This window comes from Phenylobacterium sp. (assembly GCF_004297125.1).
Taxonomy (GTDB): domain Bacteria; phylum Pseudomonadota; class Alphaproteobacteria; order Caulobacterales; family Caulobacteraceae; genus Phenylobacterium.
This window is the reverse complement of record NZ_SCVD01000028.1, coordinates 167,403-222,813: the sequence shown is the minus strand read 5'-3', so window position 1 is coordinate 222,813 and position 55,411 is coordinate 167,403. Positions and strand designations below refer to the sequence as shown.

The following is a 55,411-nucleotide window of genomic DNA, read 5'->3' as shown; positions in this document are numbered from 1 at the left end:
CAGCTCGGCGATCCTGCTGTTGGTCGCGTCGTCCGGCCCCTTGATCTCCACCAGCACCGCGCCCTGGTCCTCAAGGGTCTTCAGGGCCGCGGCGAACACCGCGTCGGTCTGCGGCGAGCGGCCCTTCCAGGGGAACCACACCCCGATCCGCGCGCCCTTCAGCGCGTCGCGCTTGAGGCCGGCCAGGTAGTTGGCCTTCCTGGCGTCGGCGTCCTTGGTGGCCGGATCGGACGGGTCGCTCCCGGCGATGACGTTCAGCATGGCCGCCGCGTCGGCCACCGTGCGGGTCATCGGCCCGGCGGTGTCCTGGGCGGGCGAGATCGGCACGATGTGGGTGCGCGCAACGAGCCCCACCGTGGGCTTCAGGCCCACGACCCCGTTCATGGCGGCCGGGCAGGTGACCGAACCGTCGGTCTCGGTGCCGATGGCGAAGGCGGCCAGGCCCGCGGCCACCGCCGCGCCGGAGCCGGAGGACGAGCCGCAGGCCGTGCGGTCGAGGGAGTAGGGGTTGCGCACCAGCCCGCCCGCGCCGCTCCAGCCGCTGATCGAGCGCGTGGACCGGAAGTTCGCCCACTCCGAGAGGTTGGTCTTGCCCAGCACGATGGCCCCGGCCTCGCGCAGCCGCGTGACGATCGGGGCGTCGCGGCCGGTGACGTTGGCGGTCAGCGCCAGGGAGCCGGCGGTGGTGGCCGTACCGTCGGCGGTCTCGATGTTGTCCTTGAGCAGGACCGTGACGCCGTGCAGCGGCCCGCGGAGCTTGCCGGCCCTGCGCTCGGCGTCGAGGCGCCTGGCGTCGTCGAGGGCGCGGGGGTTCAGCGTCAGCACCGCATTCAGTTTCGGCCCGGCGCGGTCGATCCGCTCGATGCGGTCCAGATAGGCCCGCACCAGCTCGACGGAGGTGGTCCGCCCGTCGGTCAGGGCCGCCTGCTGTTCGCCGGCCGAGGCGTAGGGGCTGATGGACTGGGCCTGGGCCGCGGATGCGACGACAGCGAAGCCCACCGCCAGGGCTGCGGACCGGATCATGCTGAACTTCCCCGAGTGTGACTGTCCCTTGTAGCGCGGACGCCGGTTCGCGCCAGCTCAGGCGACCGCCGCGGGCCAGATGGCGTCCGGCGTGTCCCAGGCGGCGAGCACATCCAGCTGCCGGAGCGCGGCGAACAGGCGATGCAGGTTGGCGAGGTTCGCCGCCGCCAGCCGGGCCAGCTCCGGCCAGGCGGCGGGCGGCGCAACGGCGACCAGGCCCCGTGTCGTCCGCCGGCAGAAACCCGCACGCTCCAGCGCCAGCAGATGCCGTCGGGTCGTTTCGGGCGAGAAGCGCAGGCTCTTCGACAGGCGGGCGATCCGCACCGGGGTGGCCAGGCCGCCGGCCGGGTCGGCGCCCCAGGCCGGCAGGTCGGGGGTCGCCACCGCCTCGGTGTTCGCGAGCGTCAGCTCCAAGAGGATCAGGCTGCTGAGGGCGTCGCCGGTCAAGGCGATCAGGTCGCTGGAGGCCCGCAGCATATAGGCCGACAGCGCGCGGTTCGCCGCCCGCACCAGCGGCTGGGCGGTGGGCGCGCTGGGGTCGGCGGTCCCGTCGGAGGGCAGGGCGCCGATCTCCTTGAGCACCTGGTAGAACCGGCGCGCCCGGTCGTAGCGCGCCCGCTGGATGGCCACGTAGGCCGGCGACATCACCGCGGCGTTGGGCACGATCACGCCGCGGGGATCCTGGATGCAGGCGCCGCGCTTCGCCATCCCGCTCACCCGCCGGCGCACGGTCTCGAAAGGAAGCCGCAGCGACTGGGCCACGGCGTTGATGCTGACCGGTCGGCGCAGATGGTCGGGGGCGGAGATGTCGCCGCCGTAGATCACCTGCAGCTCCGCGTCGCGGTTCACCGGCGCCATGTTGGCGTCGAGGATGGCCGTGAAGATCAGCGGGTCGAGCAGGTCGCCGTCGCCGCGGCTGATCTGGGCGGTGTCGCGGATGTAGCGGAGCGACGCGCGGACGGTCTCCCAGAGGAGGGGGTCTTCCAGGTTCAGGTTCGCCGACGCATCGACCAATTCGGCCATGGCCGAACGTTCGGCGTGTCGCCAGGCCTTGGCAAGCCGCCAAGCTGTCATCAGGGCCTCCGAGACCGTTACAGGGTCCCGGTCGCGGCCTGAGCTGGCGGGGCGTCCCACATGGACAGAACCCCGAACTGGCGCAGCCGGCCCAGCAGCCGCTGCAGGTTGACGAGGTTGTCCAGCACCATCCGGTCCAGCGTGTCGCCGATCCCGGGCGGCGCGATGGCGATCAGTCCGAGCGGCCCCCGCACGCAGAAGCCCCGCGCCTCCAGGGCGATCACGTAGCGCCGCAGCGTCTCGGTCGAGAAATTCAGATGGCCCGCCAGCCGGCCGTTGCGCACGGGCCGCCCCAGCCTCAGGGGATCGCGCGCCCAGGCCGCGAGTTCGTCCGGCCCGAACCCCAGGGTGTTCTCGCGGACCATCGCCAGCAGGATGACGCCGTTCGTCGCGTCGCCGACCGTCGCGCCCAGCTCGTCGGCGACCCGCAGCATATATTCCCAGATCAGCCGGTTGGTCAGCCGCACCGGCGGGTCGTCCGAGGCCGGCGGCGGTCCCGGCGGGCCCGGCGGCAGCAGGCCCAGAGCCTTGATCTCGAAGTAGAAGGCCTTGAGAAGCTCGTGGCGGACGAACACGTTGGCCAGGAATTCCTGGCCGCCCAGGGCCCGGTGCGAGACCAGGATGCCCTTCGGGGTGACCTCCATGGCGCCGATCCGCACCAGGGCCTGGATGCGGCGGCGCGCCGTCTCGAAGGGCATGCGCAGCGAGTGGGCGATGGCGCTCACGCTGACCGGCCGGCGCAGGTCGTCCGGCGGCGCCTCGGCGAGGGTCGCATAGGCGAGCTGCAGGTGCGGGTCGTTGCTGATCGCCGAGACGTTGGCGGACTGGATCGCGGCGAAGAGCAGGCCGTCGATCAGGTCGCGGGTGTTGCGGCTGGCCTCCTCGACCTTGAGGATGAAGTCCACGGTCGGGGGCGCCATTCGCCAGGCCAACGCCAGCCGCCCGTCGGTGTCATTGGCTGTCCCGGAGGTCATGGCCGCTTGGGCCCCAAACCCTTGAGGAGCTCGGCCACCGCCGCGTCGAGCTGGCTGTCCTTGCCCGACAACGTCTCGCCAAGCGGCCGCTCGACGGTGATGTCCACGGGGCGCGGATTCAGCTCCATGTCCTTGCCGTCGGCCCCCTGGATCCGGATGAACGGCACGCGGACCGTCGAGCCGTCGATGAGGCTCTGGCCGCCGGTGTAGATGATCCAGCCGGCGGTCGGCACGCCCACGACCTTGCCGAGACCCAGGTAGCGATAGCCCTCTGTGAAGTCCTCGGCGTCGGAAAGCGAGCTCTCGTTGGTGACCAGGATGGTCGGCGAGCCCAGCGCCCGCTGGCCCAGGTTCTGGCGGCTGGGCACGCCGAACAGGCCGCGCGGGGTCATGGTCAGGAAGTTGCGGCGGCTGAACACGTCCAGCACGTAGCCGTTGATGAAGCCGCCGTTGTTGTTGCGCACGTCGATGACGACGCCGTCCTTGCCCTGGTTCTGGGCGTCGAGGTCGATGTAGAGCTGGTCCAGGCTGTCGGCGCTCATGTCCAGGATGTGGACGTAGCCCAGGCGGCCGCCGCTGGCCTTCTCCACATAGGCCCGACGGTCGTTGACCCAGTGGCGATAGAGCAGGCCCGCGGCGATGCCGGGCGCGACCGGGCGAACCACGGCCTGACGGCTCGCGCCGCCGGTGGCGACGGTGAGGACCGTGCGCTTGCCTGCGCGGTCCAGCAGCAGGGCGTCCAGGTTGATCCCCGCGCCCGCTGGCTTGCCGTCGACGGCGGTCAGGACGTCGCCCGGCCTGATCGACCCCTCGATGTCGGCCGGACCCAGCGAGATCACCTCGCGGACGACCAGGCCGCGGCCGGCCTCATAGGCCTCGCGATCGAAACGTAGTCCCAGGTCGCCAACCCGCGAGGCCGGCTGCGCGCCGAAGCCCTCGGTCGGCCGGTTGACGCCGGAGTGCGAGGCGTTCAGCTCGCCGATCATCAGGTTGATCACCCGGCGCAGCTCGTCCGGCGTCTGGGCGCCTTGCGCGAACGGCTCGAACCGGTCGCGCAACGCCGTCCAGTCCTGGCCGTGGAACTTCTCGTCGTAGAAGGCGCGGTTCAGCGTCGACCAGGCCTCGTCGAACACCACCTGCTTCTCGGCTTCGAAACGCACGACCATCTCGCCCGTGACGTCGATGAAGCGGGGCTTGGGCGTGTCGATCGGCGTGGCGCTGACCCGGCCGCCGTCGAGGTAGTAGATCTGCTTGGAGTCCGGGCCGAAGGCGTAGTCGCGCTTGGGCCGGCGTCCGCCCGTGAGCTGCTGCCCGGCCGGCGGCTCCTTGGCCAGCTCGTCCAAGCTGTAGCTGAACAGGTTCTGCTGGTCCCCCTGGCGGGCCCGGTAGACCAGGGTCTTGCCGTCCGGGCTGATCACCGGCTCCTCGGCCGAGCCGCCCAGCGGGATGAAGGTCGCCCGCTCGCGGATGCCCTCGAAGACGATGCGCACCACTGGGGTCTTGCCCTTCGGCGCGGGGACGTCGTCCTTGGCGTCCTCTTCGGCCTTGGCCTCGCCCTCCGACGCGGACGGCCTGGCGGCAGGGGCCTTGTCCTTGGGGTCGGCCTTGGTCGTGGTCGGCGCGCCGGGCGGCGTGGCCTTGAAGAGGTCGCGGAAGGCGTCCTCCCGGTACTTGGGCGTGTTGGGCAGCAGGTCCACGCGGACCATCTTCACCGGCTCGCTGCGTTGGCCGCTGTCGAAGACGACGTACTTGCCGTCCGCCGACCAGGCGATCTGGTCGGCGGCGTTCCCGTTGGCCAGGAAGCTGATCGGCTTCGCCTCGCCGCCGGCGGCGGGCGCGACCCAGACGTTGCGGAACGACTTGCGGTCGGTGACCCCGAACGCCAGCCACTTGGAGTCCGGAGACCAGGCGAGCTTCGAGCCGTCGTTGCGGTCCAGGGCGCCCTCGAACAGCACCGTGTCGCGGCCCGCGCCGGCGCCCAGGGCGATCACCCGCACCTGCCGCGTGCCGTGAACGTAGGCCAGCATCTTGCCGTCGGGGGAATAGGCGGGCGCCGCGTCGAAGTCGCTGGCCGGGGTGAGCGGCCGGTCCTTCTGGGCGGCGAAGTCGTACTCCATCACCTGGCTGGCCCGGCCGCGCTCGGCGACATAGGCCAGGCGGCGGCTGTCGGGGGACCAGGCGAGGTCGCTCTCGGCCCCGGCGGTCTCGGTGAGGCGCTGGGCCTGGCCGCCGTCCTTGGCGGGGGCGGCGAAGACCTCGCCGTGGGCGATCACCGCCAGCTTCTTGCCGTCGGGCGAGACGCTCATGCTGCGGAAGCTGGTCTCCACCAGCCGCCGCTCGCCCGCCGCCGCCGGCGCGCCGCGCAGGGCGACGGGGACCTTGGCGACGGCGCCGGTCGCCACGTCCAGCTTCCAGATCTCGAATTCGCGCTCGAAGACGATCGACCTGCCGTCGTAGGCGATGGAGGGGAACAGCACCCGGCCGTCGGTGAACTTCGTTACCTGCTGGGCCGCGCCGCCGTCGACCGGCATGCGCCAGATGTTCTCGGTCCCGCCCTCGTCGCTCATGAACCAGAGGGTACGGCCGTCCGCGCCCCACATGGGCCAGAGCCGCTTGGAGGTGGCGCCCAGCAGCCTGCGGTAGGGGGCGTTGGCCGCCACCGGCTTCAGCCACAGCTCGGCCTCGTCGATGTGGGAATGGCCGTTGCGCCACCACTGGGTCGAGGAGATGCCCTTGGCCATCAGGGCGATGGACTGGCCGTCGGGCGAGGGGGCGCTGTTGAACTCGTTGAGATAACGCTCGCGGCTGACTTCCAGCGGCGTGCCGCCGGTCGCGGCCACGCGGTAGACGTCGTTCTGGCGGGCCACGTCGTTCGAGGGGCCGGAGATGTAGATCCACCTGCCGTCCCGCGACCAGCCGTCGAGCTGCTCGTTGGCGTCGGAGAAGGTGAGGCGGCGCAGCTTGCCGGTGGCGAGCGTCAGGACATAGACGTTGGCCGCGCCGGCCCGGGTCGAGGTGAAGGCCAGCTCGCGGCCGTCGGGCGAATAGAGCGGACGGCCCTCGGTGGCCGAGTCGGTGACCAGCAGGCTGGCCGTGCCGCCGGCCGCCGGGACGGTCCAGATGTCGCCGCCCGACACGAAGGCGATCTCGGCGCCGTCGGACGAGAGCGAGGGTTCGGCCAGCGTAGGCTTCGGCGCGGCGTGGGCCTGGACGGCGATGGCGGCGACGCTGGCGAACAGAAGGCGGCCGAGGCCGCGGCGGATAGTCATGGACGCACTCTCGAAGCTTGAGCGCCCTGTGTAAGGGCCGCCCCGCCCGGGCGCTAGAGCAGGCCCACGCCCTGCCAGATGGCCAAGCCCACAACCAGGACGCCGACGATCCAGGTGAGGATGCGCAGAGGCAGAACCTTGGTCATCCAGCCGGCCAGGGGCGCGGCCACGACGCCACCGGCGATCAAGCCGGCGAGGGACCACATGAGGCCGCGCAGGCCCGCGGTCTCCCAATGGCCGCTGAGCAGGCTGCCCAGGAAGGCGGCGGAGGTGGCGATGGCGACGAACATCTCCGCCGCATTGGTGGTGCCGATGGCCTTGCGCGGATCGGCGCCGGCGCCCAGCAGCGAGCTGGTCACCACGGGGCCCCAGCCCCCGCCGCCGATGGCGTCGAAGAAGCCGCCCACCAGCCCCAGGGGGAAGGGCGAGCGCCAGGAGAACACCTTCGGCCGCGCCTGCTTCCAGGCCCGGTAGAGGATCACCAGGCCCATCAGGAACAGCCAGCCCACGACATAGGGCTTCACCGCCTCGCCGGGCACGGAGGTCAGCACATAGGCCCCGACCACGCCGCCCAGCACGCCGCCGCCCGAGAGCAGGGCCAGCAGACGCCAGTCGATGTTGCGGTAGTAGATGTGCGACGCGCCCGAGGCCGCTCCGGTGAACACCTTGGCGGCGTGCACGCTGGCCGAGGCGTTGGCGGGGCTGACCCCCAGGCTCAGCAGCACCGAGGTCGAGATGACGCCATAGGCCATGCCCAGGGCGCCATCGACGAGCTGCGCCGCGAAGCCGACGGCCGCGAATAGCCAGAAATCAGGATCCATCGGGCGGGGCTGTTAGGACCAAGCTGCGCCAGCGGCCACCCCAGAACCTCTGATGCCTCCGCCAGAAGAGGTGGGCGGCATGGTTCTCAACGTTCGAAGAACACGTTCGACGAACGTGAGATCCATCAACCTTGCGAAGCGCCTAGTCCTTGGCGCGTTCCTGGTACGAGCCGTCTTCCGTCAGGATCACCACCCGGGTGCCGGCGGCGATGTAGGGCGGCACCATGATGCGCGCGCCGTTGCTGAGGATGGCCGGCTTGTAGGAGGAGGAGGCGGTCTGGTTCTTCACCGCGGGCTCGGTTTCGACGATCTCGAACGTGACCAGGCGGGGCAACTCCAGCGCGATCGGCACGCCCTCGTGGGTCGACAGCGTCACCGTCATGCCGTCCTGCAGCCAGGGGGCCGCATCGCCCACCACGTCCGGCGGCACCACGACCTGGTCGTAGTTCTCCGGGTTCATGAAGTGGTAGCCCTCGCCGTCCTCGTAGAGGAAGGTGTAGTTGCGGTCGTCGACGAAGGCCTGTTCGACCGTTTCCGTCGTGCGCCAGCGCTCCGAAACCTTCACCCCGTCGGAGATGCGGCGCATGCTGAGCTGGGTCACCGGAGTGCCCTTGCCGGGGTGGATGTTTTCGGCGGTCAGGACGACGTAGAGCTTGCCGTCCATGTCGACGACGGAGCCCTTCCGGAGCGAGCTGGCGATGACTTTCACGTAGGTCCTCGAAGATGCGGCGGGCCTGGCGGGCGGACCCGCGCGATTCCGCTGATGAAATTCTTGTGGCGCCCCTATAGCGATGTGCGCCGAAATCTCCAGCCCCCCGCGTGGTCGCACCGTTGAGCTCGCCCGTCGAAACGCCCTGGTGGGACCCCTTGCGGCGTCCCGACCGCCAGCCGTTCCTGGCCGCGCGGGGCCGGGTCACCCGCGCCGTCCGCGCCTGGTTCGACGCCCAGGGGCTCACCGAGGTGGAGACGGCGGCCCTGCAGGTCTCGCCGGGCAACGAGGCCCACCTGCACGCCTTCGCCACCCAGGCGCTGACCACCGCGGGCGAGGCGCGGCCGATGTACCTGCACACCTCGCCGGAGTTCGCAGCCAAGAAGCTGCTGGCGTCGGGCGAGACGGCGATCTTCACCCTGGCCAAGGTCTGGCGGAACCGCGAGCGGGGGCCGCTGCACCATCCCGAGTTCACGATGCTGGAGTGGTACCGGGCGGGCGCCGCCTATGAGGTGCTGATGGACGACTGCGGCGCGCTGCTGCGCCTGGCCGCCGAGGCCGCGGGGTCAACGGCGCTGACCTGGCGCGGGGTCGCCGCCGATCCGTTCGCCGAGCCGGAGCGGGTGACGGTGGCGGAGGCCTTCGACCGCTACGCGGGCGTCGACCTGTTCGCCGGGGACCTGGCGGCCGAAGCGCGGGCCGCCGGCGTCCGCGTCGCCGCCGACGACGGCTGGGCGGACGTGTTCAGCCGGGTGATCGTGGAGAAGGTGGAGCCCAACCTGGGCCACGGCCGGCCGACGATCCTGTGCGAGTACCCGGTCTCGGAAGCCGCCCTGGCCCGGCCCAAGCCCGCCGATCCCCGCGTCGCCGAGCGCTTCGAGCTCTATGCCTGCGGCGTCGAGCTGGCCAACTGTTTCGGCGAGCTTACCGACGCGGCCGAACAGCGCCGCCGCTTCGAGATCGAGATGGCCGAGAAGCTGCGGCTCTACGGCGAGACCTACCCGCTGGACGAGGACTTCCTGGCGGCGCTCGCGCTGATGCCGCCGGCCAGCGGCGGCGCCCTCGGGTTCGACCGGCTGGTGATGCTGGCGACCGGGGCGCCCCGGATCGAGCAGGTGCTCTGGACGCCGGTCGCCTGAGCCGTCGGCTTTAACCTTGACACTCAGCGCGGTGTGACGACCCCTTTGCCGGGTGGCAAAGCTAAGCCTTTCTCGCTGGTTACCGCATCTGGTCGTCCCGGCGATGGTGCTGGTCGTGGGCGTGGTCGCGACCCTGATGACGACCCTCCAACTCCTCGACGCCAACGACGCCCGCGACGCATCGCGGTTGCGCGCCGAGGCGAACCAGGCGGTGAGCGCGCTGAAGCAGCGGATGGAGGGCCACAGCGCCCTGCTGCGCGGGGTGGCGGGCCTGTTCGCGGCCAGCGAGGATGTGACGACCCAGGAGTTCTCCGCCTACGTCGGGCGGCTGGGGCTGGGCAGCCGCTACCCCGGCGTGCTCGGCATCGGCTACACGGCCCGCGTCGAGGGCGAGCCGGCGCGCGACGCGCTCGAGGCCCGGATGAAACGGCAGGGCGTCGCGGACTTCCACGTCTGGCCGGCCGGATCGCGGCCGGTCTACACCAGCATCGTCTACCTCTCGCCGCCGACCGGCGGGAACGCCGCGGTGATCGGCTACGACATGTTCACCCAGGCCACGCGGCGCGAGGCGATGACCCGCGCGGCGACGACGGGGGAACTGGCGATGTCCGGCCCGGTGACCCTGGTCCAGGAGAGCGGGGGCCTGCCCCAGCGCGGCCTGCTGATCTTCCTGCCGGTCACCGGTTCCGACGGGCGCGGCGGGACCGGTCTGCGGGGCTTCGCCTACAGCCCGCTGCGGGCCGGCGACCTGCTGCGGCCGGTGTTCCCGACGAACCCGGAGCGGCTGGTCGACGTCGAGGTTTACGACGGCGCGCCGCGCGTCCAGAACCTGCTGTTCGGGACCGCAGGGTCCGCCGCGAGGCCCGCGCGGCTCACGGCGACGCGGGTGGTGAAGGTCGCGGGCCGGCCCTGGACCCTGCTCGTCCGCACGCGCCCGGCCTTCGAAGCGGGCAGCAACCGGTCGCTGGCCTATTGGACCGCCGTCCTCGGCGCGGCGGTGACCCTGGCGCTGACGTTCGCGGTGCTGATGCAGGCCCGCGCGGCCCTGCTCGCCGAACAGGCGCGGGCCGAGCTGCGCGAGGTCAACGCCGGCCTGGAGGACCGCGTCGAGGCGCGGACCAGCGAACTGCGCGGCGAGATGGTCCGGCGCGAGGCCGCCGAGAGCCAGGTGCGCCAGATGCAGAAGATGGAGGCGATCGGCCAGCTCACCGGCGGCATCGCCCACGACTTCAACAACATGCTGGCCATCGTGGTCGGCAGCCTCGACATGGCCAAGCGCCGCATGACGGGGGCGGAAGACCCGCGCATCGGGCGCTACATCGACAACGCCGCCGAGGGCGCGCGCCGCGCGGCGGTGCTCACCGGCCGGCTGCTGGCCTTCGCCCGTCGCCAGCGGCTCAGTCCCGAGCCGTTGGACGTCAACCGGCTGATGGGCGGCCTGACCGAGCTGCTGGGCCGCTCGCTGGGCGAGCCGGTCGATATCGAGACCGCCCTGGCCGACGACCTGTGGCCGGTGCACGCGGATGCCGCCGAACTGGAGAACGCTCTGCTGAACCTGGCGGTCAACGCCCGCGACGCCATGCCCGACGGAGGTCGTCTCACCCTGGAGACCGCCAACGTCACGGCGCCCGTCGGGGACGACCCCGGCGGACCGGAGGCCGGCGAGTATGTGACCATCCGCATCCGCGACACCGGGGTCGGCATGGAGCCCGACGTGATCGAGCGGGCCTTCGAGCCCTTCTTCACTACCAAGGAGGTCGGGCGCGGGACCGGTCTTGGCCTCAGCCAGGTGTACGGCTTCGTCAGCCAGTCGGGCGGGTGGGTGACCATCCGCTCGGAGGTCGGGAAGGGCTCGACCGTGGCGATCTACCTGCCGCGCTGGACGGGCGCCGCGGCCGAAGCGCCGCCGCCGGAGCCGGTTGCGGGCCCGCTGCCCCGCGCGCGGGACGGCGAGACCGTGCTGGTGGTGGAGGACGAGGCCGAGGTGCGCCAGCTGTCGGTCGAGACTCTGCGCGAGTTGGGCTACGCGGTCGCCGAGGCCTCGGACGCCGACGAGGCGCTGCGATGGCTCTCCGCCCGCCCGGCCGCCGACCTGCTGTTCACCGACATCGTGATGCCCGGCATGGACGGGCTGCAACTGGCGGAGCAGGCCCGCGCGACGCTGCCGGCGCTGAAGGTCCTCTACACCACCGGATACGCCCGCGACGCCAGCGGCGCCGAGCGGGTGCGGGGCGCCTTGCTGCCCAAGCCCTTCACCATCGAGCAGCTCGCCCGCCGCGTGCGCCAAGCCCTGGACGAGGAGCGCGCGGCCTAGGGTCTCATTTGCCGCGGGGCGCCGCATGGGCCATATGCGCCCCGCCATGACCGCCCGCACCCTCCGCACACCCAGAGACCTGGTCGACGCCGGCCTCGTCGCCTCGCACCGGCTCGCGGAGCTGGAGGGCGTGGCCGCCCGCTACGCGGTGGCGATCACTCCCGCCATGGCCGAGCTGATCCCCGACAACGACGCCATGGCCCGGCAGTTCGTGCCCGCCGCCGCCGAACTGGACCGCACGCCCGACGAGCGCGCCGATCCGATCGGCGACGAGATCCACAGCCCGGTGGAGGGGATCGTCCACCGCTACCCCGACCGCGTGCTGCTGAAGGCCAACCACGCCTGCGCCGTCTATTGCCGGTTCTGCTTCCGACGCGAGATGGTGGGGCCCGACGGCGTGCGGCCGCTGTCGCCGTCCCAGCTCGATGCGGCCATGGCCTACATCGCCGGCCGGCCGGAAATCTGGGAGGTGATCGTCACCGGGGGCGATCCGCTGATCCTGTCGGTCCGCCGCCTGCGCGACCTGATGGCCCGGCTGGCGAAGATCGACCATGTGAAGGTGGTTCGCTTCCACACCCGCGTGCCGGTCGTCGATCCCGCGCGGATCACGCCAGGGCTGGTCGCCGCGCTCCGGGCTCCGGGCAAAACCACCTGGGTCGGCCTGCACGCCAACCACCCCGACGAGTTCACCCCCGCCGCCGAGGCCGCCTGCGCCCGCATCCTCGACGCGGGCATCCCCATGGTCAGCCAGACCGTGCTGCTGAAGGGGGTCAACGACGAGGCGGCGACGCTGGAGGCCCTGTTGCGCCGCTTCGTGGAGCTGCGGATCAAGCCTTACTACCTGCACCACGCCGACCTGGCGCCCGGCACCGCCCACTTCCGCACCACCCTGGCCGAGGGCCAGGCGCTGATGCGGAGCCTGCGTGGCAAGGTCTCCGGCCTGTGCCAGCCCACCTATGTGCTCGACATCCCCGGCGGCCACGGCAAGGCGCCGGTCGGACCGTGCTACGCCGGTGATGGCGAGGTCACCGATCCCGGCGGGAGGCTCCACGCCTATCCGACCGCGTAACGCGTTCGTTGTGGCCCGAATGTGACAGTCGGACTGCCACGTCGCGGGGGCCCGTCGACACATCGGTCGGTTGGGACCAGATATGCGTTCATCCAAGGGTCATCGGGGCGCGTAGATACCCCGAACAACAGAGAAGGACCGGGTAAAGACATGGGCGGCGATGGCTTGCGGGGCGGACGCATGGGGCGCTGCCTGGCTTTGGCCGCCTTGGCGCCCCTGGCGTTGGGCGATCTGGCGATGGCGCAGCCGGCCGCCGCTCCACCCGTACTGCAGATCCCTCCGGCCGCCGCCGCCCCGGTTCCGCCGCCGCCGATCGAAATCCCCCCGCTGACGCCTGGGCAGGCCCAGGTCGCCCTGAAGGCGCTGCGCGCCGCCGATCTGCACGGCCTGCAGCCCAAGGCCTATGTCCCGGACGGCCTTCCCGACGACGGCGTGCTGAGCCCGGCCCAGGAGACCGCCCTGACCGCCGGCCTGTTGCGCTACGCCCATGACGTCCGCATCGGGCGCATGGACCCCGACAAGTTCCCCGAGCTGTGGCAGGTGCGTCCGGCCGCCTACGACCCGGCGCCCGAGCTGGCGAAGGCGCTGGCCGAGGGCCGTCTGCAGGCCTGGCTCGATGGCTTGCCGCCTCGCTACGCCGGGTATGCCGGGCTCAAGCGCGGGCTGGTCCGCTACCGCGAGATCGCGGCCAAGGGCGGTTGGAAGACAATCATCGAGGGCCCGAAGATGGAGCTGGGCTCCAAGGACCCGCGCGTCGCCGCGCTCCGCGCCCGCCTGGCGGTCGAGGACGGCGCCGTCGCCGACACCGGCCCGGCGATCTTCGACAAGCCGCTGCAGGAGGCGGTGATCCGCGCCCAGCGGCGCTATGGCCTGAAGCCCGACGGCGTGGTCGGCAACGGCACGCTGGCGTACCTGAACCAGCCGGTGGGCCAGCGCATCCTGCAGATTCTCGCCAACATGGAACGCTGGCGCTGGATGCCGCCGACCATGCCGGCCACCCGGGTGCAGGTGAACACCGGCGCGGCCATCGTCACCCTGTTCCGCGACGACAAGCCGGTGATGTCCATGAAGGCGGTCTCGGGCAAGCCGGGCGACGAGACGCCGATGCTTGTCTCGTCGATCCACAGCGTGGTGATCAATCCGCCCTGGAACGTGCCGTCAGGCATCGCCCAGCGCGAGCTGTGGCCGAAGGAGAAGGCCAATCCGGGCTATTTCGCCAAGCACGGCTACCGGATCATCCCCGTCCAGGGCGGCCAGCCGCGCCTGCAGCAGGCCTCGGGCGACCAGAGCGCGCTGGGCCGGTTCAAGTTCGACTTCGACAATCCGTTCGCGGTCTATCTGCACGACACCCCGTCGAAGGGCGGCTTCGACCTCTACGCGCGCAACGCCAGCCACGGCTGCGTGCGTCTGGAACATCCGCGGGCCCTGGCCGAGGCGCTGCTGAACGGCGATCCGACCTGGACCAGCGAGGCCATCGACAAGCAACTCGAGGGCGACAAGACGGTGCGGGCGAGGCTGGCGGTCCAGACGCCGGTGTTCATCCTCTACTGGACGGCGTTCGCCGGCGGGGACGGGCAGATGCACTTCCGTTCGGACCCGTATAGTTGGGACCGCGAACTGTTGCAGCGCGTCGGTGTGTTGGCGTCCGGTACGAAGGTCTGAGGGGGCCTTAGATGTTGAAGAAGGTGCTGTGGATCGCGGCCGCCTGCGCGGCGATCCTGGTGGCCCTGGCGGTGAGCCGGAGCCTGAATTTCGACAGGCCGGTGGAGAAGGCGGTCGAGCCGCCGGCCGCCGTCGAGACCGCTCCACCGCCTCCGCCGGAGCCGAAGGTCGTCGAGGTCCCGCCGCCGCCTCCGCCGCCCGTGGAGCGCACGCCCGAGGAGCAGCAGATCCAGGACGACGCCGCCGCCACGGGCATGACCACCGTCGAGCCGGAACCCCCGCCGACCGAGTCGCCGCCGACCTAAGGGCCGATCGTCCCGGATCGGCGGATTCCGCTCAGGATCCGCGCCACTGCCGGACGCGGCCGGTGTCCACGTGGACGAAGTTGGACACCGGATAGAAGCCGACGCCGCCGGCGCCCAGCGCCAGGGCGGCGTTGCGCAGGTTGGACAGCTCCACGCCAGGGACGCGGACGTCGATCGCCTTGCCCACCGTGTGCTGGCTGTTGCTGGCCACGCCGCTCGAGCGTTCGTGCAGCATGGCGTTGGTCCGGGGCGAACGGTAGCCGGAGATGATCTGGAACGGGGCCCGCGTCTCCAGCTTGCCGCCGATGGCGTGCAGGGCGTCGAACAGGGCGGGGTCGATGAACCGCTCCTCGCCGGTGCGCCAGTCGCGCATGACGCGGGTCGCCTCGGCCAGGGCGTCGGGCAGGTAGCTGCCGTTCGCGTAATAGACTTCGTTGAACTTTTCGCCGGTATGCAGGTTGTCGAGGATCGCGCGGCGCGGCTGCCAGACGTCGAAGTTCTGCGCCCAGGCGGGCGCGGCGATCGCGGCGAGGCCGGCTGCCACGCCAAACTTAAGCAGATCTCTGCGGCGGACGAGGTTGGGCATGGCGCCTCCGGGCCGTCGTGACGAAGGCGGCAAGATGGCCGGCCAATCGTTAAGGTCAACCCTACCGGACGCAGGTGCGACGAGGCGCCGCCATCCGCCCACGCTTTGGGCAGGCCCTTGCGCTGAAGCCTCCGGCCCCGGACAGTCGCCTGGAAACGGGGCCGTGAGAGCCGCCGCGAGGGGAAGCGTCATGAGTTCGGGGTCCGCCCGTCCAACGGAGATCGTGTCGTCGCCCGCCACCCTGCGCAAGGTGGTGGCCGCCAGCATGATCGGCACCACCATCGAGTGGTACGATTTCTTCCTCTATGGCACCGCTGCGGCGCTGGTGTTCAACCGGCTGTTCTTCCCGGCGTCCGAGCCGCTGGTCGGCACTATGCTGGCGTTCGCGACATATGCGCTGGGCTTCGTGGCCCGGCCCCTGGGCGGGATCGTGTTCGGTCACTTCGGCGACAAGATCGGCCGCAAGAAGCTGCTGATGCTCAGCCTGGTGCTGATGGGCGGGGCGACGGTGCTGATCGGGCTGTTGCCCACCCACGACCAGGTCGGGGTCTGGGCGCCCGCCATGCTGATCGCGCTGCGCCTGATCCAGGGCTTCGCCGTCGGAGGAGAGTGGGGCGGGGCGGTGCTGATCGTGGCCGAGCACGGCGACGCCGCCCGGCGCGGTCTCTGGGCCAGCTTCCCGCAGGCCGGGGTGGCGGCGGGCAGCCTGCTGGCGTCGGGGATGCTGGCGGCGATGGCGGCGTTCCAAAGCGAGGCCGAGTTCCTCGCCTGGGGTTGGCGCGTGCCGTTCCTGCTGTCGGCCGTGCTGATCGGCGTCGGCTGGTGGATCCGCACCACGGTGGAGGAGAGCCCGGCCTTCCGCGAGGTGGCCAAGGAGGTCGCGGCCATCGAGAAGGCTCCGACCTTGGAGGCCATCCGCAAGCGTCCGAGAGAACTGCTGATCGGCGGGGGCCTGAAGTTCGCGGAGAACATCAGCTACTACGTCATCACCGTCTTCTCGATCACCTACGTGACCCAGCAGTTGGGCCTGTCGCGGCAGGTGGCGCTGGAGGCGATCCTGATCGCCTCGGCCTGCCATGTTTTCCTCATCCCGATGTTTGGAGCCCTGTCGGACCGGATCGGGCGGCGGCCGGTCTACGCCTTCGGGGCGTTCGGGATGGTCATCTGGGCCTTCGTGTTCTTCCGCCTTTTGGACACCGGGCAGCCGTCGATGATCATCCTGGCCTGCGTCGGGGCGTTGTTCTTCCACGGGGCGATGTACGGGCCCCAGGCGGCGTTCCTGGCCGAGATGTTCCCCACCCGGATGCGCTACTCCGGGGTTTCACTGGCATATCAGGTGACGTCGATCTTCGCCGGCTCCCTGGCTCCCTTGATCGCGGCGGCGCTACTGCAGGCCACGCATTCGGGGACGCCGATCGCGATCTATGTGGCCGCCGCCGCGCTGATCACTGGCATTGCGGCCCTGCTGGCGCGCGAAACCCGGGGCAAGACCTTCACGGAGATCGACGCCGAATCCTGAGTCCGGACACGCCAAGGGCCGCGGCCGTTTCCGGCGCGGCCCCTCGTTTTGGCGAACCGATCCGCTACTTGCGGAGCGCGTCGCGAGCGGCGTCCTTCACGGCGCCGACGCCCTTCTGGACCTTGCCTTCCAGGCGCTCGGCGGCGCCTTCGGCTTCCAGCCGTTCGTTGCCCGTCGCCTTGCCGGCGGCTTCCTTCACGGAGCCGGCAATGTCCTTGGCCGCGCCTTTGGCTTCATCCTTGTGCATAGCTTTTGTCCTCTGAAATCACTGTGGGTCCACCCATCGGCAGTGACTACGCGACAGCAGCGTTATCGTTCCGATCCCTTCAGGCCGCCGCGCGGCATGTCCGGTCGAGCAGGGCCTCGAAGGCCGCATTGGCTGAGCGCTTGGCGTCGTCGTCGCCCATCATGCGGCGAGAATCCGAGTGGCCCAGGACGAAGCTCTTCATCTGGAAATAGGCCGCCTGCGCTTCGGCTTCGCTCAGCGGCGGGTCGCGCAGGGCGCGGAACTCGCGCACCATGGTCTTGCGCCATCCCTGCAGCCGCTTGTGCAGCAGGTCCCGCAGCGGTCCCGGCTGATCGTCCAACTCGACGCTCAGCGCGGTCACGGGACAGCCGCTATCGGGCCACTCCTCCTCCGCCCAATGCAGCCATCGCTCGAAGATCACCTCCAACCGCTCGCGGCCGGGCGTCAGGGCCTCTGCCGGTTTCCAGATCACCTCCGCGAAGCGGTCCATGACCGCCTCGACGACGGCCATGTGCATGTCTTCCTTGGAATCGAAGTGCTTGAAGATCCCGCTTTTGGAGAGGCCCACCGCTTCCGCCAAGTCAGCCAGACTGACGCCCGTGAGGCCGCGCATCGCCGCCTGACGCGCCGCTTCGCCGACGATCCGGGCCCTCGTCGCCTCACCTTTTCGCAAGGGCCAAGTCTCCCTGCTTGACAAAGTGACCAATCGTGCTCTTTTTGAATTTAGCGACCGGTCGTGCTCTTTTCTACCAAAGGAACACGATAATGCAAAACTTCAGGTGTGTGAGCGCGATGGCCGCGGTGGCGGTGTTCGTGTCAGGGACGGCATTTGCTCAAACCGCGGGCTACCGGGGCGAAGCGCGCCTCGCGTCCGCCAATTCGGCTCCGCGCGAGGAGGTGATCGCAGGCGTCACGTGGCGCTGCGAAGGCGACCAGTGCCAGGGCGCCGCCGAGCGCAAGGCCAACCTCGATGGATTGGTTCGCGAGTGCAAGAAGGTGGTCGCCGTGGTCGGCCCCGTCGCCAGCTACAAGTCCGGCGGCCGTGAGCTTTCCGACGGTCAGGTGCGGGCCTGTAACAAGGCCGCCATCCAGCTCCAGGCCGCCCGCAACTAGTTCGGTTCCTCCCCTCGGCAGGCCGCTTCGGTTCGTCCGGCCGGCCAAGGGACACTCGCGGGAGGGACGCCCGGTGAGCGGCCGGCGCCTCGGCGAAGGCCCGGGCTATCCCAGCCGGCCATCGACAGGCGTCCTTCCCGCGGTCTTTCCCGCCGGCGGTCAGTCGCGCCGCGGCGCCCGCGCACGCCTCGCGGTCTCCAGGTCCACCAGCTTGCCGGCGGTGCGCAGCGACAGGCGCTCGGAGATGGCGCGGTTGAGCTCGCTCAGCTTGTACGGCTTGCGCAGGATCGGGAACTCGTCGCCGATCCGGGCGGCCGCCTCGCTGTAGCCGGTGGCCAGGAGGATCGGCACGTACGGAAAGGCTTCACGGACCTGCCGCGCCATGCTCAGGCCATCCGGCTCGCCCGCCATCACGATATCGCTGAACACCATGTCCACGGGTTCGCCGGTGTCGAGCGCGGCCAGCGCCGCGGCGCCGTTGCTGACGGCGCGGACCTCGTGGCCCAGTTCCTCCAGCATCCGGGCCGCAACCTCGGCGACCTCCGGATTGTCCTCGACCAGCAGGACGCGCGCGCCGGCGGCCGCGGCCGGCGGCTCGTCCTCGCTCTGCGCCGCCGGAGCCCGGTCCGCCCGCGGCAGGTACAGGGTGAAATGGGCGCCCGCGCCGAGCTCGCTGGTCACCGTGACCTGGCCGCCCGATTGGTGGGCGAAGCCGAACACCTGGGACAGGCCCAGGCCGGTTCCCTTGTCGATGTCCTTGGTCGTGAAGAAGGGGTCGAAGATCTTCGGCACGATGTCGGGGGCGATCCCCGTCCCGGTGTCGGCGACGGTGAGCGCCACGAAGTCGCCCTCAAGGCCGCCCGAGCCGTCCAGGGTGACGTTGTCGCCCCTCAGCGACAGGATCCCGCCGCGGGGCATGGCGTCACGCGCATTGACGGTGAGGTTCAGCAGCGCCAGCTCCAGTTCGCTGACGTCCACCGCCACCGGCCACAGGTCGGCTCCGAGGTCCATGTCGAGCCGCACGGCGGCGGGCAGGCTGGCGGAGAGCAGCTCCCGGAGGCCCGGCGCGCGGTCCGCGAGGGCCGTCGGTTCGGGGGTGAGGCGTTGCCGGCGCGAGAATGACAGCAGATGGCGGGTCAGGTCCTCGCCGCGGCGGGCCGACGCCTCGATGGCGTCGAGCGCCTGCAGCGCCCGCGGATCGTCGCTCACCCGGCGGCGCAGGAGCTGGGCCTGGCCGCTGACCACCATGAGCAGGTTGTTGAAATCGTGCGCCACCCCGCCGGTGAGCTTACCCAGCGCCTCCAGCTTCTGGCTCTGGGCGAGTTGCTCGTGCGCCCGCTGAAGCTCGAGCTGGGCGCGGCGCTTGTCGGTGATGTCGCGGGTGATCTTGGCGAAGCCGATCAGGACGCCGTCATCGTCGCGGACCGCGTCGATGATCACCGAGGCCCAGAACAGGCTGCCGTCCTTGCGCACCCGCCAGCCCTCGGCCTCGTAGCGGCCCAGCTCCGCGGCCGTCTCGACCGCACGGACGGGCGTCCCGGCGGCCCGGTCCTCGTCGGTGTAGAAGCGCGAAATGTGCTGCCCGATGATCTCGTTTGCCGTGTAGCCCTTGATCTGCTGCGCCCCGGCGTTCCAGCTGCTGACGACCCCGTTGGGATCGATCATGAAGATCGCATAGTCGACCACTCCGGAGACCAGCGTGCGGAACTGCCGTTCGCTCGCGGCCAGGGCCTCCAACGCCGCCTTCCGCTCGGTGACGTCCCGGGTGATCTTGGCGAAGCCCATCAGGCGGCCGTCCTCGTCGCGGATCGCGTCGATCACCACGGAGGCCCAGAATCGCTCGCCGTCCTTGCGCACCCGCCAGCCTTCCGCGTCGAAGCGGCCCTCCCGCAGCGCCGCCTCGAGCGCTCGCGCCGGCATCCCCGCCGCCCGATCCTCCGGCGTGTAGAACTGGCTGAAGTGCCGGCCGACGATCTCGTCGGCCCGGTAACCCTTGATACGCTCCGCGCCGCGGTTCCAATTGGTCACCACGCCGTTGGGGTCGATCATGTAGATGGCGTAGTCGACCACCCCTTCGATCAGCAGCCGGAAGCGCCGCTCGCTTTCCGCCAACGCCTCCTGCGTCTGGCGCTGGCGGGTCATGTCGCGGGTGACCTTGGCGTAACCGATCAACTGGCCGGCCTTGTCGCGCACGGTATTGATGACGCCCAGCGCCCAGAATCTGCTGCCGTCCTTGCGGACGCGCCAGCCTTCGACTTCCACCCGTCCGTCTTTCCTCGCCGTGGCGAGGATCTGCTCGGGAACGCCGGCGGCGCGGTCCTCGGGTGCGAAGAACTGGGAGAAGGGCCGTCCCTGGACTTCCTCTTCGGAATAGCCCTTCAGGCGGGCGGCGCCGGTGTTCCAGCTCATCACCCGGCCATCGGCGTCAAGCATGTAGATAGCGTAGTCGCTGACCGCGTCCACGAGGTACTGAAGCGCCGGGTCCGGCCGCGACGGGTCGATCATCCCGTCCGCCGGGCGCCCTGACGACGGAGTGACCTCATCGGCGTGCACTCGTGGTTCCCCCATCCCCTGCCGGATGCGAACGCGTGAGCCTGCGACGGGTTCCGACATTGCGCCCGGCCCTCGCCACCGCTATCTGCTCGCGCGAATTCCCATACATCGAGCAAGCGAGCGCGGACGCCCCATGGCGCAGCAGTACATTTATCAGATGCAGGGCCTGACCAAGGCCTTCCCCGGCGGCAAGAAGGTGTTCGAGAACATCTGGCTGTCGTTCTACTCGGACGCCAAGATCGGCGTGGTCGGCGTCAACGGCTCCGGCAAGTCGACCCTGCTCAAGATCATGGCGGGCGTGGACAAGGAGTTCAGCGGAGAGGCCAAGGCCGCCGAAGGCGTCAAGATGGGCTACCTGGAGCAGGAGCCGCATCTGGACGAAGCCCTGAACGTCTGGGGCAACGTCATCTCGTGGTGCGAAGAGAAGAAGATCTTCGATCGCTACAACCAGATCGCGGCCGAGCTCGGCGAGAACTACACCGACGAGCTCATGGAGGAGATGACCGCCCTCCAGGAGAAGATCGACGCCGGCGACCTTTGGGACATCGATTCCAAGATCGAGATGGCGATGGACGCCCTACGCTGCCCGCCCAACGATTGGCCGGTGGACAAGCTGTCGGGAGGCGAGAAGCGCCGCATCGCCCTGGCCCGCCTGCTGCTCAGCAAGCCCGACATGCTGCTGCTGGACGAACCGACCAACCACCTGGACGCCGAGAGCGTGGCCTGGCTGCAGCATCACCTGGAGGCCTTCCCCGGTTGCGTGATCCTGGTCACCCACGACCGCTACTTCCTGGACCAGGTCACCAAGTGGACCCTGGAGCTCGATCGCGGCAAGGGCATCCCGTACGAGGGCAACTACTCCGGCTGGCTGGAGCAGAAGACCAAGCGGATCGTGCAGGAGAAGTCCGAGAGTGAGGCCCGTCAGCGCGCCATGACCCGCGAGCTGGAATGGGTGCGTTCGGGCGCCAAGGCCCGCCAGGCCAAGTCGAAGGCCCGCCTGGCCGCCTATGACGAGATGGTCCGCGCGCAGGAGAACAGCCGCGAGGCGCAAAGCTTCGCCACCATCCAGATCCCGCCGGGCCCGCGGCTGGGCAATCTGGTGCTGGAGGCCAACGGCCTGTCCAAGGCCTACGGTGACAAGGTCCTGTTCGAGGACCTGACCTTCAAGCTGCCGCCGAACGGCATCGTCGGCGTCATCGGCCCCAACGGCGCCGGCAAGTCGACCCTGTTCAAGATCATCACCGGCCAGGAGCAACCCGACGGCGGCACGTTCCGGGTCGGCGAGACCGTGAAGCTGGCCTACGTCGACCAGAGCCGCGACGCGCTGGATCCCAACAAGACCGTCTGGCAGGAAGTGTCCCAGGGGCTGGATGTCCTGGCGGTGGGCAAACGCGAGATCAACACCCGCAGCTACGTGGGCTCGTTCAACTTCCGCGGCGGCGACCAGCAGAAGAAGGTGGGCCAGCTCTCGGGCGGGGAGCGCAACCGCGTCCACCTGGCCAAGACGCTCACCGAGGGCGGCAACGTCATCCTGCTCGACGAACCGACCAACGACCTGGACATCGAGACGCTGCAGAACCTGGAAGAGGCGCTGGAAGAGTTCGCGGGCTGCGCGGTGGTGATCAGCCACGACCGCTGGTTCCTGGACCGCCTGGCGACCCACATCCTGGCCTTCGAAGGCGATAGCCACGTGGAATGGTTCGAAGGGAACTTCGAAGCCTACGAAGAGGACAAGAAGCGCCGCCTGGGCGCCGACAGCCTGATCCCGCACCGGATCAAGTTCCACAAGTTCACGCGGTAGGTGGCCCACGCGCTCTTAGCCGTCTTCACGCCATGCGCTAGGATGACATCGGTGCATCTTCGCGTGGAGTAGGCCCATGGCCGTGATCGTCGCGACCCGGATTGGGGACACCATCGCTGGCACGGCCGGCGACGACAGCATCACCGGCAGCACCGGGGCCGACAGCGTGGACGGCGGCCAGGGCAACGACACCGTCACGGGCGGCGGAGGAATCGGCGGCGACGCGCCGCGGTTCCTCGACACCCTGCGCGGCGGGGACGGCGACGACCGCATTGTCGGCACGCTGAGCGGGGTGCTGTTCGGCGACGCGGGCGCCGACACCCTGGTCGGGACCCCGGACTTCAGCCGATACACCCTGGAGGGCGGCGCGGGCGACGACCGCCTGGAGGCTAGCCCCGATGACAACGGTGCGCTCGCCAGCTATGCCCGAGCGACGAGCGGCGTGCAGGTCAGCCTGTCGATCGCGGGACCGCAGGCGGTGGGAGGCGGGCAGGGCAGCGACACGCTGGTCGGCCTCCGCGGCTTAATCGGCTCCGATTTCGCCGACACCCTGACGGCGTCGGCCACCGGCGGTACGCTCGTGGGCGGGGCGGGCGACGATCGACTGGTGGGCGGCGGGGGCTTGGGCAACCAGTTCGACACCGGGAGCGGGAACGACACCGTCCTCGGGGGGACAGGACGGGACTCGGTGAGCTTCGGGACGCCCACCGGAGGACTCACCCTCGACCTGCGGATCACCTCGGCGCAGGCGGTGGGCGGCGGAATGGGCGTGAAGACGCTTTCCAGCGTCGAGAGCGCCATCGGCGGCGGCTTCGGCGACACCCTGACCGGATCCGATGCCGCCAATGCGCTGAACGGCGGCGAGGGCGCCGACAGCCTTGCGGGCCTGGACGGAAACGACCAGCTCGACGGCGGGGCCGGCGACGACACCCTAATGGGCGGCGCGGGCAACGACAGCTTCCAGACCCGCGGCGGCCACGATCTGGTGCGGGGTGACGACGGTGACGATCAGGTCTTCGCCGGCATCTCGAACGACGAGGTCCAGGACCAGGATCTGCACGGCAACAAGGGGAGCGACACCCTGACCGGGACGTCCGGCGCCGACACGATCCGGGGCGGGCAGGGCGACGACGTCCTCTCCGGCGGCGATGGCGCAGACTTCCTGGCCGGCGACCGCGGAGCCGACATCCTGACCGGCGGGGCGGGCGCCGACCTGTTCCACGCATGGGATCAGGCCGGCCTGGACCGGGTCACCGATTTCAGTGTCGCCCAGGGCGACCGTGTGCTGCTGCTGCCGGGCGCCAATCCGACCGTCAGCCAGGTGGGAGCCGACACCGTCATCGACTTCGGCGGCGGTAACCAGATGGTCCTGACAGGCGTGCAGGTCGCCGGCCTGCCCGTGGGCTGGATCTTCGGGGCCTAGCGATCGGGGCGGCTTCGATGCAGGTGGCGCTGGCCTCGCCGTCCTGGCTATAGGAGCCGGCGGTCGCGAAGGCCGGGTTCGACACCGGTCGCGCCTGGGACCTGGCCGACGGGGACCGCCCGCGGGTGCGGGCTCTGCTGACGCCTCACCGCGCAGGCGGCGCGACGGAGGGCATCCCCAACATGCTGGGCTGGGCCGCGAAAGCCGGGGTGGCGCCCTTGCATTTCTCACACATAAAGATATCTTTATGTCAGATGAAGCTCTCGGCGAAGCAGACCGTGGATGTGCTCCGGGCGGCCGGTGAGCCGACGCGGCTGCGCATCCTCGCGCTCCTGGAGCGGGAGGAATTGGCTGTCCTGGAACTCTGCCGGGTGCTGGACCAGAGCCAGCCGCGGGTGTCGCGCCACCTGAAGCTGCTGGCCGAGGCCGGACTGGTGGAGCGGTTCCCCGACGGCGCCTGGGTGTTCTACCGCCTCACCGGCGCCGGGCGGCAGCACGAGGTGATCGGCGAGGTGCTGGCGCGGATCAATCCGGATGACCCCATCCTGGCGCGAGACCGCCGGAAGCTAGACGACGTCCAGGCCGAGCGCTCCGACGCCGCCCAGGCGTATTTCGCCGAGAACGCCGCCCAGTGGGACCAGATCCGCTCGCTCTACGTCGCGGACGCCAACGTCGAGGCCGAGGTGCTGGCGGCGGCGGGCCAACAGCGGGTGAAGCGCCTGGTCGATCTGGGGTCCGGCACCGGCCGCATGCTGACCCTGCTGGGCCCGCAGGCCGACCACGCCGTGGGTCTGGACCTGTCGCAGCAGATGCTCAACATCGCCCGGCGCAACACCCTCGAAGCGGGCCTCACCCACGTCGAGCTGCGGCATGGCGACATCTTCGACACGCGCCTGCCTGAGGGCAGCGCCGATCTGGTCGTGGTGCATCAGGTGCTGCATTACCTGGGCGACCCCGCCGCGGCGGTGAAGGAGGCGGGGCGCATCGTGGCGCCCGGCGGCAAGCTGATCATCGTCGACTTCGCGCCGCATAAGCTCGAGTTCCTGCGCGAGCAGCACCAACACCGCCGGTTAGGGTTTTCGGACGAAGAGATGGGCCGCTGGCTCGCCGAGGCGGACCTGCCGCAGGTGGGCCTCCAAGCGCTGCCGCCCACCCGCCAGGATGGACTGACCGTGAAGATCTGGGCCGCCCAGCGCGCGCCCACCCAATTGAGGAGCGCCGCATGAGCCCGGCTCAGTCCGCCCTAGGCCCCGTCGCCCGCGCCGGCGTCGGCGGCAAGGAACGCCCCCGCGTCTCGTTCGAGTTCTCGCCGCCCAAGACCGCCGAGGCGGAAGAGAACCTGTGGGCGGCGATCCGTCGGCTGGAGCCGCTGAATCCGTCGTTCGTGTCGGTGACCTACGGCGCTGGCGGCTCCACCCGCGACCGCACGCACCGCACGGTGCTGCGGATGCTGAAGGAGACAACGCTGAAGCCGGCCGCCCACCTGACCTGCGTGGAAGCCAGCCGCGACGACGTGGACGAGGTGATCCGGGACTATTGGGCCAGCGGCATCCGCCACATCGTGGCCCTGCGCGGCGATCCGCCCGGCCAGATCGGCGGCGTCTACACGCCCCGTGCCGACGGCTACTGCAACGCGACGGAATTGACGGCCGGGATCAAGGCGGTCGGCGACTTCGAGGTGAGCGTCGGGCTCTATCCGCACGTCCATCCCGAGAGCACCGGCATCGACCACGATATCGACGTGCTGAAGGCCAAGATCGACGCCGGCGCGACGCGGGCGATCACCCAGTTCTTCTTCGATGTGGACGGCTTCCTGCGGTTCATGGACCGGGTGCGCAAGGCCGGGGTGACCATTCCGATCTCGCCGGGGATCATGCCGGTGACCAACTATACGGGCCTCAAGAAGATGTCCGGACCGATCGGCATCCAGCTGCCCGCCTGGCTGGGCAACCTGTTCGACGGCCTGGACAAGGACCCGGAGACCCGCCGCCTGATCGCCGCCTCGGTCTCCTCGGAAATGTGCGCCCGCCTGGCCGAAGAGGGCTTCGGCGACTTCCATTTCTACACCCTGAACCGCGCCGACCTGACCTACGCCATCTGCCGCGTGCTGGGCGTGCGCGAAACTCCGCCTGAACCCAAGGAAGCTGCGGCATGAACCGCCAAGAACGCATCGCGGCGCTGAAGGCCGCATCGAAGGAACGCGTTTTGATCCTGGACGGCTCCTGGGGCGTGATGTTCCAGAAGCGCGGCCTGTCGGAAGCCGACTACCGCGGCGAGCGCTTCAAGGACCATCCGGGCCAGATGAAGGGCAACAACGACATCCTGTGCCTGACGCGGCCGGACATCGTGGGCGAGCTGCACGACGCCTACTACGCCGCCGGCGCCGACATCTCGGAGACCAATACCTTCTCGTCCACCTCGATCGGCCAGGGCGAGTACGCCCAGGAGGCCGCGGTGCGCGACATCAACCTGGCCGGCGCCCGCATCGCCCGCGAGGTCGCCGACCGCTGGACAGCGAAGGAGCCGCACAAGCCCCGCTTCGTCGCCGGCTCCATCGGCCCGCTGCCGGTGATGCTGTCGATGAGCTCGGACGTGAACGATCCCGGCGCGCGCAAGGTCACCTTCGACCAGGTCTACGAGGCCTATTCCGAGCAGGTCCGCGCCCTGCACGACGGCGGCGTCGACCTGTTCCTGGTCGAGACGATCACCGACACGCTGAACTGCAAGGCCGCGATCAAGGCGATCATGGATCTGGCTGACGAGGGCTACGAGGAACTGCCGATCTGGATCTCGGGCACCATCACCGACCGGTCGGGCCGCACGCTGTCGGGCCAGACGGTGGAGGCGTTCTGGAACTCGGTGCGCCACGCCAAGCCGTTCGCCATTGGTCTGAACTGCGCCCTGGGCGCCGACCTGATGCGGCCGCACATCGCCGAGCTGGCCCGCGTGGCCGACACCCTGGTCTCGGCCTATCCCAACGCCGGCCTGCCCAACGCCATGGGCGAGTACGACGAGGAGCCGCACCAGACCGGCCACCAGCTGCACGAGTGGGCCGAGCACGGGCTGGTCAACATCCTGGGCGGCTGCTGCGGCACCACGCCGGACCACATCCGCCATGTGGCCGAAGCGGTGCGGGGCCTGAAGCCGCGGCAGGTTCCGGACCGGCCCAAGGCCATGCGCCTGGCCGGCCTGGAGCCGTTCGAGATCGCCTGGTGAAAGCTCCCGACTGGTACGACGCCTGGTGTGAGGACGCCTTCACCGCCTTCACAGCCAAGCAAGAGCGGATGCAGGCCGACTATCGCCTCGCGGCCTGGGCTCGCTACGACTACGACGCCGAGGCCTGCACCCTGACCTTCTCGGACGAGCAGGGCCCGCGGGTCGTGGCCGATATCCAGGTGATCGGCACGATCGGCGAGCACGACTGGATGTGGGGCTGGGCCAACGCCAACTGGCCGCCCCAGAGCACCGACGCCATGCGCCAGGTGCGAACCTTCGGCGTGGAGAAAGGCGTCGAGGAACTGGCGGTCGACGTGCTCACCAGCGACGACCTGCCTGGCCTGGGCTGGATGCTCGCCGCCATCTCGGCCCGTGTGCTGGAGGCCGAAGGCGCCTATCGGGCCCCGTCCGGGACCGGCGCCGTCTATCTGTTGATCCGATCCATAAAGTTCGTGAGCTGAATGCGCCCCATCTTCATCAACGTCGGCGAACGGACCAACGTCACCGGCTCGGCCAAATTCCGGAAGCTGATCGCCGACGGCGACTATCCGGCCGCCCTCAGCGTCGCGCGCCAGCAGGTGGACGCCGGAGCCCAGGTCATCGACGTCAACATGGACGAGGGCCTGCTGGATTCAGTCGACGCTATGAAGACGTTCCTGAACCTGATCGCGGCAGAACCGGACATCGCCCGGGTGCCGGTGATGATCGACAGTTCCAAGTGGGAGGTGATCGAGGCCGGGCTGAAGTGCGTCCAGGGCAAGGCGATCGTCAATTCGATCTCCATGAAGGAGGGCGAGGCGAAGTTCCTGGAGCAGGCCCAGGCCTGCCTGCGCTATGGCGCCGCTGTCGTCGTCATGGCGTTCGACGAGGTGGGGCAGGCCGATACGGCCGACCGCAAGGTCGAGATCTGCAAGCGGGCCTACAGGCTGCTGACCGAGCAGGTGGGGTTCCCGCCCGAGGACATCATCTTCGATCCCAATATTTTCGCGGTCGCCACCGGGATCGACGAGCATAACAACTATGCCGTTGATTTCATTGAAGCAACTCGGCGGATCAAGGCGGAGTGCCCCTACGCCAGGATCTCCGGCGGGGTCTCCAACGTCAGCTTCAGCTTCCGCGGCAACGAGCCGGTGCGGCGCGCCATCCACGGGGTGTTCCTATACCACGCCATCGCGGCGGGCATGGACATGGGCATCGTCAACGCCGGCGACCTGCCGGTCTACGACGACATCCCCGAGGAGCTGAGGGAAGCCGTCGAGGACGTGATCCTCAACCGGCCCCAGCGGACCAACATCTCCAACACCGAGCGCCTGGTCGAGCTGGCCCCCAAGTACAAGGGCGGCAAGTCCGAGGCCAAGGGGCCCGACCTGACCTGGCGCCAGGGCACGGTGGGCCAGCGCATCACCCACGCCCTGGTCAACGGCCTGACCGACTACATCGAGGCCGACACGGAAGAGGCCCGCGCCGCCGCCGCCCGCCCGCTGCACGTCATCGAAGGCCCGCTGATGGACGGCATGAACGTGGTCGGCGACCTGTTCGGCGCCGGCAAGATGTTCCTGCCCCAGGTGGTCAAGTCGGCGCGGGTGATGAAGCAGGCCGTGGCCTACCTCGAGCCCTTCATGGAGGCCGAGAAGGCCGGCAAGCCCCGCGAACAGGCCGGCCGCGTGCTGATGGCCACCGTCAAGGGCGACGTCCACGACATCGGCAAGAACATCGTGGGCGTGGTCCTGCAGTGCAACAACTACGAGGTCATCGACCTGGGCGTCATGGTCCCGGCCGACCGCATCCTGGACGAGGCCGAGAAGCACAACGTCGACATCGTCGGCCTCTCCGGCCTGATCACCCCCAGCCTGGACGAGATGGCTTTCGTCGCCTCCGAGATGGAGCGCCGCGGCTTCACGATCCCGCTGCTGATCGGCGGCGCCACCACCTCGAAGACCCACACCGCCGTCAAGATCGAGCCCCGCTACAAGGGCGGCCAGACCACCTATGTGCTGGACGCCAGCCGCGCCGTGGGCGTGGTCTCGGGCCTGCTCTCCCCCACCGAGCGCGACCGCATCCAGGCCGAGACCGCCGCCGACTACGTCAAGGTCCGCGAACAGTTCGCCCGCGGCCAGGACAAGCGCGCCCGCGCCACCCTCCAGGAGGCGCGCGACAACGCCTTCACCCCCGACTGGACCACCTATGAGCCGCCGAAACCCGGCTTCACCGGCGTGCGGGAGTTCAAGGCCTACGACCTGGCGGACCTCGCCCGCCACATCGACTGGTCGCCGTTCTTCGCCAGCTGGGAGCTGATCGGCCGCTATCCGATGATCCTGGAGGACGACGTGGTCGGCGAGGCCGCCCGCGACCTCTGGCGCGACGCCCAGGTGATGCTGCAGCAGATCATCGGCCAGCAGTGGTTCGAGGCCCGGGGCGTGGTCGGCTTCTGGCCCGCCAACTCGGACGGCGACGACATCGTGGTCTACGCCGACGAGAGCCGGCAGGCCGAGATCGGCCGCTTCCACACCCTGCGCCAGCAGATGGCCAAAGACCGCAAGACCGCCGACGGCGGCCGCGCCAACGTGGCCCTGGCCGACTTCATCGCCCCTATCGGCACGCGCCCCGACTGGATCGGCGGCTTCGCCGTCACCGCCGGCCACGGCGAGGCCGAGATCGCCAAGGCCTTCAAGGACAAGGGCGACGACTATTCGGCGATCATGGCCTCGGCCCTGGCCGACCGCCTGGCCGAGGCCTTCGCCGAAGCCCTGCACCGCAAGGTCCGCACCGAGCTCTGGGGCTTCTCGCCGGACGAGCCCTTCGACATCGACGCCCTCATCGCCGAGCAGTACCGCGGCATCCGCCCGGCCCCCGGCTACCCCGCCCAGCCCGACCACACCGAGAAGGCGACCCTGTTCCGCCTGTTGGACGCGGAGGCGAAAACCGGGCTGAAGCTGACCGAGAGCTTCGCCATGTACCCAACCGCGGCGGTGTCGGGGCTCTACTTCGCGCACCCGGAGTCGCATTATTTCGGGGTGGGCCGGATCGAGCGGGACCAGGTGGAGGACTATGCGCGGCGCAAGGGGTGGGACTTGGCGACGGCGGAGCGGTGGTTGGCTCCGATTTTGAACTATGAGGCGGGGTAGGGGGCGGTCGCCCTGGCGTGACGAGTTGGCCCACGCTGTGGGGTGGCTGAGGGCTCGCGCTCCGATCTCCCGCTCACTGCGCGCCGGAGGCGCTGTCTTTTTCGACCACGAACCACGAACCACACGAACCACACGAACAGTCAGAGCCTGATCGGCGGGTTGGCCCGTCCCGGCGCGCTGCTGTGGTTCGTGTTCAATCCTCTTGGCGCCGACGGGCTGCGAGAATTCGGGGACAGGTTATCCCGCACCCTCGCTCGTGGGGATGGGGACACGTCAACCTGTCCCTGAATTGTGGCTACGCCCATCCACACTGATTATTGCGCACGTGGAGCGATCCACTCTAAGTGGAAGCTACACTACAGTACGCGCCCACCGAAAGGTACCTGTCTGATGAGCCTCGCAAACGACTTGGCGCGCACCCGGACAGAAGAGGATGTTAAGGACGCCTATATCAAGGCGCTAGGCCTCAAATCCTACTTCAAGGGATTGGTCGACATCCAAACCGAGGAGGTTTGGTTTGAGGCGAAGGACGCGCCAACGTCGCCGATTGTGATGTTCGGACAGCTGCTCGTTTACGTGCGCGCCGCCAAGAAGCGTGGCGAGGCCATCCCGGCTTTTCTGGCTGTGATTGATCGCGAAAAGGCCGCGATCGTGCCAACCGAACGCGCACTGCCGCTGCTTGATGACAAGAGCATCGTTTGGCCGAAGTCAGGATCGGGGGCCGGGCGCCAACTCGCCGCGCAGATCGCTCCGTATGTGCAGACTCACATCGTAGAATATGAGATCGCCCACGACGAAGCGGCCTTCATTAACGCGGTCAAGGATGCAATCCGCGAGCGGCGGATCATCCGCACTCCGATCACGCCGGACAATCTGCGCCAAGTCTTCGATCGTTGGGTAGAGATGGTCGGGAGCGAACTCGGCATGGTCAATCCCACGGACTATGCCGTGCTGTTCTTCGCCGACATCATGCATGACGGCCACAACGAGGCGATGACAAACCTGCCCGCGCGGCTCTTGTTCAGCGGCGAGAAGCCCGTGTTTCTCTTGAATGGCCAACAATATGAGCTGGCCAGTCAACGCGGCTACCGGAACTTCTGGGCGATCTATCACCGCCCGCCCGAGGCGGAGTATCGCCACTATTTGCTCGAACGGCGTGACAGCCTGCTCCCGATCGATGAGCAAAAATTCAAGGGTGCCTACTACACCCCGCTGCACATCGTCGACAAAGCCTATGACGAGCTAAAGGCGACGCTGGGGAGCAACTGGCAGAACCGCTACATTGTTTGGGACATGTGCGCGGGGGTCGGCAATCTGGAGGCCAAGCACAGCAATCTGAGAAACGTGTATATGTCGACCCTTGACCAGGCCGATGTGACCATCATGAAGTCGAATACTGCATTCTCGGGTGCAGAGATCTTTCAGTACGACTATCTAAACGACGATATAACTGATTTCGGCGAGATCGACTACGATCGGTCGAACAAGTTGCCGCCCGCGCTGCGCAAGGCGATCGCTGACGCGAACGCCGGAATCAAGGATGCGAAGCCGATCCTAATTCTAATCAACCCGCCGTATGCAGAGGCGATGAATGTCGAAAATAGAATGGAGGCGGGAAGTAACGCCTCTCTAAAGAAAGGAGTTGCGAGCACCCGGATCAGTCACAGCATGACCGGGTTAGGATACGCGTCACGCGAGTTGTTCGTTCAGTTCCTTTACCGGATTATGCTTGAGCTGCCTTCATCGAAGATAGCGATGTTTAGCAAGCTTAAATATGTCAACGCGCCAAACTTCGAAGAATTCCGGCGTCGCTGGACGGCAAAGTATCTTGACGGGTTCGTAGTCCACAGTCGGGTATTCGACGGCTTGAAAGGCGATTTCCCCATCGGGTTCCTTATCTGGGACTTGGCGAAGAATTCGCCCGCGCAGCGCATAGACACGATCGCTCTAAATCGTGCGGGCGATGTCATCGCTGAAAAGGCATTCTATCGTGAACTGCCGCGCCCGCCACTAGCTGAATGGATTACGCGACCCCGGTCGAACCGTCAGCCAGCACTGCCGCTCAACAACGCGCTGACGCCGACCCGCCGGACAAATGATGTGCGGGGCCGATACTGGGCGGACGGCGCAATCGGCAGCATGATCTGCAAGGGCAATGACTTTCAGAACGCTGCCAACGCGACCGCGCTTCTGTCCTCTGGGTACAATAGCGCCGGGGCCTTCTTCGTCACCAGGCAAAACCTCTGGCAAGCCGCCATTGTTTTCACCGTTCGCCGGCTCATCAAGCCGACTTGGCTCAACGACCGCGATCAGTTCCTCCAGCCGTCGCAACCGCTGAGCGATGAGTTCAAGTCCGACTGCCTCATCTGGATGCTATTCAACGGCAGCAACCTGGCCGCTGGAGCCGACGGGCTACGCTGGAACGGGCGCGACTGGTCGCTGGTCAATCACTTCATCCCCTTCACCGAAGTCGAGGTGGGGGCCAGTGGACGGTTCGAATCCGATTTCATGGCCCACCATATGGCGGGCATGACGTTCTCGCCCGAGGCGAAGGCTGTTCTCCACGAGGGACGCACGCTGTTTCGCCGGTTTCACGGGACGCAATTCCCACGCAAGATCAGAGACGAGTTCAAGCTCGGCCGCCCAGATGCGGGCTGGTATCAGGTACGTCGTGCGCTTGAGGCGTACAGTGACACTGAGTTGACCGATTTCGAGCCAATGAAGGCGGCCTATTCGGCGCTGTCAGAGAAGCTCCGCCCGATGGTTTATTCACTTGGCTTCCTGCCCGAATAAGCCGGTTGCCGCCTCCGCAGTCTGCCAGCCTCTTCCGCTTCCTCAAGGACGGCGCTGGTGCGCCGCCGCGGGGCGGTCGGCCGGGGGCCGATCCTTGACCAAGCTCCACAGGCTGGCAGGGGCTGGCATGGCCTTCAGGTAGGGGTGGCGTCCTGAAGGTCGCCGATGCGAATGAGCGACGCTGGCGGGGCTAGCGCCTGTGGGCTGGAAGCTTTCGACCCGGCACGCCCAGGTATCGGTCCACGGAGATCCTGCCGCTGCGGTCCTCGACCGTGACCGTGAATTGCCGTCCGTAGACCCGATCGACGTCGTAGCGCGCCGTCAGCGCGGCGAACGCCGACGAGCCGTGGCGCTCGCAAAGACCGTGAAGGGCCTTCGCGTACTCGCGGACCGTCCGGGCCAGGTCCGGCGAGGGCTCGGCGCCGGTCGTGGCTCCGGTCAGGAAATCCACGACGATAAAGCCGTCGGCGCTGTTCGCGGCCTCTCCGAAGATGTCCGAGAGATCGTGCCCGAGCATCAGCCCGATCCCGCTGGCAAGCGAGTCGGCGATGTTGTGTCCCACGGATTTGAGCTCGCCAAACTTCATGCGCCGACCGTAGGGCGGCGGGGGTCTGGTCGCCAACCTGTGCTTTACGCGTCCTCCTGGGGAGCGGTGTGCCGGGGTATGTCGAAGAATTCGGGGACAGGTTATCCCGCACCCTCGCTCGTGGGGATGGGGACACGTCAACCTGTCCCTGAATTGAGCGTCCCTGAATTGAGCCCTTCCGCTGGGGCTGACCGTGGCCTTCAGGGTGGGGTGGCGTCCTGAAGGACGCCCTCGCCCAGGCGGCGCGCCCGGGTCTTGCGGAGCCTTGGTGGGCCAGCCCATTGTCGCGGCCAAGCTTTGGGGGCGGTGGCGTGGTGGGGATCGTGATGGCGTTCGCTTTGCAGGCGGCTGACGTGGCTCCGGCGGTTGCAGCGCCCGCCGTGGCGCCGATGACCGTCCCGCCGACGGGGCCGCTCTGGGTCCGGACGCCGACGCCGCGCCAGTTGGAGCGCTTCGGCGAGGGGTTGCCGGTGTATATCCGCGCTCGGCCTCAGAGCGTCGTGATCGAGTGCCGGATCGCCGTCGATGGGACCTTGGAGCAATGCGCCGTCGTCGACGAGACGCCGGTGAACCGGGCGTTCGGCAAGTCTGCGCTCCGCCTCATGTCGCGGTTTCAGTTCGTTACGACGCTGCCGGACGGGCAGTCCACCGTCGGCGGCACGTTGCGGGTTCCGATCCGGTGGGGTTGGCCGGACTAGAACGGCTCGGCGCCGCCTCGCGCGTGCGGAGGCTCGGGGCTGGAATTCGGGGGCAGGTTATCCCGCACCCTCGCTCGTGGGGATGGGGACACGTCAACCTGTACCTGAATTGCCAAGCCGCCAGCGTGTCAGGGCTGCGCGTGCAGGATCACCTCACGGGCCTTACGGATGTCGTCGGCGACGGGACCCAGTCGATACTGCAGAAAGAACAGGCCGTAGAGGCCGCTGGCGCGGTCGATCCAGGGGTAGACGCCGAAGGCGCCAGGGCTCGAGGCCATCACGCACTGGCCATCGGGGCCGACGGATTCGCACCAGTTCCCGATGGCGTAGTGGGCCGTGGGCGCCATGCCGGGCGGCATGAACGCGCGCGGGATCTTCAGGGTCTGGGCGGTTTCCATCGCCTTGAACGCCTCTGGGGAGAGGATGCGTCCACCTGTGTACGCGCCGCCGGCCGCGAGCATGTGCAGGAAGCGGGCGTAGTCGTCGGCCGTCGTGTAGACGCCGGCCTGGAGGTTGGGGTTGCGGATGCTCGCGCGCGCCGCGTCCGGCTTCAGCGGATTGCCCCACCAGGTATGGGCCATGCCGAGAGGGTGGGCGATGCGGGCTTCGAAGAGGGCGGCCCAGGATTGTCCAGATACGCGTTCCGCCAGGAGGCCGGCCAACTGCATGGCTCCGCTGCCGTACTTGAAGGCGGCGCCGGGCGGATCTTCCAGCGGGCGCGCGGCGATCTGAAGGGCGCTGGTCTCCAGCGAGATGCCGACGTCCTGGTTGAGGTCAGCCATGGCGGCGAGGCTGCCTTGGCCGGAAGTGAAGGATAGAAGCTGGCGCAGGGTGATTTTCGCGACGTCACCCTTCAGTTCCGGCAGCTTGCGGCCGATCGGTTCGTCCAGGTCCAGCTTGCCTTCGTCCACCAGGGTCAAGACCAGGGTCGCCGTCATCCATTTCGACGCCGAGGCGATTGGGATCGGTCGGTCCGGATCGAAGGCCCCGGCCTTGGCCCGATATAGCTCCCGGCCGTCGCGGAACACCAAGGCGACGAGCCCCGGGGCGCCGTCCTCGACCACGCGCTCCAGGGCGGGCTGGAGGCCGGGGGGAGGCGTCGCAGCGCCTGCGGTCGAGCCCGCTGCCAGGGCCAGCGCAAGTCCGACCCCCCAGGCGGGAAGCGTGCGGATCGTCATGTCGGAGACTCCCTAGCGGCGAACCCGCACCGTCAGACCGATGGTGCGTGGATCGCCGAGGTTGGCGTAGAGGGCGCCGGCGTTGCCGACCTGCGCCGCGACGGCGGTGAGGTAGTGCTCGTCGAACAGGTTCTTGGCGAAGACGAACACGTCCCAGGTCGCGCCTATGCGTAGTCCGAGGCGGGCGTTGACCACCGCGTAGTCGCCCACCGCCATGTAGCGGGAATCCGCCGCATCGCTGAAATAGCGCGAGCGGTAGGCGGCGTCGAACGCGGCATAGACGTCGCCGGACCGGGCCCCGAGCGTGACGGGCCGCGTCCACTCTCCGCCCCAGGTCACCGCCCATCGCGACACGCCGGGCAGCGGACGTCCACTCAAGTCGCACGACGGGGTCGGGCCGCCGGTGAGTTCGAGCGGGCAGGGACCGTTGGGGTAGTCTACATATTCGGCGTCCGTCCAGGCGACGGAGAGGTAGCCGTTCAGTCGCGGGGCCAGTGCGATGCGCAGGTCTAGTTCCGCCCCCTGCGAGCGCACCTTCTCAATGTTGTCGAGATAGCGCAGGACCGTGCCGCCGGATGTGTCGACGACATTGGCCTGATAGTCGCGGGTGACGGTGTGGAACACGGCCAGGTTGGCGGTGAGCCGCCCGTCCAGAAGCTCCGATTTGAAGCCCAGCTCGAAGGCCGTGACCCGCTCCGGATCGACCTCCGCGAGGTCCAGCCGCGGCAGGCCGGCGGCGTCGTTCGGCAGCCCGCTGAGGTTGACGCCGCCCGACTTGTAGCCGCGCGAGGCGTTTCCGTAGACCAGGACCTTGTCCGAGGCTTGGTAGGCGAGGTTCAGCAGGCCCGAGAAATTGCCGTCGGAGACCTCATCTTGATAGCGCTGCGGACGGGCGGTCGCGAGTTTGACGGCGAGGAGCGCCGGCACGGTCGTGGCGAGGCCCCCCGACACCGTCTGCTCATAGCGGGCGTCCTTGTCTTCGTAGGTGTAGCGCAGGCCGGTGGTCAGCTTGAGGCGCTCGGCGACTTGCCACGTGGCTTGGCCGAAGGCGGCGTAGCTTCGGGTGACGGCGTGGGCGTCGACCTCCTGCAGGTAGCCGTCCAGCAGAGCAGCGGGCAAGGCGGGACTGACCAGAAAATGGGTGGCGTTCGATCCGAACTGGGCCGCCGCATTCGATTGAATCTCGGTCCGGTAGGCGTAGACGCCCAGGACGTAATCCAAGCGCTCGGCGCCATTTGACGCGATGCGCAGTTCGAAGGACTGCTGGTCCTGGTCATTCGCGTTCTCGGCGCGGGTCAGCACCGTGAGTCCGCTGAAGTCGCCGTCGTTGGCGGGGCGCCAGCGCCACTCGCGCCATGCGGCCACGGCCGTGAGCGTCGCTCGGCCGAGGTCGATCTCGCCGATCGCCGAGACGCCGCCGATCTCCTGGTTGGCCTGTACGGGCGAGTTGGCGTCCGTCAGGCGGTCGAACGGATCCTGGCTGGGCGGCGCATAGCCCAGTCCGGCGGCGAGGGCCGGAAACCGGGCGGCAGGCGGGCGCAGCGTCGGTGCGACACCGGCGAAGACCACATAGCAGCAGTCCAGTTCCTGGCGGTTGTAGTCGCCGGAAAGCCGCAGGCTCCAGCCGTCGCCCGGCTTGATGAGCGCCTGGCCGCGGAGTGCAAGGTTGTTCTGGTCGTTGACGTCGGCGCCCGTCAGGACATTTCGCTCGAAGCCGTGCCGGCGTGTGGCCGAGATCGCCGCGCGACCGGCGAGCCCCGGCGCAAGGGCGCCCGAGACCGACGCCTTGCCCTGGAAGAAGCCGTGGTCGCCGACGGTCCCCTCGCCCCGCGCTTCGAAATCGAAGGTTGGCGCGCGGGTGGTCACGCTGATGGCGCCGGCGGTGGTGTTCTTGCCGAAGAGCGTGCCCTGGGGGCCGCGAAGCACTTCAACGCGTTCTACGTCGAGAAGGTCGAAAGTCGCGGCCGCGGCCCGGCTGAAATACACCTGATCCACATAGAAGCCGACGCCCGGCTCCAGGCCGTCGTTGGCAAGCGCCGGATTGTTGCCCAGGCCCCGGATGTTGAGCGTCGTGTTCCGCGGGTTCGTGGAAATGACCTGAAGGCTCGGCGCGAACTGCGCCGCCTGGGCGATGTTGTAGAAGCCGGACCGTTCGAGACGCTCTCCCCCGATCACGCTGAGCGCGATCGGTACGTCCTGGGCGCGCTCTTCGCGCCGCCGTGCGGTCACCACCAGTTCGTCGATCTGGTCCGCCCCGGTCGACTCCGCCGGCCGCTCCTGCGCCGCCGCCGGCAACGCGACGAGTAGGGCGCTCGTTCCGATCAATATGGCCTTCATGGGCATCGCCGTCTCCCCCGATACGCCTCTGGCGGCGCTTGTGTCGAGGATTGTCAACAATAAGCGAGATTGTCAACAATATGGGCAGGAGCGGCATTGTGGGTTAGACCTCTTCGAGAGAGAAGGGCTGAACTTGGCGGACTCGAAGGCGGATCGGATCGCGCAGGAAATCGTCGCCAAGATTCAACGCGGCGCGCTCAGCACGGGCGACTGGCTGCGCGAGCACGCCCTCGCGGACGAGTTCGGGGTCAGCCGCGGGCCGGTGCGCGAGGCGCTACGAATCCTGGCGGCCAGCTATTGGGTGACGCTCGAGGCGGGCCGCGGCGCCCAGGTGGCGGGCGCCGGCGACGAACCCGACCTCGACGCCGTCCTGGTGGCGGGGGCGCTGCTAGGGGTGGCGGGACGCCTGGCGGCCATCCACGCCACGTCGCAGGATTGCCAGGAGATCGAGGGCCTAGCCCAGCGCATAGCCGACGCGGCGGTCAGCGGCGCCGAGGCCGAAGCCTTCCGCGACCTGACGTTCCGGCTCGGCGCCCGCATCGTCGAGGCTTCACGCAACGATCGTCTGCGGGAGTATGTGGGCGCATTCAGCACCAGCGGGTTCAATCGCATTGCGGCAGGCGGTGTCGTCGGACGCAGCCTGCAGATCGAGGCGGCGCGCTGCTGGGCGGATATCGCCCTGGCCATCCGCCGCAAGGATGGGCGGACCGCGGAAACCCTTTTGCGCGAACGGGTGGAGCGGGGGCTCGAAGCCATTCACCAGCGCAGCCTGCACCCGGGTCTCTGGGACGATTGAGCAGACGCGTCTGCTTTGATGGTCTCGGAGGCCGTGGGTCATTTCCCCGCGACGGGCGCAGTTCCGTTCTGGCGTCAACTGCCCGAGGCCCGCACATGGCGCGAAGGCGACGTGGTGAGGTCGGGCCCCTCCGCTAGCGCCTGTGGGCGGGAAGCTTTCGACCCGGCACGCCCAGGTATCGGTCCACGGAGATCCGGCCGCTGCGATCCTCGACCGTGACCGTGAATTGCCGCCCGTAGACCCGATCGACCTCGTAGCGCGCCGTCAGCGCGGCGAACGCCGACGCGTCGGAGCCGTGGCGCTCGCAAAGACCGTGAAGCGCCTTCGCGTACTCGCCGACCGTCCGGGCCAGGTCTGGCGAGGGCTCGGCGCCGGTCGTGGCTCCGATCAGGAAATCCACGACGATAAAGCCGTCGGCGCTGTTCGTGGCCTCTCCGAAGATGTCCGAGAGATCGTGCCCGAGCATCAGCCCGATCCCGCTGGCAAGCGAGTCGGCGATGTTGTGTCCCACGGATTTGAGCCCGCCAAACTTCATGCGCCGACCGTAGGGCGGCGGGGGTCTGGTCGCCAAGTCTTGCGCGTCGCGGGCATCGTTTCGCCGCCGGCGCTGGCCGAACCTCTGGCGATCCAGCTAGGGTCGGGAGATGAACCGCCTCACGCTCACGCTTGCGCCCGACGACGACGGTACGGCGGAGTTGCGGGGGTCCGTCGAGGGCGAGGGTTTCTCCGGCTCGGGCGCGGCGTGGTTCGACCGCGATGCGCTGGAGGCTTTTTGCGCGAGCCTGGCCGCATATCCCATCGACCGGCAGTCGCCGCCGGCTCTGGCCGGAGGGTATTGGGATGGACAGAAGCTTCGCGAGACGCATCTGTCCGTGCGGGTCGTCCCCTATGACGCGCTCGGCGCGCTCCAGGTCAGCGTCCACTTGGGGACGCCGGCCGCGGGGAACGAACCTGCAGACCGCGGACGAGGCGTCACCACCTGGTTCCTCGCCGGCTACAACGACCTGGACCGCTTCCGCGCCGCCTTCGCGAAGGTTCTGAACGGGGCCGCCGACGAGGCGGTGCTCACGTCGACCTGGGAGTAAGGGGGGCGGGCGGGCGGCCCCCTCCGCAGGTTGCCAGCCTCTTCCGCTTCCTCAAGGACGACGCTGGCGCGCCGCCGCGGGGCGGTCGGCCGGGGGCCGATCCTTGACCAAGCTCCACAGGCTGGCAGGGGCTGGCCATGGCCTTCAGGGTGGGGTGGCGTCCTGAAGGACGCCCTCGCCGGCTCGTGGGGGCTCTTCCGCCTCACGGGTCGGCGGACGCTGGCGGTTCAGGTCTCGCCCAGCCCGGGTGTCTGTTCGATCAGGATGGCGCCGGTCTCGGGATTGACGAGCTGGGTGACCTCCGACATGTGGAAGAAGTGGATGGGCTGTCCGTCGCGTCCGGGCGAGCAGTTCGCGGTGACATGCTCCCAGAGATCGCCGATGTCGCGTCCCCAAGCCACGTCGTAGACGGCCAGTTCTTCGCCACTGGCCAGGCGAACGGTCGTCTCCTGGCCGTCGCGAGCCTCAAGCAGCTTGCGGATCGGCGCCCCGAGGCCTTCGAGGATTTCGCCTTCGCCCTGTATGTCCACCATGCCGCCGTTCCGTCGTCGCCGTTCGAGGATCGGCCATGGCGCATCTGACGGCAACTGCGGACCTCTACGGGTTCGCTTTGAGCGACTCTTCCGCTTCCTCAAGGACGGCGCGGGCGCGCCGCCGCGGGGCGGTCGGCCAGGGGGTGATTCTATGGCGAACCTTAGGGAACCGTTGAGGAGGTTCCGGCGAGGCTATCGGCATGAGCAGGAAGTCACGCACGGACGCCGTTGTCGTGGGACGTTCGGACGGCGACCTTGAAGCTCTCCTACAGTTCTACGTCGAGCGGCCTGACGACGCGTTCGAAGCGGTGAGCGCGATGAGTGCTCACGACCCCGAACAGTGCTGGCGGTTCCTGGAGGTCGCTCGGCGGTCTGGGTTGTCGGATTTGCAGATGGCCTCGCTGGCCGCCGGCCCGTTCGAGGACATGATGAAGCGTTACGGCGACGACTTCATTGGCCGGGTGGAAGCTGCGGCCGGCGCCGATCACAACATGCGTACGCTGGTCGCGACGGTGTGGCGAGCAGGCATGAGCGACGCGTTGTGGGGGCGGATCGTGGCGCTGCGCGCCCGTCTGCGTATCACCCCCCTCTGAACGGCCCGCTCCGCAGTCTGCCAGCCTCCTTCGCTTCCTCAAGGACGGCGCCGGCGCGCCGCCGCTTGTGGCGCAGAGCGGCCGGGGGCGCCGATTGCTCTTGTCTTCGGAATTCGGCGCCGGTCTGACAGGCGGGCTCGATCTCGGCGACCATCAAGCGGAACCTGGGTGGAATGAAGAAGCGTCGCGTCCTCACGAACCTCGTCGGCCAGTGGCTATGGAGGATCGCAAAGCCCTACGCGCCACGGCGAGCGCCCGTCGCGCCCTGGATCAGGCTGATCCACTATTGGGCCCTGAGGCTTTCGGAGCCCAATCCGGCGAAAGGCAAGCCGCCAACTCTCATCCGCCCCGGATACTATTACGATGCGGATTTGGCGCAGCGCTTGGTCGACACCGGGGTTATAAAAACGAAACCGCTGACCGTGAACGCGCCAAAGTACGCATTCCAGCAATGGACCGTGACGTACCAGGGCGGGCTCCTATCTCAAGGCGACGGCTCACAAGCGGACCTCATCTGGGTCCTGACCATGCCGGCAGAGCGGGCTCGCAAACCCGTCTTGTTCCTGGAGGACCCGCTTCTGGGCGCGCCGAAGATTTTGGACGGGTCGCACAGGCTGATCCGCAGCGTCGTGGATGGCCTCTCCGACATTGAGGTGCAGGTCATCGAACCTGCGGACGTTCAGCACATTCTCGGGCGGGCGCAGCAGGCCTAGTGCGGAGGCTCGGGGCTGGCTTCGCTGGCTTCGGAGGCGCGGGAGAGGGCTTCGTCGGCGGTCTTGCCCTGGTTGGTCGCCTCGACGACGGCCTGCCGGCCCTGCTCGTCCTGCACCACGGCGACGACGTCGCGGTTCTGGGCGGGGGTGGCGCAGCCGGCCAGGGCGGTGGCGAGCGTTGCGGCCGCGGCCGCGGCGGCGCGGGCGGTCGTGGCGACGGCTGGATGCGTGCGGATCATGGGCCTCCTCCTGGCTGTGGGCGTCGACGGGCGTTCGCAGCGAGGCCAACCCCCGGGCGCGGCCGAGGTTCCGGCGGGGCCTATGTTCTTATTTTGTTCTTGTCAAAACGCCTTGGCCGGTGTAGGGTCGGGCGTGCGGTTTCGCACGTTGATGGGGCGGTTTGGGGCGGTTTGGCGAGGGTTGGGATGGGCAAGGGTCGCGCCGCGGGGCGGAAGCTGCAGGTCTTCTATTCGGAGGAGCTGGCGGCGGAGATCTGCGCCGAGCTGGCGGCGGGGTGGAGCATGCGCTCGATCTGCGCGAAGCCGGGGCGGCCGCATGCGGGCACGGTGCGCAACTGGGAGATGCGGCATCCGGAGTTCGAGATGGCGGTGCGGGCGGCCTACCGGCAGGTGACGATCGGGCAGCGGCGGCGCGACCGGGAGGCGGCGGCGGAGCTGGCGGCGCGGCCGGCGCCGGTGCGCGGCGGCAAGACGTCGACCTATACGCGGGCGGTGGGCGAGGCGATCTGCGAGCGGCTGGCGGAGGGGGAGAGCCTGACCTCGATCGGGAAGGATCCGGCGATGCCCTGCTACGGGACGATCCTGGCCTGGGTGAAGCGGCACCCGAAGTTCGAGGACATGTATGTGCTCGCGCGCGAGATTCAGGGGCACTACCTGTTCGACGAGATGCGCGACGTGGCGCTGGCGGCGACCAAGGACACGCTGCCGGTGGACCGGTTCCGGTTCGACGTGAACCGCTATCAGGCCTCGCGGCTGGCGCCCAAGAAGTACCTGGAGCGGCTGGTGGCCGCCGAGGAGATGGCCGAGCTGGGGATCGGGCCGCGGGGCGGGGTGTCGCGCGGCCGGGGCCGGGATGGCGACGATGCGCGGCGGGTGGTGTTCCACGTCACCCACTTCGAGAAGGGGCCGAACGGGACGGTGCTGGCCGCCCCGCCCCGTAACGCGCGGGAGGCCCAGGCGTGGATCGAGGCGACGGGCGCGCCCTATGTGGACGGGATCGGGCCGAACGGGCAGATGCGGCCGCCGATGATCCCGCTGTCCGACAGGTAGGGGGCCGCCTCCCTCGGTCTTCGCCGGGGAGGCGGCCGCGGCGCCGGCTCAGGCGACGGTGAGCTTCACCTCGACGTTGCCGCGGGTGGCGTTGGAGTAGGGGCAGACCTGGTGGGCCTTGGCGACCAGGTCTTCGGCGGCGGCGCGGTCGAGGCCGGGCAGGGAGACCTCGAGCGCGACCTCGAGGCCGAAGCCGCCGGCGGCGCGCGGGCCGATGCCGACGCTGGCGGTGACCGCGGCGTCGGCGGGGACCTTGGGGCCGCCCTGGCTGGCCACGAACTTCATGGCGCCGATGAAGCAGGCCGCGTAGCCGGCGGCGAAGAGCTGTTCGGGGTTGTTCCCCGCGCCGCCGCCGCCGCCCAGCTCCCTGGGCGTGGCCAGGGTGACGTCGAGGGCGCCGTCCAGGGTGGCGGCGTGGCCGTCGCGGCCGCCGGTGGCGCGGGCGGCGGTGCGGTAGAGGACGTTGACGGGGCTGGGGGCGGTCGCGGTGGCGGACATGAGGCAGGTCTCCTTTTGGGGTGATGATCTTGGGCGATTAGATCGTGTGCGACATAAATTGGAGACGGGGCGGCGGAGAGTCAATCCGTTGCGATTGGATCGTGTGCGATTTATATTGCGGCCATGTCCCAGACCCCTGCGCCCACCCCTGGGCCCGCCTCGCCGCTGAAGCTGGACGATTTCCTGTGCTTCGCGGTCTATTCCGCCGGCCACGCCTTCAACCGGCTGTACCGGCCGCTGCTGGACAAGCTGGGGCTGACCTATCCGCAGTACCTGGCGATGGTGGCGCTGTGGGAGGCCGACGACCGCACGGTGGGGGCGCTGGGCGAGCGGCTGGGGCTGGAGTCCAACACCCTGACGCCGCTGCTGAAGCGGCTGGAGGGCATGGGCCTGGTCCGCCGCGACCGCGACCCGCGCGACGAGCGGGTGGTCCGCGTGCGGCTGACCGACAAGGGCCGGCGGCTGGAGGGCCCGGCCTGCGCGGTGCCGGCCGAGCTCATGGCGGCGTCGGGCCTGGACCTGGCGGCGGTGGGCCGCATCCGGGGCGAGATCGCCGCGCTGAACGCCGCCCTGGCGCGGGCGGAACAGGTCAGGGCCTGACCAGCTCCAGCCCGGCGTCGGTGCGCGGGAAGGCGGCCCCGGGGAGATAGGTCACGATGGGGCGGATCTCGTAGATGGCGCCGGGGTTGGCGGCCTTCAGGTCCTGCGCCGCGGCGATGGCCTGGGCGCGGTCGGCGCAGTCGATGACGTAGAAGCCCAGCATGCTCTCCTTGGTCTCGGCGAAGGGGCCGTCGGTGACGAGGCCCTTGGGGCCCACCACGGCGGCCAGCTGGGTGGCGCCAAGGCGGGCGGCCGGGCCCAGCCGGCCCGCGTGGCGGTCGTGGACGCCCATCAGGCGGTCCATCAGGGCGGCGTCCTCCGCCTCGCTCATCGACTTGACCTCCGTCTCGTCGTGATAGGCCAGGATGGCGTAGAGCATCGGTCGGTCCCTCGAAGCGTGGCGTGCGCCGCCAGCCTAGGACGGGCGGCGGGCGGTTTTCCCGACATTTCTGCGAACGGCGGGCCTCGGGCGGAGATCGGCCCGGTCCACCGCGACCTGGTGCGGGCAGGGGAAGCGTTCAGGCGCCCAGGCGGCGTCGGTTGGCGCGCACCTTGCGACGGTAGAGGGCGACCGTGCGCTGGGGGGTGAGGTGCGACGCGCCCGCAAAGGCGGCCGCCCAGGCCTTGCGCTGGATTTCGGCGGTGGCGAGGATCTTCTCGGACACCATCAACTCGGCCTCCGCGGCCGCCGCCGCGCCGCCGCCGGCCAGCTTCATCATGCGGAGGGCCATGACCCCGCTCGCCTCGGCGCCGAGCTGCATCATCGAGAAGTTCAGCCGAAGCCACTTGTTCGCGTAGGTCATGAAACCCACAACTCGCGGCGCGCGCGGACGGATGCGAGGCGTTAGAAAAAATCGCGGCGTCGCCCGGCTTACGCGGGCCGGCGCGGAGGCCCATCTGCGCACCTTCAACCTGTACCTTGGAGAGCCCGATGGCCCTGTCGCTCTATGACGCTTCGATCCCCGGCTATGCGCTGATGCTGAAGAACCTGGCGGCGATCCTGGAGAAGGCCGAGGCCCACGCGACGGCGGGCGGCGGCGATCCGGCGGCCTACCTGGACGCGCGGCTCGCGCCGGACATGGCGCCCCTGACCCGCCAGGTGCAGCTGGCCAGCGACGCGGCCAAGGGCGGCGCGGCGCGCCTGGCCGGGATCGCCCCGCCCAGCATGCCCGACACCGAGACCACCTGGGCGGAGGTCAAGGACCGCATCGCCAGGACCATCGCCTTCGTGGAGTCGATCAAGCCGGAGCAGGTGAACGGAGACGACAACCGGATCGTCGAGCTGGTCACGCCCAGCCGCACGCTGAGCTTCACGGCCCGCGACTTCCTGCTGCAGTTCTCGCTGCCGAACTTCCACTTCCACGTGGTCACGGCCTACGGCCTGCTGCGCCAGCAGGGCGTGCCCCTGGGCAAGATGGACTACCTGGCCGGCGGCCAGACCCAGGCCGCCTGATCGACCGCGTCCGGCGCGGCGGCAGTGCGCCGCCCGCCGGGTCCACTCACATGCCGGCCTGGACCCGGGCGTCGCGCTGGATGGCGTCCAGGTGGTCCTTGGCGTCCTGCTGCCGCTGCTCGAACGCCTCGCGGCTCATGCAGCGCCGGGTGGGGATCTTGGATCCCGACACCGGATCGCGGAAGCACACCTGCTTGCCCTTGGGGATGTGCCGGCCCTCGACGATGCCGTAGGGCGGTTCGCCGGGGATGCCGGTCACCGGCGTCATGACCCCCTTGGGCGAGGTCGCGCCCGGCTCGCCGCCGGCCGCATGCAGGGCGATCGACAGGATCACGAACAACATCGAACGACCTCCCCGAGCAGCGCGCCCGGAGGGCCCCGGACCTGGCGGCATCATGCGCGGAGCCGGGGCGTTTCGGAAGAGGCGTCGCGCTCCGTTGTCCGGCTTGGCGCTCCGCCTCCCGCGCCGGCTTGGCGTTCACGAAATCGTCAGCGCGCCGGAAACCAAACGCCCGCTCAGGCGCTCAAGCTTCCTCGCAAAGCAATGGAGAATGCTCGATGCGCATCCTGACCCTCGCCGTCGCCGCCTGTGCGGCCGCCAGTCTCGCCGCGTGCAACAGCCCCGCCGACAAGCAGGCCGAGGCCAAGGCCGACGCCCTGGAGTCCCAGGCCGCCGCGACCCCCAGCGAGCCGCAGGAAAAGGCCTTGAACGCCCAGGCCGACGCGGTCGAACAGCAGGCCGGCAACGCCGACGGCGGCGCGACCACGGCCAACACGCCCGACACCAGCCCGTCGAAGTAGCGGCGGACCGTCCGTCCCTCGCGGCCGCGAAGCCTGAGTGGATGCCTTGTTCCGGTTCGCGGACGCGTGAAGAGCCCCTGGTCCTGGCGGCCGGGGGCTCTTCGCCGTGTTGGGCGCCTATACCGAGGGATGAGCGTCTGCACCAAAAACGCATAGCTATTCAGCGAAGATGCTGATCGGTGCGAGTCGGCGGCCCTGCTACAAAGAGCTTGTCCAGACGGACGCCCCGCTCCCCCGGGGCCCCCCAGAACTTCAGGTGTGTGTCATGACCTTCCCGTTGATCCAGCGTCTGATCCAAAGAGCGGCCCCCGCCGTTCTGACGACGGCGATGTTCGGGCTGGTGGTCGCCTTCGCGGCCGTCGGCGTGGTGGGCGTCGCCTAGGCGTCGACCCTCCACTCTCCCGGAACGTCCAAGGGCCCTCGCGGGCCCTTTTTCGTGGCCGCCAACATGACGTGAGAATGAACGGAGGGGCCCGAGTGGGTTCAGGCGGGGGGCTCTAACCTCAGGCTCAAGATCGCCGATCCAGCCCAGGTCCGGGCGCCGGCGCAGGCAAAGGAGTTAGAGCCATGACCAACAAGATGATCAAAGCCGCGATGGCCCTGATGGTCGCCGGCGCCGTCGCCCTGCCGGCCAGCCAGGCCGCGGCGGGCACGTCGAAGACCGAAAGCGCCCTGCTGGGTGCGCTGCTGGGCGGCGTCGCCGGCGCGGCGGTGGGCAACGGCAAGACCGAATCCGTCGCCATCGGCGCGGTGGCCGGTGCGGCCCTGGGCGTCGCCGTCGACAAGGGCAACGACCGCAAGCACTACCGCAGCGGCTACGGCTATCGCCAGTCGCAGCCCTACTACGGCAACAGCCGCTACCGCACGAGCGACCGCGGCTACTACGGCCGGACCGACAGCCGCTATGGCTACGACAACTACGGCTACGGCTACCGCCGCTAACGGGCGGACCGCCGAACCGTGAGGGAAGGGCGCCGCGCCAGCGGCGCCCTTTTCCTTTGGGCGACAGGGGATGTGCGCAAACGCATAGCGGTCAGGCGAAATCGCTGATCTGTGCAGTGTTCAGATGGTGGTAGATAGAGGTTGTCCAGACGGACGGCCCCGCTCCCCCGGGGTTCCCAAGACCCAAAACTCAAGGTGTGTGTCATGACCTTCTTCGCCAACATCGAACGCCAAGCCGACCGCTTCGCCCCCATCGCCCTGCTGATCGTCGGCATGCTGACCGCCTTCGCCACCGCCGGCCTCGGCGTCTAACCCTCGGGCCTCTCCTCAGGCTTCGGACAAGGGCCCCTCGCGGGCCCTTTTTCGTGGGCGTCTAGCGCCCGGCGCCCTCGGAGGCCAGACGGTCGAGGTAGGCGCAGAACATGTCGGCCATGGCGTCGGCGTAGCTTTCGATCTCAGCCGGCGACCGGGGCGTCTCGGAAAACTGTTTCCCCAGCTGGCTGAGCGCGTTCTTGATCAGGTCGCTGGCCAAGGTGCGGACGGGCTCGGCGGCGGCGGGCAGCGTCTCACGCATGAAGGCCTCGACGGCGCGGCCGGCGGACCCGCGCGCCGCCTGGGCCTCGGGGGCGTCGCGATAGAGCGGGGCGGCGTCGCTGAGCGCCACGCGCATGGCGGCCTCGTCGCACTCGGACTGCACGAAGGCGTGGACCAGGGCGCGCAAGCGCACCAGCGGCGGCCGGCTGGTGTCCTCCAGGATCCGGCGCAGCAGATCGGTGGTCTGGCGCCACTCGTCGCTCTGGAGCCGGAACAGGATCGCCGCCTTGTTGGGGAAGTACTGGTAGAGGGACCCCACGCTGACGCCGGCCTTCTCGGCCACGCGGGCGGTGGTGAAGCGCTGGGCGCCCTCCTGCGCCAGAACCTGAACCGCGGCCTCTAGGATGGCGGAGACCAGCTCGGCCGAGCGCGTCTGCTTTGGTCGTTTTCTCGAGGAAATTTCGGGGGTTGGGCGAAGCGACATCGAGCCGTCCGGCAATGCGAATAGGTAAGGCGACGAATTAGTCGCATTTTCGGGCCGGGCGCAACGACGCCTTGTTTCGAGCCCGGAGGCTTGCATGACCACCCTGACAAACACCCCCCTCGCGCCGCTGCTGGAGCGCCTGTTCGGCGAGGCCGACGCGGCTTCGCCGGCCGCGAACCCGGCGTTCGCGTCGCTGTCGCCCGACGCGCGGGCGCAGCTCATGCAGAGCAAGACCGGCTACCGCGACTTCTATGGCGCCCTGAAGGATTACCCGCTGCCGGTGTCGCGGGAGGTGGGCCTGCTGCTCTACATGCTGGCGCGGAGCTGTGCGGCGCGGACCATCGTCGAGTTCGGGACCTCGTTCGGGATCTCGACCCTGCATCTGGCCGCCGCGCTGCGGGACAACGGCGGCGGTCGCCTGATCACCAGCGAGTTCGAACCCTCCAAGGTGACGCGGGCGCGGGAGAACCTGACGGCCGGCGGCCTCATCGACCTCGTGGAGATCCGCGAGGGCGACGCGCTGGAGACGCTGAGCGTCGATCTCCCGGACGAGATCGATCTGGTCCTGCTCGACGGCGCCAAGGGGCTCTATCCCGACATCCTGAGCCTGTTGGAGGCCCGCCTCCGGCCCGGCGCGCTGATCGTGGCCGACAACGCCGACTACAGTCCCGACTACCTGGCGCGCGTGCGCTCGACGGCGGGCTATATGTCGACCCCGTTCGGCGAGGACGTCGAGCTTTCCATGCGGGTCGGCTGAGGCGCGGCGACAGGGCATATGCGCAATCGCATAGTGGTCAGGCGAAATCGCTGATCTATGCAGTGTTCAGATGGTGGTAGATAGGGGTTGTCCAGACGGACGGCCCCGCTCCCCCGGGGTTCCCCAGGAACCAAACTCAAGGTGTGTGTCATGACCTTCTTCGCCAACATCGAACGCCAAGCCGACCGCTTCGCCCCCGTCGCCCTGCTGATCGTCGGCATGCTGACCGCCTTCGCCACCGCCGGCCTCGGCGTCTAACCCTCGGGCCTCTCCTCAGGCTTCGGACAAGGGCCCCTCGCGGGCCCTTTTTCGTGCGCGACGCCGTTGTGCCGCGCCTGCTTCAAAACGGGACGGACGGCGGCTCCCGCCGGCCCCGCGCACGGCGCGAAAGGGGCCCAGGGCGAGAAAAATGGGGCCGACGCATCCAAGGCAGAGCTTGGTCCGTATCTTGCTTCGAGTGGCTTGCGTCGGGGCATTCCCTCTCAAAGCGAATTTCCCCTGCCAATTGTGTTTCATTGCGGCGCCATCTCTCGTCGGCGCACTGTGAAGCTTGGATGACTGCGCTGCGATCCCCCGCGCTGCGCTGAAACGGGAGCAGGTCCAATGCCGGTGAACTGGCACGGATTCTCGGGCGGAGTGGGACGCGGCGCCGCCGGCGCGGCGCCCGTTTTCGTGGACTATGCGGCGCAGGCCGAAGCGAGACAAAGCGTCGCGACCCCGTCGCCGTTAACGACTTTCGGGCGGAAATGCGGCACCTACGCCATTGGCGGTGTCTCCCGGGGGGGATCTTGCCCGCCTCGTAGGCTTAAAGTGGAACGGCAAGTGCGCGTCGAAGCGATGAGTGCGTCCGATTGCGACGTCGGTGGGGCGCAACGCCGATGAGCGTCGAAGCGATCAGGAACGACCGGGCCCATGCCCGTAGCCGCAAGGCCGCGCTGCTGGCCTGGGTGTGGCCCGAGCCCCGCGACACCGAGGAAGGCCGCGGCGCCGGATGGCTCGCCAGCCTGCTGGGCTGGATGTGGCCGACCGCCACCCACGACGCGAACACGCGCCGCCGCAGCCGCGGGCTGATGGCCATGCTGTTCGGCTGGGCCTGGCCGAACGAGCTGGACAGCGCTTTCCGGCGCTTCTGGAAGACGAGCTGGCTGTGGAGCTGGATGTGGCCCGGCCGGGTCATGGGACCGGACGGCGAGATCTGCGCCCTGGCGCCCTGGCATCCGGCCGCGCGCCCCGAGATCTGCGCGACGGACCCCTGGCACCGCAAGGCCAGCCGCCACGGCGGCGTGATGTTCATGATGTTTGCGGCCACCGCGATCGCCGCCCCGACCTTCATGGAAGGCAATGGGGTGATGGGTGACGGCGGCCGGCTGAGCCTGTTCCGCGGCGGCGCCGACGCCGGCGACCAAGGCGGCGGCGCCCAGCAGGGCGGCGGCGGCGGTGGCGCTGGCGCTGGCGATCAGGGCGCAGGCGGCGGCCTTGGCGGCGCGGGCGGCGGCGGCGGCCCGGGCGGCTCCGGCGACGGCGGCCAGCCGAACGGCCAGGATCCCGGCCTTACCGGCCCGAACGGCGGCGATGGAAACGGCGGCGTCAGCGGCGGTGGCGGCGGAACGGGTGGGGACGGCGGCCAGACCGATCCTGGCACGCCCGGCGACGGCGTGACGTTCCTCGATCCTCCGGGCGAAGCCGGCGGTGACTTCCCGGCCACGGGCGGCTTCGGCGGCCTGGGCGGCGGCGGTGGCGGCGGTGGCGGCGTCGGAGGCGGCGGTCCTGGCGGCGGTGGCGGCGAAGGCGGCACGACCCCGACGGATCCCAACGGTCCCACCAATCCCGGCGGCGGCGATCCGACGAACCCGGGCGGCGGCGATCCTTCCGGCCCGGTCAATCCGCCGAGCCCGCCCACCGACAAGCCGACCTTCCCCGAGATTCCGGGGACGGATGGGCCTGGCGGCGGGACTCGCCCGCCCAACCAACTGATCGGCGGTCCCATCGTGGACGACGATCCGCGCGGTCCGCCGCGGAACGAAGTCGGCGCGATCCCCGAGCCCGCGACCTGGGCCATGATGATCGTCGGCTTCGGCGCCGTCGGCTACGTGGTCCGTCGCCGGCGGATCGCGGTCACGGTCAGCTAGAGCGCCGTTCGCTCCGATTGAATCGGAGCTGCGCTCCAGGTCTTTGCTTTGTCGCGCTTTCTGGCGGGGAACCGGTATCCACTTCGCCGGAAAGCACTCTAGGACAACGGCTTCGGCCCGGCGCAAGCCGGGCCGTTTGCTTTTGCCCTACCGGTACGGGCTGTAGTAGGGCCGCGGCGGCCACACCGGACGTGGCGGCGGCGCCCAGCGCGGGTCCTGTTCATCATCGTCGTACTGGGCCTGGTAGGCGCGGCGGCGCTCCTCCTCGTAGGCGCGCTGGCGGGCCTCGGCGTAGGTGCGCTCGGCCTGGGCGGCCTCCAGCCGGCGCTGGCGCTCGGCGGTCTCCTCCACTTGGCGGCGCTGCGCCTCCGCGGCGGCGGTCTGGGCCTGGACGGCGGCGAGCTGGGCTTCGTTCAACGCCCTGGCGCGCCCCTCGGCCTCGGCCCGGTCGCGGGCGGCCTGCTCGGCGACGGCCCGCTCGCGATGCCGCGAGGCGGTCTGGGCGCCGCAGACGCGCAGGTCGGAGAGCCCTTGCTCCGATCCGGCCAGGGACGCGGTGAGCGGCTCCTCGGACAGCCAGGCCACCCCCAGCGTGCCCCCCTTCTTCATGGCCGCCTCGGTCTCCTCCGACAGCACGAGTTCGCCCGAGGCGCCCTCGCCGCGCAGCATCAGGTTGGAGAACCGCGCCTTGTCGATGCGGATCGGCAGGAAGGCGCGGGCCGGCAGGTCGTCCTTGAAGAACCGCAGGCTGACCAGCTGGCCGTCCGACGTCAGGCTGACGGGCGTGATCCCGCCGGAGCGGCCGACCAGCTCCAGCTCGACGCGGCAGCCGGTGTCGGTGGGACTGACGACCCACGCCAGGGCAGGGGAACGGACCGCGGCCGAGGCCGGCCCGGAAAGAAGCGCAGCGACAGCCGCGCCCCCGATGATCGACTTGATCACACAACGGCTCCTGACTGACACGCACCGCAAGGATACGGCCGTTCCCCGCATGCCGCTAGAGGCTCGGCTGTCGGGGGTGCTAGCTTGCCGCCACAACAATGGAGGAGGCGCGGGTCATGGCGCGGATGTGGATGATGGCCGCCGCGGCGGCGCTGGCGCTGGGCGCTTCGGCGGCGGCGGTGTCGACGGCTCAGGCGGCGCCCCCGCCGAACATCGTGGCGGCGATGGCCGACAAGGCGCGGCCGGCCGACGAGGCGGCCCGCGACGCCGCCCGCAAGCCGGGCGAGCTGCTGGAGTTCGCCGGCGTGAAGACGGGGGACAAGGTCGTCGACCTGATCATGGGCGGCGGGTACTTCACCCGCCTGCTCTCGGTGGCGGTGGGGCCGAAGGGCCAGGTGATCGCCTACCAGCCGTCCGAGTTCATCCAGTTCCAGGCCAAGTACGGCGAGGACCAGAAGAAGGTCGCGGCCGCCTATCCCAACATCACGGCCCTGACCTCGTCGTTGGGCGCGCTGGACCTGCCGGACGGCGTCGACCTGGTGCTGACGGTCCAGAACTACCACGACCTGCACCTGACCCCGTTCCCGAAGGACACGGCGGCCAAGGTCAACGCCGAGGTGTTCAAGTCGCTGAAGCCGGGCGGGGTCTATCTGATCGTCGACCATGTGGCCGTGGCAGGCTCGGGGCTGGAGCCGCCGATGAAGGTCCACCGGATCGATCCGGCGATCGTGAAGGAGGAGGTGGAGGCCGCGGGCTTCAAGCTGGAAGGCGAGAGCCCGCTGCTGAAGGACCCATCCGACGCCCATGACAAGAACGTCTTCGACCCGGCGATCCGCGGCAAGACCGATCAGTTCGTGATGAAGTTCCGCAAGCCGAAGTAGCCGTCTGCGACAGTTTGTCTGCCGCCGCGGCCCGTCGCGTTTACGGACCGTTGCGACGCCTGGGCGACATGGATGATCCATGTCGCCTCCGCGCGCCCTTGAACCGACAGAAGGCCAGACGGCGCTTCGCCGCCTGATGGCGCTCGGCGTGGCGCTGGTCGCGCTGGTGCTGATCGGCGTCGTGGCCCTGCTGGCCGGCGGATCCAACGCCCTGGACGACCTGCAGGCGCGCGAGGACGGCGTCCGCGTGACCGCCGCGCTCGATCGATCGCTGAAGAACCTCGTCAGCGACGTCACCACCGCCACCGTCTGGGACCAGGCCTATGAGGCGTTCCACCCCGGCGGCAGCCTGGAATGGGCGGACGAGGAGATCGGCAGCTACTTCGCCAACAACCGCGGTCACGACATCTCGGTGGCTCTCGACGGGCGCGGAAAGCCCTTCTACGCCTGGGTGGGTTCCCGGCGGGCCGACCCGGCGCGCCAGGGGCGGTTCCTCGCCGACGCGGCGCCCCTGATCCTCCGGGCCCGGGCCCTGGAGGCGGCGCGCGGCGCAAGGCCGCCCCGGCTCGAAGCGTCGGACCCGGGCCTTTCCGAGACCGCCTCCGGGGTCATCGTGTCGGGCGGCGTCCACTACCTGGCGGCGGTGTCTACGGTGACGCCCGAGAACGCGGCCTCGCCACGCCGGAGGGGGCCCGCGGTGCTGGTCGTGTCGGCGCAGCGGATGGATCGCCAGCTGATGGCGGCGCTGCGCCAGATGCAGATCGCTGAGCCGCGCCTGGAAACCACGGCGCCGCGCTCGAAGGCGTCCATCCCCCTGCGCGACGCCGGCGGCCGTTCGGTCGGCCGGCTGGCGTGGACGCCCCATAGGCCCGGCGTCCGGATCCTGACGGACGCCGCCCCCGCCCTGGCGCTCGGCCTGCTGGCGGTGGGCGCCGTCATGGCCGCGCTCGGCTGGCAGATCCTGCGTGTGGTGCGCCGCCTGGGCGCCCACGAACGGGCCCTGACCGCCGCCATGGGCGAGCTGGAGGACGCGCGCGACCGCGCCGAGAGCGCCAACATCGCCAAGTCGCAGTTCCTCGCCAACATGAGCCACGAGATCCGCACCCCGCTGAACGGCGTGCTGGGCATGGCCCAGGTCCTGGCCCAGAGCGACCTGCAGCCCGCCGACCGCGAGAAGCTGCAGGTGATCCGCAACTCGGGCGGCGCCCTGCTGGCCCTGCTGAACGACATCCTCGACCTGTCGAAGGTCGAGGCCGGCAAGATGGAGCTGGACGTCGCGCCTTTCGACCTGGAGCAGACGGTCGAGGCCGCGACCCGCGGGTTCGCCACCCTGGCGGCGGAGAAGGCGGTGCGCTTCCTGGTCGAGGTGGAGCCCGCCGCCGCCGGCGTGTGGCTGGGCGACGGCGGCCGGATCCGCCAGGTGCTGGCCAACCTCACCTCCAATGCGGTCAAGTTCACCGCGGCCGGCGAGGTCCGCGTGCGCGTGCGCCGCACCGACCACGGCATCGCCTGCACCGTCTCGGACAGCGGCGTCGGCATCGCGCCCGACCGTCTCGAGCGGCTGTTCCGCCGCTTTTCCCAGGTCGATCCCAGCCCGACGCGCAGGTTCGGCGGCACCGGCCTGGGCCTGGCCATTTCCCGCGAGTTCGTGGAGCTGATGGGCGGACGGGTCGCCGTGACCAGCGTCGAGGGCCGCGGGTCGGCCTTCTCGTTCGAGTTGCCGATCGAATGGCTCCACGCCGCGACGCCTGCCGCCGCGCCGGCCCCCGACGACACGCCGGCGCTGAGGTCGCGGCTGCGCGTGCTGGCCGCCGAGGACAATCCGACCAACCAACTGCTGCTGGCCGCCATGCTCCAGCCCCTGGACGTCGATCTGCAACTGGTCGCCGACGGCGCCGAAGCGGTGAGCGCCTTCTCCGGAGAGCGCTTCGACGTGGTGCTGATGGACGTGCAGATGCCGGTGATGAACGGCGTCGACGCGACCCTGGCCATGCGGGCGATCGAGGCCGAGCGCGGGCTCGCTCCCACGCCGATCCTGGCCGTCTCGGCCAATGTGATGCCCCATCAGATCGACGAATACCTGGCCGCCGGCATGAACGGCTTCGTCGCCAAGCCCATCGAGATGACCGCCCTGGTCGAAGCTATCGAGAGGGTCCTGGCCGAGGGCGCCGTCGTAGCGAACGGCGAAGCCCGGCGCACGGCCAGCTCGCATAGCTGAGCCTTGCCCGCGCCGCCCGACCGTGGCGACATGGGGCCATGTTCGACTGGAACGACGTGAAGGCCTTGCTGGCCGTGGCGCGCGGCGGATCGACGGCGGCCGCCGCGCGGGAGCTGGGCGTGAACCAGACCACCGTGGCGCGGCGGCTGGAAGCGCTGGAGAGGGACCTGGGCCTGCGGCTGGTGGAGCGCCATCAGGCCGGCGCCAGCCTGACCGAGGCCGGCCGCGGTCTGGTGGCCGACGCCGAGGCCATGGAGCGCGCCGCGCTGGCCATGCGCAACACGGTGGAGGTCCACCAACGCGGCGCCTCGGGCACGCTGCGGGTGACCATGAGCGAGATGACGGCCAATTCCGGGATCATCCCGCTGCTGCCGGAATTCCGGGCCGCGTATCCGGACGTCACGCTGGAACTGGCCATCACCGACGACCAACTGGACATCGAGGCCGGCGAGGCGGACGTGGCGATCCGCGGCGGATTCGAACTGCCCGATTCCAACCTGGTGGCGCGCAAGGTCAGCGAGACCGACTGGGCCCTCTACTGCAGCCAGGCCTACGCGGCCCGCATGGGCCTGCCGACCACCCTGGACGAGCTCAAGAACCACGTGCTGATCGGCGGCGAGAGCGAGCGC

General features: G+C 69.4%; 51 protein-coding genes and 1 pseudogene (2 of these 52 only partly in view). 30 read left to right on the top strand and 22 right to left on the bottom strand.

All coding sequences use genetic code 11. The features are described from left to right. The 6 genes from EPO51_RS21130 to efp form a co-directional block, all read right to left on the bottom strand. Window positions 1–1,023, bottom strand: the 5' portion of a protein-coding gene (locus tag EPO51_RS21130) for an amidase (protein ID WP_293354292.1). The gene continues 570 nt to the left of window position 1, outside the view; the window shows 1,023 of its 1,593 coding nt (coding positions 1–1,023); the start codon lies at window positions 1,021–1,023; its stop codon lies beyond the left edge, outside the window. A 57-nt stretch (window positions 1,024–1,080) separates the two neighbouring features. Beyond that, the gene (locus EPO51_RS21125) at window positions 1,081–2,097 is read right to left on the bottom strand and encodes a hypothetical protein (protein ID WP_293354290.1); all 1,017 of its coding nucleotides are present in this window, start codon (window positions 2,095–2,097) and stop codon (window positions 1,081–1,083) included. A gap of 17 nt (window positions 2,098–2,114) precedes the next feature. Continuing rightward, window positions 2,115–3,071 carry a hypothetical protein gene (locus EPO51_RS21120; protein ID WP_293354288.1) on the bottom strand — a complete coding sequence of 319 codons (957 nt, stop codon included), beginning with the start codon at window positions 3,069–3,071 and terminating at the stop codon, window positions 2,115–2,117. Then, window positions 3,068–6,340 carry a S41 family peptidase gene (locus tag EPO51_RS21115; RefSeq protein ID WP_293354286.1) on the bottom strand — a complete coding sequence of 1,091 codons (3,273 nt, stop codon included), beginning with the start codon at window positions 6,338–6,340 and terminating at the stop codon, window positions 3,068–3,070. Before EPO51_RS21115 ends, EPO51_RS21120 begins: the two co-directional genes overlap by 4 nt. A gap of 53 nt (window positions 6,341–6,393) precedes the next feature. Beyond that, window positions 6,394–7,161 (bottom strand): sulfite exporter TauE/SafE family protein, encoded by a 768-nt coding sequence (locus EPO51_RS21110; RefSeq protein WP_293354284.1) that lies wholly within the window; start codon window positions 7,159–7,161, stop codon window positions 6,394–6,396. Window positions 7,162–7,303: 142 nt separating this feature from the next. After that, window positions 7,304–7,870 carry an elongation factor P gene (gene efp, locus EPO51_RS21105; protein ID WP_293354282.1) on the bottom strand — a complete coding sequence of 189 codons (567 nt, stop codon included), beginning with the start codon at window positions 7,868–7,870 and terminating at the stop codon, window positions 7,304–7,306. 110 nt (window positions 7,871–7,980) lie between these two features. On the opposite strand from efp, the gene epmA reads away from it, so the two are divergent. The 5 genes from epmA (at window position 7,981) to EPO51_RS21080 (ending at window position 14,359) form a co-directional block, all read left to right on the top strand. Further along, on the top strand, window positions 7,981–9,009 hold the full coding sequence (gene epmA / locus EPO51_RS21100) for an EF-P lysine aminoacylase EpmA (RefSeq protein WP_465246617.1): 1,029 nt from the start codon (window positions 7,981–7,983) through the stop codon (window positions 9,007–9,009). Window positions 9,010–9,112: 103 nt separating this feature from the next. Further along, complete coding sequence (locus EPO51_RS21095) at window positions 9,113–11,323, top strand: CHASE domain-containing protein (RefSeq protein ID WP_293354278.1); 2,211 nt, start codon at window positions 9,113–9,115, stop codon at window positions 11,321–11,323. Window positions 11,324–11,369: 46 nt separating this feature from the next. Then, window positions 11,370–12,392 (top strand): lysine-2,3-aminomutase-like protein, encoded by a 1,023-nt coding sequence (locus EPO51_RS21090; protein WP_293354276.1) that lies wholly within the window; start codon window positions 11,370–11,372, stop codon window positions 12,390–12,392. 180 nt (window positions 12,393–12,572) lie between these two features. Beyond that, on the top strand, window positions 12,573–14,054 hold the full coding sequence (locus EPO51_RS21085; protein ID WP_293354274.1) for a L,D-transpeptidase family protein: 1,482 nt from the start codon (window positions 12,573–12,575) through the stop codon (window positions 14,052–14,054). Window positions 14,055–14,065: 11 nt separating this feature from the next. Further along, entirely contained in the window at window positions 14,066–14,359 is a 294-nt protein-coding gene (locus EPO51_RS21080) for a hypothetical protein (RefSeq protein WP_293354273.1), read from the top strand. 31 nt (window positions 14,360–14,390) lie between these two features. Here the strand turns inward: EPO51_RS21080 and EPO51_RS21075 are convergent, their stop codons facing one another. Further along, the gene (locus EPO51_RS21075; RefSeq protein WP_293354271.1) at window positions 14,391–14,945 is read right to left on the bottom strand and encodes a peptidoglycan L,D-endopeptidase MepK; all 555 of its coding nucleotides are present in this window, start codon (window positions 14,943–14,945) and stop codon (window positions 14,391–14,393) included. A gap of 190 nt (window positions 14,946–15,135) precedes the next feature. Between EPO51_RS21075 and EPO51_RS21070 the strand changes: the two genes are divergently transcribed. Continuing rightward, window positions 15,136–16,464: an MFS transporter gene (locus tag EPO51_RS21070; RefSeq protein WP_293354269.1), complete on the top strand. Its 1,329-nt coding sequence runs from the start codon at window positions 15,136–15,138 to the stop codon at window positions 16,462–16,464. 64 nt (window positions 16,465–16,528) lie between these two features. Here the strand turns inward: EPO51_RS21070 and EPO51_RS21065 are convergent, their stop codons facing one another. Both EPO51_RS21065 and EPO51_RS21060 read right to left on the bottom strand, forming a co-directional pair. Next, window positions 16,529–16,711, bottom strand: a complete 183-nt coding sequence (locus EPO51_RS21065) for a CsbD family protein (RefSeq protein ID WP_293354268.1) — start codon at window positions 16,709–16,711, stop codon at window positions 16,529–16,531. 79 nt (window positions 16,712–16,790) lie between these two features. Then, complete coding sequence (locus EPO51_RS21060; protein WP_293354266.1) at window positions 16,791–17,384, bottom strand: TetR/AcrR family transcriptional regulator; 594 nt, start codon at window positions 17,382–17,384, stop codon at window positions 16,791–16,793. 119 nt (window positions 17,385–17,503) lie between these two features. Here EPO51_RS21060 and EPO51_RS21055 point away from each other — a divergent pair, with 119 nt between their 5' ends. Then, entirely contained in the window at window positions 17,504–17,824 is a 321-nt protein-coding gene (locus EPO51_RS21055; protein WP_293354264.1) for a CC_3452 family protein, read from the top strand. Between the two features lie 159 nt (window positions 17,825–17,983). On the opposite strand, the gene EPO51_RS21050 is transcribed toward EPO51_RS21055, so the two are convergent. After that, window positions 17,984–20,329: a PAS domain S-box protein gene (locus tag EPO51_RS21050; protein WP_293354262.1), complete on the bottom strand. Its 2,346-nt coding sequence runs from the start codon at window positions 20,327–20,329 to the stop codon at window positions 17,984–17,986. Between the two features lie 181 nt (window positions 20,330–20,510). Between EPO51_RS21050 and ettA the strand changes: the two genes are divergently transcribed. The 8 genes from ettA (at window position 20,511) to EPO51_RS21010 (ending at window position 32,735) form a co-directional block, all read left to right on the top strand. Next, on the top strand, window positions 20,511–22,178 hold the full coding sequence (gene ettA, locus EPO51_RS21045) for an energy-dependent translational throttle protein EttA (RefSeq protein ID WP_293354260.1): 1,668 nt from the start codon (window positions 20,511–20,513) through the stop codon (window positions 22,176–22,178). 76 nt (window positions 22,179–22,254) lie between these two features. Next, window positions 22,255–23,601, top strand: coding sequence for a calcium-binding protein (locus EPO51_RS21040; RefSeq protein ID WP_293354258.1), 1,347 nt, complete (start codon window positions 22,255–22,257; stop codon window positions 23,599–23,601). Window positions 23,602–23,855: 254 nt separating this feature from the next. Then, complete coding sequence (locus EPO51_RS21035) at window positions 23,856–24,827, top strand: ArsR/SmtB family transcription factor (RefSeq protein ID WP_293354256.1); 972 nt, start codon at window positions 23,856–23,858, stop codon at window positions 24,825–24,827. Further along, complete coding sequence (metF, locus tag EPO51_RS21030) at window positions 24,824–25,756, top strand: methylenetetrahydrofolate reductase [NAD(P)H] (protein ID WP_293354254.1); 933 nt, start codon at window positions 24,824–24,826, stop codon at window positions 25,754–25,756. The genes EPO51_RS21035 and metF overlap by 4 nt, the downstream gene beginning before the upstream one ends. Then, entirely contained in the window at window positions 25,753–26,817 is a 1,065-nt protein-coding gene (locus EPO51_RS21025; RefSeq protein ID WP_293354252.1) for a homocysteine S-methyltransferase family protein, read from the top strand. Before metF ends, EPO51_RS21025 begins: the two co-directional genes overlap by 4 nt. Next, on the top strand, window positions 26,814–27,278 hold the full coding sequence (locus EPO51_RS21020; protein ID WP_293354250.1) for a DUF6882 domain-containing protein: 465 nt from the start codon (window positions 26,814–26,816) through the stop codon (window positions 27,276–27,278). The genes EPO51_RS21025 and EPO51_RS21020 overlap by 4 nt, the downstream gene beginning before the upstream one ends. Beyond that, on the top strand, window positions 27,279–29,942 hold the full coding sequence (gene metH, locus EPO51_RS21015; RefSeq protein ID WP_293354248.1) for a methionine synthase: 2,664 nt from the start codon (window positions 27,279–27,281) through the stop codon (window positions 29,940–29,942). It begins immediately after the preceding gene. A 390-nt stretch (window positions 29,943–30,332) separates the two neighbouring features. Continuing rightward, window positions 30,333–32,735, top strand: coding sequence for a hypothetical protein (locus EPO51_RS21010; protein WP_293354246.1), 2,403 nt, complete (start codon window positions 30,333–30,335; stop codon window positions 32,733–32,735). 190 nt (window positions 32,736–32,925) lie between these two features. On the opposite strand, the gene EPO51_RS21005 is transcribed toward EPO51_RS21010, so the two are convergent. Continuing rightward, on the bottom strand, window positions 32,926–33,357 hold the full coding sequence (locus EPO51_RS21005; RefSeq protein ID WP_293354244.1) for a hypothetical protein: 432 nt from the start codon (window positions 33,355–33,357) through the stop codon (window positions 32,926–32,928). A 290-nt stretch (window positions 33,358–33,647) separates the two neighbouring features. On the opposite strand from EPO51_RS21005, the gene EPO51_RS21000 reads away from it, so the two are divergent. Then, a complete protein-coding gene (locus EPO51_RS21000; protein ID WP_293354242.1) occupies window positions 33,648–34,019 on the top strand; it encodes a TonB family protein in 372 nt (123 codons plus the stop codon). A gap of 128 nt (window positions 34,020–34,147) precedes the next feature. Here the strand turns inward: EPO51_RS21000 and EPO51_RS20995 are convergent, their stop codons facing one another. Then, complete coding sequence (locus EPO51_RS20995; RefSeq protein WP_293354240.1) at window positions 34,148–35,197, bottom strand: serine hydrolase domain-containing protein; 1,050 nt, start codon at window positions 35,195–35,197, stop codon at window positions 34,148–34,150. 12 nt (window positions 35,198–35,209) lie between these two features. Beyond that, window positions 35,210–37,534 carry a TonB-dependent receptor gene (locus EPO51_RS20990; protein WP_293354238.1) on the bottom strand — a complete coding sequence of 775 codons (2,325 nt, stop codon included), beginning with the start codon at window positions 37,532–37,534 and terminating at the stop codon, window positions 35,210–35,212. On the opposite strand from EPO51_RS20990, the gene EPO51_RS20985 reads away from it, so the two are divergent. Then, window positions 37,533–38,330, top strand: coding sequence for a GntR family transcriptional regulator (locus tag EPO51_RS20985; RefSeq protein WP_293354236.1), 798 nt, complete (start codon window positions 37,533–37,535; stop codon window positions 38,328–38,330). The genes EPO51_RS20990 and EPO51_RS20985 overlap by 2 nt on opposite strands. Window positions 38,331–38,463: 133 nt before the next feature. Here EPO51_RS20985 and EPO51_RS20980 read toward each other — a convergent pair whose 3' ends face one another. Then, the gene (locus tag EPO51_RS20980) at window positions 38,464–38,796 is read right to left on the bottom strand and encodes a hypothetical protein (RefSeq protein WP_293354234.1); all 333 of its coding nucleotides are present in this window, start codon (window positions 38,794–38,796) and stop codon (window positions 38,464–38,466) included. A gap of 178 nt (window positions 38,797–38,974) precedes the next feature. Here EPO51_RS20980 and EPO51_RS20975 point away from each other — a divergent pair, with 178 nt between their 5' ends. Further along, the gene (locus tag EPO51_RS20975) at window positions 38,975–39,415 is read left to right on the top strand and encodes a hypothetical protein (protein ID WP_293354232.1); all 441 of its coding nucleotides are present in this window, start codon (window positions 38,975–38,977) and stop codon (window positions 39,413–39,415) included. A 227-nt stretch (window positions 39,416–39,642) separates the two neighbouring features. Here EPO51_RS20975 and EPO51_RS20970 read toward each other — a convergent pair whose 3' ends face one another. After that, window positions 39,643–39,948 carry a hypothetical protein gene (locus EPO51_RS20970; protein ID WP_293354230.1) on the bottom strand — a complete coding sequence of 102 codons (306 nt, stop codon included), beginning with the start codon at window positions 39,946–39,948 and terminating at the stop codon, window positions 39,643–39,645. Between the two features lie 200 nt (window positions 39,949–40,148). On the opposite strand from EPO51_RS20970, the gene EPO51_RS20965 reads away from it, so the two are divergent. Beyond that, window positions 40,149–40,541, top strand: coding sequence for a DUF6869 domain-containing protein (locus EPO51_RS20965; protein ID WP_293354229.1), 393 nt, complete (start codon window positions 40,149–40,151; stop codon window positions 40,539–40,541). Between the two features lie 173 nt (window positions 40,542–40,714). Beyond that, complete coding sequence (locus tag EPO51_RS20960; protein WP_293354227.1) at window positions 40,715–41,254, top strand: hypothetical protein; 540 nt, start codon at window positions 40,715–40,717, stop codon at window positions 41,252–41,254. On the opposite strand, the gene EPO51_RS20955 is transcribed toward EPO51_RS20960, so the two are convergent. Further along, complete coding sequence (locus EPO51_RS20955) at window positions 41,251–41,493, bottom strand: hypothetical protein (RefSeq protein ID WP_293354225.1); 243 nt, start codon at window positions 41,491–41,493, stop codon at window positions 41,251–41,253. The two genes, EPO51_RS20960 and EPO51_RS20955, sit on opposite strands and share 4 nt — an antisense overlap. Window positions 41,494–41,679: 186 nt before the next feature. On the opposite strand from EPO51_RS20955, the gene EPO51_RS20950 reads away from it, so the two are divergent. Beyond that, window positions 41,680–42,543: a terminase small subunit-like protein gene (locus tag EPO51_RS20950; RefSeq protein WP_293354223.1), complete on the top strand. Its 864-nt coding sequence runs from the start codon at window positions 41,680–41,682 to the stop codon at window positions 42,541–42,543. A gap of 48 nt (window positions 42,544–42,591) precedes the next feature. On the opposite strand, the gene EPO51_RS20945 is transcribed toward EPO51_RS20950, so the two are convergent. After that, window positions 42,592–43,041 (bottom strand): organic hydroperoxide resistance protein, encoded by a 450-nt coding sequence (locus EPO51_RS20945; RefSeq protein WP_293354221.1) that lies wholly within the window; start codon window positions 43,039–43,041, stop codon window positions 42,592–42,594. 123 nt (window positions 43,042–43,164) lie between these two features. Here EPO51_RS20945 and EPO51_RS20940 point away from each other — a divergent pair, with 123 nt between their 5' ends. Beyond that, the gene (locus EPO51_RS20940; protein WP_293354219.1) at window positions 43,165–43,641 is read left to right on the top strand and encodes a MarR family winged helix-turn-helix transcriptional regulator; all 477 of its coding nucleotides are present in this window, start codon (window positions 43,165–43,167) and stop codon (window positions 43,639–43,641) included. Here the strand turns inward: EPO51_RS20940 and EPO51_RS20935 are convergent. Both EPO51_RS20935 and EPO51_RS20930 read right to left on the bottom strand, forming a co-directional pair. Continuing rightward, complete coding sequence (locus EPO51_RS20935; protein ID WP_293354217.1) at window positions 43,631–44,020, bottom strand: YciI family protein; 390 nt, start codon at window positions 44,018–44,020, stop codon at window positions 43,631–43,633. The two genes, EPO51_RS20940 and EPO51_RS20935, sit on opposite strands and share 11 nt — an antisense overlap. A gap of 139 nt (window positions 44,021–44,159) precedes the next feature. Continuing rightward, window positions 44,160–44,444 (bottom strand): hypothetical protein, encoded by a 285-nt coding sequence (locus EPO51_RS20930; protein WP_293354215.1) that lies wholly within the window; start codon window positions 44,442–44,444, stop codon window positions 44,160–44,162. A gap of 128 nt (window positions 44,445–44,572) precedes the next feature. On the opposite strand from EPO51_RS20930, the gene EPO51_RS20925 reads away from it, so the two are divergent. Continuing rightward, window positions 44,573–45,094, top strand: coding sequence for a DUF1993 domain-containing protein (locus tag EPO51_RS20925; protein ID WP_293354213.1), 522 nt, complete (start codon window positions 44,573–44,575; stop codon window positions 45,092–45,094). A gap of 46 nt (window positions 45,095–45,140) precedes the next feature. Here the strand turns inward: EPO51_RS20925 and EPO51_RS20920 are convergent, their stop codons facing one another. Continuing rightward, the gene (locus EPO51_RS20920) at window positions 45,141–45,437 is read right to left on the bottom strand and encodes a hypothetical protein (protein ID WP_293354211.1); all 297 of its coding nucleotides are present in this window, start codon (window positions 45,435–45,437) and stop codon (window positions 45,141–45,143) included. Window positions 45,438–45,652: 215 nt separating this feature from the next. Between EPO51_RS20920 and EPO51_RS20915 the strand changes: the two genes are divergently transcribed. Continuing rightward, a complete protein-coding gene (locus EPO51_RS20915) occupies window positions 45,653–45,895 on the top strand; it encodes a hypothetical protein (protein WP_293354209.1) in 243 nt (80 codons plus the stop codon). 567 nt (window positions 45,896–46,462) lie between these two features. Next, window positions 46,463–46,837 (top strand): hypothetical protein, encoded by a 375-nt coding sequence (locus EPO51_RS20910; RefSeq protein WP_293354208.1) that lies wholly within the window; start codon window positions 46,463–46,465, stop codon window positions 46,835–46,837. Window positions 46,838–47,210: 373 nt separating this feature from the next. On the opposite strand, the gene EPO51_RS20905 is transcribed toward EPO51_RS20910, so the two are convergent. Further along, window positions 47,211–47,855: a TetR/AcrR family transcriptional regulator gene (locus EPO51_RS20905; RefSeq protein ID WP_293354206.1), complete on the bottom strand. Its 645-nt coding sequence runs from the start codon at window positions 47,853–47,855 to the stop codon at window positions 47,211–47,213. 94 nt (window positions 47,856–47,949) lie between these two features. Here EPO51_RS20905 and EPO51_RS20900 point away from each other — a divergent pair, with 94 nt between their 5' ends. Together EPO51_RS20900 and EPO51_RS28170 are read left to right on the top strand one after the other, a co-directional pair. Beyond that, window positions 47,950–48,612, top strand: coding sequence for an O-methyltransferase (locus EPO51_RS20900; protein ID WP_293354204.1), 663 nt, complete (start codon window positions 47,950–47,952; stop codon window positions 48,610–48,612). A gap of 2,024 nt (window positions 48,613–50,636) precedes the next feature. Further along, window positions 50,637–50,741: pseudogene (locus EPO51_RS28170) on the top strand (PEPxxWA-CTERM sorting domain-containing protein); the annotation flags it as partial. A gap of 147 nt (window positions 50,742–50,888) precedes the next feature. Here the strand turns inward: EPO51_RS28170 and EPO51_RS20890 are convergent. After that, window positions 50,889–51,683, bottom strand: a complete 795-nt coding sequence (locus tag EPO51_RS20890) for a hypothetical protein (protein WP_293354200.1) — start codon at window positions 51,681–51,683, stop codon at window positions 50,889–50,891. 116 nt (window positions 51,684–51,799) lie between these two features. Here EPO51_RS20890 and EPO51_RS20885 point away from each other — a divergent pair, with 116 nt between their 5' ends. From EPO51_RS20885 to EPO51_RS20875, 3 genes are all read left to right on the top strand, one after another. Continuing rightward, entirely contained in the window at window positions 51,800–52,564 is a 765-nt protein-coding gene (locus EPO51_RS20885; RefSeq protein ID WP_293354198.1) for a class I SAM-dependent methyltransferase, read from the top strand. A gap of 79 nt (window positions 52,565–52,643) precedes the next feature. Next, window positions 52,644–54,782: a hybrid sensor histidine kinase/response regulator gene (locus tag EPO51_RS20880; protein ID WP_293354196.1), complete on the top strand. Its 2,139-nt coding sequence runs from the start codon at window positions 52,644–52,646 to the stop codon at window positions 54,780–54,782. A gap of 38 nt (window positions 54,783–54,820) precedes the next feature. Continuing rightward, window positions 54,821–55,411, top strand: the 5' portion of a protein-coding gene (locus tag EPO51_RS20875; RefSeq protein ID WP_293354194.1) for a LysR family transcriptional regulator. Its footprint extends 330 nt past the window's final position; 591 of the gene's 921 nt are visible here — the first part of the coding sequence; it begins with the start codon at window positions 54,821–54,823; the stop codon falls past the right edge of the window.

Excerpts from the sequence above, each read along its gene's own strand:
- EPO51_RS20920 (WP_293354211.1), bottom strand. The coding sequence starts at position 45,437 with ATGTTGTTCGTGATCCTGTCGATCGCCCTGCATGCGGCCGGCGGCGAG.
- EPO51_RS21070 (WP_293354269.1), top strand. The coding sequence starts at position 15,136 with ATGAGTTCGGGGTCCGCCCGTCCAACGGAGATCGTGTCGTCGCCCGCC.
- EPO51_RS20955 (WP_293354225.1), bottom strand. The coding sequence starts at position 41,493 with ATGATCCGCACGCATCCAGCCGTCGCCACGACCGCCCGCGCCGCCGCG.
- EPO51_RS20975 (WP_293354232.1), top strand. The coding sequence starts at position 38,975 with ATGAACCGCCTCACGCTCACGCTTGCGCCCGACGACGACGGTACGGCG.
- EPO51_RS20950 (WP_293354223.1), top strand. The coding sequence starts at position 41,680 with ATGGGCAAGGGTCGCGCCGCGGGGCGGAAGCTGCAGGTCTTCTATTCG.
- EPO51_RS20945 (WP_293354221.1), bottom strand. The coding sequence starts at position 43,041 with ATGTCCGCCACCGCGACCGCCCCCAGCCCCGTCAACGTCCTCTACCGC.
- EPO51_RS21035 (WP_293354256.1), top strand. The coding sequence starts at position 23,856 with ATGAAGCTCTCGGCGAAGCAGACCGTGGATGTGCTCCGGGCGGCCGGT.
- EPO51_RS20885 (WP_293354198.1), top strand. The coding sequence starts at position 51,800 with ATGGCGCGGATGTGGATGATGGCCGCCGCGGCGGCGCTGGCGCTGGGC.
- EPO51_RS21080 (WP_293354273.1), top strand. The coding sequence starts at position 14,066 with ATGTTGAAGAAGGTGCTGTGGATCGCGGCCGCCTGCGCGGCGATCCTG.
- EPO51_RS20930 (WP_293354215.1), bottom strand. The coding sequence starts at position 44,444 with ATGACCTACGCGAACAAGTGGCTTCGGCTGAACTTCTCGATGATGCAG.
- EPO51_RS20905 (WP_293354206.1), bottom strand. The coding sequence starts at position 47,855 with ATGTCGCTTCGCCCAACCCCCGAAATTTCCTCGAGAAAACGACCAAAG.
- EPO51_RS20915 (WP_293354209.1), top strand. The coding sequence starts at position 45,653 with ATGCGCATCCTGACCCTCGCCGTCGCCGCCTGTGCGGCCGCCAGTCTC.
- EPO51_RS20900 (WP_293354204.1), top strand. The coding sequence starts at position 47,950 with ATGACCACCCTGACAAACACCCCCCTCGCGCCGCTGCTGGAGCGCCTG.
- ettA (WP_293354260.1), top strand. The coding sequence starts at position 20,511 with ATGGCGCAGCAGTACATTTATCAGATGCAGGGCCTGACCAAGGCCTTC.
- EPO51_RS21075 (WP_293354271.1), bottom strand. The coding sequence starts at position 14,945 with ATGCCCAACCTCGTCCGCCGCAGAGATCTGCTTAAGTTTGGCGTGGCA.
- EPO51_RS20940 (WP_293354219.1), top strand. The coding sequence starts at position 43,165 with ATGTCCCAGACCCCTGCGCCCACCCCTGGGCCCGCCTCGCCGCTGAAG.
- EPO51_RS20985 (WP_293354236.1), top strand. The coding sequence starts at position 37,533 with ATGGGCATCGCCGTCTCCCCCGATACGCCTCTGGCGGCGCTTGTGTCG.
- EPO51_RS21085 (WP_293354274.1), top strand. The coding sequence starts at position 12,573 with ATGGGGCGCTGCCTGGCTTTGGCCGCCTTGGCGCCCCTGGCGTTGGGC.
- metF (WP_293354254.1), top strand. The coding sequence starts at position 24,824 with ATGAGCCCGGCTCAGTCCGCCCTAGGCCCCGTCGCCCGCGCCGGCGTC.
- EPO51_RS21050 (WP_293354262.1), bottom strand. The coding sequence starts at position 20,329 with ATGATCGACCCGTCGCGGCCGGACCCGGCGCTTCAGTACCTCGTGGAC.
- EPO51_RS21010 (WP_293354246.1), top strand. The coding sequence starts at position 30,333 with ATGAGCCTCGCAAACGACTTGGCGCGCACCCGGACAGAAGAGGATGTT.
- EPO51_RS20910 (WP_293354208.1), top strand. The coding sequence starts at position 46,463 with ATGACCAACAAGATGATCAAAGCCGCGATGGCCCTGATGGTCGCCGGC.
- EPO51_RS21120 (WP_293354288.1), bottom strand. The coding sequence starts at position 3,071 with ATGACCTCCGGGACAGCCAATGACACCGACGGGCGGCTGGCGTTGGCC.
- EPO51_RS20970 (WP_293354230.1), bottom strand. The coding sequence starts at position 39,948 with ATGGTGGACATACAGGGCGAAGGCGAAATCCTCGAAGGCCTCGGGGCG.
- EPO51_RS21110 (WP_293354284.1), bottom strand. The coding sequence starts at position 7,161 with ATGGATCCTGATTTCTGGCTATTCGCGGCCGTCGGCTTCGCGGCGCAG.
- EPO51_RS20995 (WP_293354240.1), bottom strand. The coding sequence starts at position 35,197 with ATGACGATCCGCACGCTTCCCGCCTGGGGGGTCGGACTTGCGCTGGCC.
- EPO51_RS21025 (WP_293354252.1), top strand. The coding sequence starts at position 25,753 with ATGAACCGCCAAGAACGCATCGCGGCGCTGAAGGCCGCATCGAAGGAA.
- EPO51_RS20960 (WP_293354227.1), top strand. The coding sequence starts at position 40,715 with ATGAAGAAGCGTCGCGTCCTCACGAACCTCGTCGGCCAGTGGCTATGG.
- EPO51_RS20990 (WP_293354238.1), bottom strand. The coding sequence starts at position 37,534 with ATGAAGGCCATATTGATCGGAACGAGCGCCCTACTCGTCGCGTTGCCG.
- EPO51_RS21095 (WP_293354278.1), top strand. The coding sequence starts at position 9,113 with ATGGTGCTGGTCGTGGGCGTGGTCGCGACCCTGATGACGACCCTCCAA.
- EPO51_RS20925 (WP_293354213.1), top strand. The coding sequence starts at position 44,573 with ATGGCCCTGTCGCTCTATGACGCTTCGATCCCCGGCTATGCGCTGATG.
- EPO51_RS21040 (WP_293354258.1), top strand. The coding sequence starts at position 22,255 with ATGGCCGTGATCGTCGCGACCCGGATTGGGGACACCATCGCTGGCACG.
- EPO51_RS21090 (WP_293354276.1), top strand. The coding sequence starts at position 11,370 with ATGACCGCCCGCACCCTCCGCACACCCAGAGACCTGGTCGACGCCGGC.
- EPO51_RS20935 (WP_293354217.1), bottom strand. The coding sequence starts at position 44,020 with ATGCTCTACGCCATCCTGGCCTATCACGACGAGACGGAGGTCAAGTCG.
- EPO51_RS21065 (WP_293354268.1), bottom strand. The coding sequence starts at position 16,711 with ATGCACAAGGATGAAGCCAAAGGCGCGGCCAAGGACATTGCCGGCTCC.
- EPO51_RS20980 (WP_293354234.1), bottom strand. The coding sequence starts at position 38,796 with ATGCTCGGGCACGATCTCTCGGACATCTTCGGAGAGGCCACGAACAGC.
- EPO51_RS21055 (WP_293354264.1), top strand. The coding sequence starts at position 17,504 with ATGGCCGCGGTGGCGGTGTTCGTGTCAGGGACGGCATTTGCTCAAACC.
- EPO51_RS20880 (WP_293354196.1), top strand. The coding sequence starts at position 52,644 with ATGTCGCCTCCGCGCGCCCTTGAACCGACAGAAGGCCAGACGGCGCTT.
- metH (WP_293354248.1), top strand. The coding sequence starts at position 27,279 with ATGCGCCCCATCTTCATCAACGTCGGCGAACGGACCAACGTCACCGGC.
- EPO51_RS21000 (WP_293354242.1), top strand. The coding sequence starts at position 33,648 with ATGGCGTTCGCTTTGCAGGCGGCTGACGTGGCTCCGGCGGTTGCAGCG.
- EPO51_RS21115 (WP_293354286.1), bottom strand. The coding sequence starts at position 6,340 with ATGACTATCCGCCGCGGCCTCGGCCGCCTTCTGTTCGCCAGCGTCGCC.
- EPO51_RS21125 (WP_293354290.1), bottom strand. The coding sequence starts at position 2,097 with ATGACAGCTTGGCGGCTTGCCAAGGCCTGGCGACACGCCGAACGTTCG.
- EPO51_RS20965 (WP_293354229.1), top strand. The coding sequence starts at position 40,149 with ATGAGCAGGAAGTCACGCACGGACGCCGTTGTCGTGGGACGTTCGGAC.